This is a genomic window from Streptomyces sp. NPDC048481, from assembly GCF_043200075.1.
Taxonomy (GTDB): Bacteria; Actinomycetota; Actinomycetes; order Streptomycetales; family Streptomycetaceae; genus Streptomyces.
Genome location: NZ_JBICXC010000009.1, coordinates 1 through 57,671 on the forward strand (window position 1 = coordinate 1; position 57,671 = coordinate 57,671).

Genomic DNA, 57,671 nt, shown 5'->3' on the forward strand with positions numbered 1-57,671 from the left:
GACAGCCCGACGCCGTCAGCTCCGCGATCTGCTGCAACGTCGCACCGATGTCCGACGTACGCGTCGTCGTCATCGACTGCACCGACACCGGGGCGTCCCCACCGACCGCCACGGAGCCGACCTGGATCTGCCGGCTCCTGCGGCGCTCGGCGATCTTGGTCGGAACGGACGGCATGCCGAGAGAAATCGCAGTCATCTGCTGTGCAACCCCAAGTCGTGGATCATGGCCCAGGTCCCGTCTTCAGGCGGGTTCCAGGCTTCGAGATTACGGCACCGGCCGGGGCGGGAGCACTTCCGTACCCGGGAACCACCCGGGCGGGGCACCCGCCGGCCGTCAAACCCGCCGGGACGCCGGACGGCCCGGCACGAGGAGCGTGCCGGGCCGTGCGGGACCGCGGGCCGCCGGCAAGGGGGCGGACCAGCGGCTAAGAGATTTTGACCGGGTTGACGACGTCGGCGATCAGGACGAGCACGGTGAAACAGATGAAGACGCCCGCCACCACGTAAGCGACCGGCATCAGCTTCGCCACGTCGAACGGGCCCGGGTCGGGGCGGCGCAGGACCTTGGCCGTGGTGCGGCGCAGCGACTCCCACAGGGCGCCCGCGATGTGCCCGCCGTCCAGGGGCAGCAGCGGGAGCATGTTGAACAGGAACAGGGAGAGGTTGAAGCCCGCCACGAGCATCACAGCCAGGGCGAGCTGCTGCGAGGCCGGGATGTCCAGGGTGAAGATCTCGCCGCCGACGCGGGCCGCGCCGACCACGCCCATGGGGGAGTCGGGCTCGCGGGGTGCGCCGTCGAAGGCCGCGTTCCACAGGGCCGGGATCTTGCCGGGCAGGGCGGCGAGGGAGTCGACGGCCTCGCCCACCCGGTCGGTCATCCAGGAGACGGAGTCGCCGAAGTCCTGCTTGACGACGCCGTTGGCCGCGCTGAAGCCGAGGAAGCCGGCCTTGACGAACTGGCCCTGGACGTAGGCCCCGCTGGAGTCCTTCTTGGCGACCATGTTGGTGGCGATCTTCGCGTGCAGGGTGAGTTCGCTGCCCTTGCGCTCGACGACGATGGCGACGTCCTTGCCGGCGCTGACGCGGATCAGGTCGGAGAGGGTGTCCCAGTCGTCCGTGCGGTGTCCGGCGAAGGAGACGATCCGGTCGCCCGGCTTCATGCCGGCGGCGGCGGCCGGGGAGGCCGGGTCGGAGGGCTTGCAGGCGTCGCGGTTCTGGCTCTGCGCGATGACGCAGGGGGAGACCGAGCTGACGCTGGTGGTCTGCTGGGAGATGCCGAAGCCCATCAGCACGGTGAGGAACAGCACGACCGCGAGGATCAGGTTCATGAACGGTCCGGCGAACATGACGATGACGCGTTTCCACGGCTTGCGTGTGTAGAACATGCGCGTCTCGTCGCCGGGCTGCAGTTCCTCGTAGGCCGCCGAGCGGGCGTCCTCGATCATGCCGCGCCAGGGCGAGGTGGAGCGGGCCGTGATCCGGCCGTCGTCGCCCGGCGGGAACATGCCGATCATGCGGATGTAGCCGCCCAGCGGAATCGCCTTGACGCCGTACTCGGTGTCGCCCTTCTTCCGCGAGAAGACGGTCGGGCCGAAGCCGACCATGTACTGCGGGACCCGGATGCCGAAGAGCTTGGCCGTGGACAGGTGTCCCAGCTCGTGCCAGGCGATCGAGAACAGCAGCCCCGCCGCGAAGACGACTATGCCGAGGATCATCATCAGGGCTGTCATGCACGCGCCTCCGCGGTAGCCGTCAGTTCTTGGGCCCGGGCCCGTGCCCAGGTCTCCGCTTCGAGGACGTCCGACACGGTCAGTGAAGTTCCCGTCACCGGCGTGCCGTGCTCGTGCACGACCCGGGTGACGGTCTCCATGATGCCGTTGAAGGGCAGCGCGCCCCTGCGGAACGCCTCGACGCACTCCTCGTTCGCCGCATTGAACACCGCCGGGGCCGTGCCCGCGAGCTCGCCCACGTGCCGGGCGAGGCCGACCGAGGGGAAGGCCTCGTCGTCGAGCGGGAAGAACTCCCAGGTCGACGCGGTGCTCCAGTCGAAGGCGGGCGCGGCGTCCGGGACCCGCCCGGGCCAGCCCAGGCCGACGGCGATGGGCCCGCGCATGTCGGGGGGCGTCGCCTGCGCCAGTGTCGATCCGTCCGTGAACTCAACCATCGAGTGGACATACGACTGCGGGTGGACGACCACCTCAATGCGCGAGAAGGGAATGTCGTAGAGCAGGTGCGCCTCGATGACCTCCAGGCCCTTGTTGACGAGGGTCGCGGAGTTGATCGTGATGACCGGGCCCATGGACCAGGTGGGGTGGGCGAGGGCGTCCTCGACCGTCACGTTCGCCAGTTCCGCCTTCGTCCGGCCGCGGAAGGGGCCGCCGGAGGCGGTCACGACCAGCTTGCGGACGTCGGCGCGGGTGCCGGCCGCGAGGCACTGGAAGAGGGCCGCGTGCTCGGAGTCCACCGGGATGATCTGGCCGGGCTTCGCGAGCGCCTTGACCAGCGGGCCCCCGACGATGAGCGACTCCTTGTTGGCGAGCGCGAGGGTGCGGCCCGCCTCCAGGGCGGCGAGGGTGGGCGCGAGGCCGATGGAGCCGGTGATGCCGTTCAGCACGGTGTGGCAGTCGGAGGCGGCCACCTCGGCGGCGGCGCCGGGACCGGCGAGGATCTCGGGCAGCGCCTCGGCGGCGCCGTACCGGGCGGCCAGCGCCTCCCGCAGGGCGGGCACGACGTCCTCGCGGGCGACCGCGACGGTCCGCACGCGCAGCCGGTGGGCCTGCTCGGCCAGGAGCGCGACCCGGCCGCCGTTGGCGGACAGGGCGCTCACCCGGAAGCGGTCCGGGTTGCGCAGCACGAGGTCGATGGCCTGGGTTCCGATCGAGCCGGTGGAACCGAGGATCACCACGTCCTTGGGGCCGTCGCCCACGACGGGGTCGTAGACGCGGTGCGGGTCGGCGAGGGGGGCTGGACTGTCGCTCATCCCCCCATTGTTGCCGCAACGGGAAGGCGGCCGGACAGGGCGTCCCGCCGAGGGACGCGCCGCGGCCCGGCCGCCGGGCAACCGTGTTCGACGGATCACCTGATCGGGCGGTGGACGTTCTCCCGTTCGCTGGGGCCGGGGGTCGCGTCGGCGATCCACGGCGCGTCCCCGGACAGGTCGACGACGCCCTGCTCCAGCCACTCGTAGGCGCCCGCCATGACGCCCTTGACGACCTTGCGGTCCAAGTCGTCGGTGTTGTGCCACAGGCGCGCGAAGAGTTCGTCGACGCGGATGCGGGACTGGCGGCAGAACACGTCGGCGAGCTGGTAGGCCTCGCGGCCGTTCTCGCCGCGCGAGCGCAGCAGTTCGGCGCGTACGCAGGCCGCGCTCATCGCGAACAGTTCCGCGCCGATGTCGACGATGCGGCCGAGGAAGCCTTGTTTGGTCTCCATCCGGCCCTGCCAGCGGGACATGGCGTAGAAGGTGGAGCGGGCGAGTTTGCGCGCGTGCCGCTCGACGTGCCGCAGGTGCGGCGACAGGTCGACGCCGGCGTGCTTGAACTCCGCGTACGAGGAGGGCAGTTGTCCCGGCCCGGCGACCAGTTTCGGCAGCCACTTGGCGTAGAAGACGCCGGCGTTGGCACCCGCCCTCGCCTTGTCCTGGAGGGACTTGTCGGGATCGATGAGGTCGCCGGCGACGGTGAGGTGGGCGTCGACGGCCTCGCGGGCGATCAGGAGGTGCATGATCTCCGTCGAGCCCTCGAAGATGCGGTTGATCCGCAGGTCGCGCAGGACCTGTTCGGCGGGGACGGCCTTCTCGCCGCGGGCCGCGAGGGACTCCGCCGTCTCGAAGCCGCGGCCGCCGCGGATCTGGACGAGTTCGTCGGCCATCCGCCAGCCCATCTCGGAGGCGAACAGCTTGGCCAGCGCGCCCTCGATGCGGATGTCGTTGCGGTCCTCGTCGGCCATCTGGGAGGACAGGTCGAGCACCGCCTCCAGGGCGAAGGTGGTCGCCGCGATGAAGGAGATCTTCGCGCCGACGGCCTCGTGGTGGGCGATCGGCTTGCCCCACTGCTCGCGGGCCGCCGACCACTCGCGGGCGATCTTCAGGCACCACTTGCCGGCGGCCACGCAGGACGCCGGCAGGGAGAGGCGGCCGGTGTTGAGGGTGGTCAGGGCGATCTTGAGGCCGGCACCCTCGGGGCCGACACGGTTCGCGGCCGGGACCCGGACCTGGTGGAAGCGGGTGACGCCGTTCTCGATGCCGCGCAGGCCCATGAAGGCGTTGCGGTTCTCCACGGTGATGCCGGGCGAGTCACTCTCCACGACGAAGGCGGTGATGCCGCCCTTGTGTCCCTCGCTCTTCGGGACCCGCGCCATGACCACGAGCAGGTCGGCCACGACGCCGTTGGTGGTCCAGAGTTTCACGCCGTCGAGGATGTAGTCGTCGCCGTCGGGCACCGCGCTCGTCGCCAGGCGGGCGGGGTCGGAGCCGACGTCGGGCTCGGTGAGCAGGAAGGCGCTGATGTCGGTGGTCGCGCAGCGCGGCAGGAACTTCTGCTTCTGCTCGGGGGTGCCGAACATCTTCAGGGGCTGGGGCACGCCGATCGACTGGTGCGCCGACAGCAGGACCCCGATGGCGGGGCTGGCGGAGCCGATCAGGGCCAGCGCCTTGTTGTAGTACACCTGGGTGAGACCGAGGCCGCCGTACCTGGGGTCGATCTTCATGCCGAGGGCGCCGAGCTCCTTGAGTCCGCGCACGACCTCGTCGGGGATGCGGGCCTCGCGTTCGATGCGGGCCGCGTCCACCTGGGTCTCGCAGAAGTCGCGGAGCTTGGCGAGGAACGCCTCGCCCCGCCGGACGGCCTCGTCGGAGGGGACCGGATGCGGGTGGACGAGGTCGAGCCGGAAGCGGCCCATGAATAGTTCCTTGGCGAAGCTGGGCTTGCGCCAGTCCTGTTCCCGGGCGGCCTCGGCGACCTGGCGGGCCTCACGCTCGGTGACGGTGGGTTTCTTGAGGGGTGGTGCGGACATGAGGCTCACCTCGCCGCGAATCGGGATCTCGGGCCACATCGGTTACCGATGGGTGCTACCCGATCGTTGGTACCCGATCCGGGCCGCGGTGGCCACCCCACGCGCGCGCCTTCGGGCGGGCGGGGGCCCGGCTCCGGGGCCGGGAGGGAGCGGCGCCGCGGCCTCCCGCGGGCGTCACCGGGCGTCCGCGCGCGGGCCGGGCGGGGCGCCTCGCGCGGTGGCGCGGCCTGCGCCGAACGGGTGTGGGCGACTCCCACGCCGTGTTCCCGTACTCTTCTCCACCAACTCGCCACAACTCCCCGTCGAAGCGCTTCGACAACCTATGGACACCCACTCGCGCTAGAGCTACTGTCGAACCACCCTCACCCGCCCCTGTTCGCAATGCGCACTGTCGAAGCGCTTCACAAAACTTGGAGAGCTGGATGGTCACCCTCGCCGAGGTCGCCCAGCACGCCGGAGTCTCGGCGAGCACGGTGAGCTATGTCCTCAGTGGCAAGCGGTCCATCTCCACGACCACCCGGCAGCGCGTCGAACAGAGCATCCGGGAGCTGGGCTACCACCCGAACGCGGGCGCGCGCGCCCTGGCGAGCAGCCGGTCGAACATCATCGCGCTGATGATCCCGCTGCGCACCGACATCTACGTGCCGGTGATGATGGAGATCGCCATCGCGGTGGCCACCACGGCCCGCACCCACGGGTACGACGTGCTGCTGCTCACCGGCGAGGAGGGCTCCGACGCGGTCCGCCGTGTCACCGGCAGCGGGCTCGCCGACGCGATGATCCTCATGGACGTCGAACTCGACGACGAGCGGCTGCCGTTGCTGCGCTCCACCGACCAGCCGTCCGTGCTGATCGGCCTGCCGGCCGACACCGCGGGTCTGACCTGCGTCGATCTGGACTTCGGGGCGACCGGCGCGCTGTGCGTGGAGCATCTGGCCACCCTCGGCCACCGCGACATCGCCGTCATCGGGGAGGCCCCGGCGGTCTACGAACGGCACACCGGTTTCGCCGAGCGCACGCTCGACGGGCTGCGCGGCCGGGCGAGGGACCTCGGTCTGCGGCTGCTGCACCGCCCGTGCGAGGGCGGGTACGACGCGATGGCCGTCACCCTTGCCCGGATCCTCGACGAACGTCCGGGCACCACCGGGTTCGTCGTGCAGAACGAGTCGGCGGTGGAGCCGCTGCTCGCGCTGCTGCGCCAGCAGGGCCGGGCCGTGCCGGAGGACGTCTCGGTGGTGGCGATCTGCCCCGACCAGGTCGCGGTCCAGGCATCGGTGCGGCTGACGTCCGTGGCCATCCCCGCGCAGGAGATGGGCCGGCACGCGGTGGAACGCCTGGTCGCCAAGCTGGAGGGGCGCGGCGGCGACGAGGTCGTGCTGATCGCGCCCGAGCTGACCGTCCGGGCGAGCACGGGACCGGCGCCCTCCGGAACCTGACCGCCCCCGCGTACCGCCGTCCGCCCCCGCGCACCTCGACCCGCCGCCCCTCCCCCGTTCATCCCCCCTCGTCACACCTCCCCGCCGCCGCGCCGCCACGTCCTCGTCCCGCGCCCGTCCGGGCGCCTTCGTGCCCGCGTCCTGCCGCCTCACTCCTGTCTGCACTCCTTCAAGGAGCACCCCTCGTGAACCAGCCTGCCGAAAACCAGCCACAGGTCAGCCTCGCGCAGTCGTCGCCCACGGTCGGCACCTTCCGGGAGCGCGACGGCGCGCTGGAGTGGAGCGGCCGTCAGGAGACCCTGCGGGTCGAGCCGTGGGGTCCGGACGCCGTCCGGGTGCGCGCCCGGCTCGGCGGCCCGATCCTCGAGGGGCTGCCCGGCGCCCTGCTCGACGAGCCGCCCGCCGCCGAGAGCAGCGTCAAGACGAGCGAGGCGGAGGGCCTGCTGACGGTCGGCGCGCTCACCGTCGAGGTGAGCGCCGAGGGCCTGGTCCGCTTTCTGCGCACCGACGACCGCACCGAGATCCTGGCCGAGGACCGCGCCCACTTCTGGTGGCCGGGCTCGCGCCTCTACACGGCCGTCGGCAACGGCCACCACCGCCTGGAGCAGCGGTTCGCCGCCTACGACGACGAGCGGCTGTACGGACTCGGGCAGCACCAGCACGGCCGGCTCGACCAGAAGGGCCTGGTCCTGGACCTGGTCCAGCGCAACGCCGAGGTCGGCATCCCGGTGCTCACCTCCAATCGCGGCTACACCCTGCTGTGGAACAACCCGGCGATCGGCCGTGTCGAGCTGGCCGGGAACGGCACCCGCTGGGTCGCGGACTCGGCACGCCAGATCGACTACTGGATCACCGCCGGCGCCCCGGCCGACGGCCAGCGCCGCTACAGCGCGGTCACCGGCCGCACCCCGATGCTGCCGGAGTGGGCGGCGGGCTTCTGGCAGTGCAAGCTGCGCTACCGCACCCAGGACGAACTCCTCGACGTGGCAAGGGAGTACAAGCGCCGGGGGCTGCCGCTCGGCGCCATCGTCTGCGACTTCTTCCACTGGACGCACCTGGGCGACTGGCAGTTCGACCCGGCCGAGTGGCCCGACCCGGCCGCGATGGTCCGCGAGCTGGAGGAGATGGGCGTCAAGCTGGTGGTGAGCGTGTGGCCGTCGGTGTCGCCGCTGAGCGAGAACCACCAGCTGATGGAGCAGCGCGGCTACTTCATCGGCACCCAGTACGGCCCGATGGCGCACGCCGACTGGCCGGACAAGGGGGTCGCCTCGACGGTCCAGGTGGCGTTCTACGACGCGACCAACCCCGAGGCCCGGGACTTTCTGTGGTCGAGGATCCGGGACAACTACCTGACCCCGTACGGCATCACGGCCTTCTGGCTGGACGCCTGCGAGCCGGAGCTGAAGCCCGGCTTCCCCGAGAACCTGCGCTACTGGGCCGGTCCGGGTCTGGAGGTGGGCAACATGTACCCGGCCGAGAACGCGCGCACGTTCCACGAGGGGCTGCGCGCGGCGGGCGAGGAGGAGATCGTCAGCCTCAACCGCTCGGCGTGGGCGGGCAGTCAGCGTTACGGGGCCGCCCTGTGGTCCGGTGACATCGGTACCGACTTCCCGACGCTGCGCCGGCAGATCGCGGCCGGTCTCAACACCGCGCTGTCGGGCATCCCGTGGTGGAACACCGACATCGGCGGCTTCCACGGCGGGGACCCGGACGACCCGGCGTACCGGGAGGTGATGGTGCGCTGGTTCCAGTTCGGCGCGGTGTCGCCGCTGATGCGCCTGCACGGCTTCCGCCACCCGGGCATGCCGCTCGGCCCGGACATGACCGGCGGCCCGAACGAGGTGTGGTCGTACGGCGAGGAGGCGGGCGTGATCCTGGAGGCGTACCTGCGGCTGCGGGAGCGGCTGAAGCCGTACGTCATGGAGGTCATGCGGGAGGCGCACGAGGAGGGCCTGCCGCCCATGCGGCCGCTGTTCCTGGAGTTCCCGGACGACCCGGCGGCCTGGTCGGTGGACGACGCCTACCTCTTCGGCCGGGACCTGCTGGTCGCCCCGGTGCTGACGGCGGGCGCGACGACCCGTACGGTCCACCTCCCGGCGGGCGCGGTGTGGACGGACGCGTGGACGGGCGAGACGTACGAGGGGGGTGCGCGGGCCACGGTGGACGCCCCGCTGGAGCGCCTCCCGCTGTTCCTGCGGGACGGGGCGCGGCTGCCGGTGGCCGAGTAACGCCGGTCCGCCGCGGCCGGGTGAACTCCCTTGTGGAAAAAGGGTGTCGGCGGGGTAGGGAGCCGGCGTCCGGGCGTTCCCCCCTGCCCCGCCCGCCCCCGCCGTTTCCCCGCCGCCCCGCGAAAGGGTGTCCCCCCATGGCGTCGTCCCCGCTCGCCCTCACCGTGGCCGACCAGGTGCTGCGGCCCGGTTTCCGCTCCCGCCGCACGCCCGACCGCGTCTTCGACCGGCTCTCGGCGCGGGCGGGTATGGCGCCCGGGGACGAGGAGTTCACCGAGGAGTTCCGGTTCCTGCTGCGCCACTGGGCCCGGGACGAAAACCTCACGCCGGTCGGCTGGTGGTCGGCGCAGGGCCATGTCCGGCGGCATCTGGCCAACCGCGCCCGGGTCCGGCGGCTGATCGCCGAGCACCCCGGCATCGCGCGGGAGCCGGTCGAGCGGCCGGTGTTCGTGGCGGGGCTGCCGCGCACCGCGACGACCCTCACCCACGGTGTGCTCTCGCTGTCCGAGCAGCACCGATGTCCCCTGCTGTGGGAACTGCTCACCCCGGACCTGGCGGGGACGCCCGAACAGCGCCGCAGGGCTGTCGCCGGGGCCCGTCTCATGGTGGGCGCGATCGATCTGTTCGCGCCGCGCTACCGCGACATCCACACCCTGGTCGCCGAGGGCCCCGAAGAGTGCACCTTCGCGCTCCCGCACACCGTCATGCCGCTGTCCCAGGCGCGCATCCCGGCCTACCGGGCGGCGCTGGAGGAGCGGGACTTCGTCCCCGACTACGCCTACCTCAAGCAGGTCTACCAGGTGCTCCAGCACGGCCGTCCCCGCCGCCGCTGGGTGCTGAAGTCCCCCCTGCACACCGGCCATCTCGACGCGCTGCTCGCCGTCTTCCCGGACGCCACGCTGGTGTGGACGCACCGGGAGCCGGCCGCCGTCGTGGCGTCGTTCTGCAGTCTGATCGAGCACGGCATGGCGATCACCCGGCGCCCGCTGGACCTGCACGAGCTGGGCGCGACCTGGCTGGCCCTGCTGAGCCGTTCCGTGGAGCGCGGGCTCGCGGCCCGGGCCGCCGTCCCGCGCGAGGCGCTGGTGGACGTCCCCTACTCCTGGCTGGGCTCCGACCCGGCCGCCGGGGCCCCGAAGCTCTACGACGCCGTGGGCGCCCGCTGGACCGAGGCCGACGCGGCGCGGCTCCCCCGGATCGCCGCCCGCCCCAAGGGCAGCCGGCCGCACCGCTACGACCTGGCCCGCTACGGCCTGACCCGGGCCGACGTCGACGCCGCGTTCGCCGGGTACGACGCCCTGCGCGCCGAGGTCGACCGGGCCTGACGCCCGGCCCGGCGCGCCGCGGGCGTCCGGTGGACGGTCACCACGTCCCCAGGGTGAGGACGTGCTCCTGTCCGGCGACCAGGTCGACTGTGCGGGGCTCGCCCGAGGGGGTCCGCACGTCGACGCGGTGCGAGCGCCGCGGTGTGAGGACCGCCCGGCCGCCGTCGGGGCCCCAGGTCAGGTCGAGTCGGGCGCCGAACCGGGTGCGCACGCCGCGCAGTTCGCCCGCAGGGAGCGCCGGCGGCACGGCCGGCAGCAGCACCAGCCGGTCAGGGGTGGACTGGACGAGCGCCTCGATCAGCACGGCGGGCAGGGTGTGCGCGGCGTCGGCGTTGTAGACGTCGCGGCGGGGGTAGTGGGCGCTCATCAGGGAGTCGTGGAAGAAGTCGCCGTCGAGGACCGCTCCCAGGGCGTTCGCGACCCGGCGGCCGTCCCGCAGCCGGGCGGCGATCAGCGCGTGGTGCAGGTGGCCGTGCGCGGAGTCGTTCTCCGCGCCGCGCAGTTCCAGGGCGCGGTGGGCGGCCGCGGCCTGCCTCGGGGTGTCGTAGGGGTTGATCTCGTCGAGAGGCCAGACGCCGTAGAGGTGGCTGAGGTGGCGGTGGTCGTAGGAGTCGTCGAGGCCGGGCCAGGCCCACTCGGCGAGGGCTCCGTCGGCGTTGGTGCGGTGGGGCGGGAGGCGGTCTGCGAGGGCCCGCCAGCGGGCCGCCTCCGGCGCGCCGGGGTGGTAGTCGGCCGCGGTGAGCAGGGCGTGCCGGGCGGCGGAGAGGTCCATGGCCGCGTTCAGCGCGCCCCAGCCGCCGTTCGCGGGCCGGTTCTCGGGCGAGTACGAGGGGACGACGACGAGCCGGCCGTCCGCGTCGGTGCGGGTGAGGAAGTCCTCGTAGAAGCGGGCGGTCTCGGCGAGGGCGGCGGCGGTGCGCGGGTCGCGGGCGCCGCGGGTGTCGTCGTGGTCGACGAGGGGCTTGAGCAGCCAGTCGGCGCCGGCGGTCCACAGGTGGAGCGGGTACTCGCGGCTGAAGTGGTAGGACAGCCCGGACTCCCCGTCGGAGTGCGCGGGCGCGACCGCTCCGCGGGCGCCGAACACGGCGCGGGCGTTGGCCCGCCAGTCGCCGAGCTGACGGTGAATCAGCGACGCGAGGGCCTCGGTGACTTCGGGAAGGTCGGCGGCCGCGGCCGAGGCGGTCTGGAGGTTGACGTTGGCGTCGTTGGTGAACGCGCCGGACCAGGCGGTGTCCCAGTCGCCGGTCCACAGGCCCGGCAGGCGGGGCGGGTTCAGGCCGGAGGAGGACAGGAGGTGGTAGCGGCCCGCTGCGAAGAGCCGTTCCAGGAGGGCGGGGCTGCGCGGGCGCGCCAGCAGTTCGGAGCCGGTCAGGGCGCGTTCGGCCGGGTCGGCGCGCAGGTCGAGGGTGACGCGGCGGTAGGCGGTGCGGTGCCGGGCGAGGTGGCGTTCGAGCAGTTCGTCGTAGGAGTGCGGCAGCCGGTCCAGGGCGTGCCGCTCGGCGAGGACGTCGAGTTCGCCGGTGTGCCGGCGCACCCGGGTCAGCAGGAGCACCGACGTGGCGCCGGTGACCCGCACGCCGGGCAGGGTGAGGTCGGCGCGGCCGCCGGTGGCGACGACGAGGGTGACGCCGGTGTAGGAGCGGTCGCTGTCCGGGTAGCGGGCGCGCAGGGTGAGCAGGGCCCCGGACGGCGTGCGGACGGCGCTGTGACCGACGGCGAGGCCGGTGGGGGCGCCGGGGAGCCGGTGGTCGAGCGCGATGTCCACGTCGAGCCCGGTGACCTGGTGGACGATCACGTCGTCGGCACGGGAGACGAACACCCGGCCGGTGGCGTCCGCACGGCTCGCGACGGTCTCGCCGGTGGTGAAGTCGACGGACCGCAGGAGTGCGCCGTCGCGGCGCGACCCGTGCGAGGGCGTGCGGCGCACGCTCGTCCGGAAGGCCGGGTGGAAGGGCTGGACCCACCGCAGCGGGCGGTGGTCGGTGAAGCTCTCGGCGGCCGTCCTGTCCCCGGCGAGCAACGCGTCCTGCAACGCGGGGAGTTCGTCGGCCAGCTCGGGCGGACGGGCGTGTTCGGAGCCGTTGGGGCGGACCAGGGCGTGGTGGGTGACGACGACCCGTTCGTCGTGGGGGTCGCCGAACACGAGGGCGCCGTGCCGGCCGTTGCCGCTGAGGAAGGCGTCCTCCCAGCGGGCGGCGGGCCGGTGTTCCCAGGTTCCGTGCACGGGGCCTTCGGCGCCGCCGAAGCCGGGAGGGGCGGGCTCGGCCGGACGGGAGGGAGGGGTGGGCGGTGTGGTCATGGGCGCAGCACCGCCACGCCGTGGCGGCCCAGTCGGACCTCGTCCGTGACCGTCGTGCCGGTCAGCAGCTCGTGGTGGGTCCCCGCGAGGGGGACGGCCACGGGCTCGCGGCCGTGGTGGAGCAGGAAGAGCAGGTCGCCGCGGCGGACGGCCTCGACGCCGGGCGGGAGGCCTTCGAGGACGGGCCGCACGCCCGCCTCGGCGGCGATCCGGGCGAGGAGGCTGCGGAAGGCGCCCGGTTCGGGGAGGGTGGACAGGTACCAGGCGCGGTCCCGGCGCAGGACGGCCGGCATGCCCTCCAGCTCGCCGCTCCGGTAGACGGCCTCGACGCGGGCGTCGGCGGCCGGCTCCAGTTCCTCGGACCACAGGACGCCGTCGAAGCCGTCGGTCTCCACGCTCTCCCCCGCGTCCAGCGGCCACCACTCGTGCAGGACGCGGATGCCGAACAGCTCGCGCAGCCGGGCGTCCATGCCCCCCTCGCGCACCCGGTCGTCCTCGTCGGCGACGCCGGTGAGGAACCCGCAGACGAGGACGCCGCCGCCGCGGACGTAGCCGAGGAGGTTGTCGATCGCCGCGTCGGTGAGGGCGTACAGCTGCGGGACGAGGACCATGCGGTAGCCGGACAGGTCGTGCCCGGGGTGGGCGAAGTCGGCGGTGAGGTTGTTCTCCCACAGGGCGCGGTGCCAGGCGGTGAGGACGGCCGGCAGGTCGACCTCGGCGGACGGGCGGGCGTCCTGGGCGCCGGCCCACCAGGCGTGCCAGTCGTGGAGCACGGCGACCTCGGCGGTGATGTGCCGGCCGGCCGTGTGCGGGCCGAGTCTCGCGAGGTCGGCGCCGAGCTGCTTGACCTCCTGGAAGGTGCGGCCCTCCTCGCCGGCGTGGCTGACCATCCCGGAGTGGAACTTCTCCGCGCCCTGCCGGGACTGCCGCCACTGGAAGTAGCAGACGGCGTCCGCGCCGCGGGCGACCGCCTGGAGGGACCACAGGCGGTTCATGCCGCGCGGCTTGGGGTGGTTGACGCCGCGCCAGTTGACCGGTCCGGCGGCCTGTTCCATCAGCATCCAGGGTCCGCGCGCCTGGGAGCGGGTCAGGTCCTGGACCATGGCGGCGTGCTGGGCGCCGTAGGGGTCGCGGGGGTCGGGGTAGAGGTCGACGGAGACGACGTCCTCCTCCTCGGCCCAGCGCCAGGCGTCCTGGCCGATCCACAGCGGCATGAAGTTGGTGGTGACCGGCAGGTGCGGGGTGTGCCGGGCGACGATGTCGCGTTCGGCGCGGTAGCACTCCAGGAGCATGTCGGAGGTGAAGCGCCGGAAGTCGAGCACCTGCGTCGGGTTCTTCAGGTAGTGCGGGGTGCGCGGGGGCAGGACGCCGTCCCAGGTGTCGTAGTCCTGGGACCAGAACGCGGTGCCCCAGGCGGTGTTGAGGGCGTCGAGGGTGCGGTACCTCTCGTGCAGCCAGCGGCGGAACGCGGCGGCGGCCTCGTCCCCGTGGTCGAAGGTGCAGTACTCGTTGTTGATGTGCCACATGGTGAGGGCGGGATGGCCGCCGTAGCGGGCGGCCAGATCCTCGGTGATGGCGGCGGCGTACCGGCGGTAGACGGCGCTGGAGTGCGAGAAGTGCTGGCGGCCGCCCCACCACTCGGTGCGGCCGTCCTCGGTGCGGGGCAGGGTCTCGGGGTGCAGCCGGCCCATCCAGGGCGGCGGCGAGGCGGTGGGGGTGGCCAGGACGACGCCGACGCCGTTGTCGTGCAGCAGGTCCATCAGGGTGTCCAGCCAGCCGAACTCCCGTGCTCCGGGCCGGGGTTCGAGCCGGGACCAGGAGAAGACGCCGAGCGTGACGGAGTTGACGCCGGCGTCCCGCATCAGCCGGACGTCCTCGTGCCAGGTCTTCTCGGGCCACTGCTCGGGGTTGTAGTCGCCGCCGAAGAGGATCCGGCCGCGGGTGGCGTCGCCCAGGTTCGGCATCAGACGGGCTCCCCGTACTGAATGCCCCGGCCGTTGGTGGCGATGTAGACGCGGCCGTACAGCCGCGGGTCGGCGGCGATCGTCGCGCCGGTCCAGCCCCACTGGTGCCTGTCGTCGTTGATCCGCGTCCAGGTCTGAGCGCCGTCGTCGGAGCGGTACACGGCGGTGATCGTATCCGTCGAGCCGACCATGTAGATCGCCGGGTACGCGGCGCCGTGGGCCGCCTTGCCGAAGGCGAGGGTGTGGGAGGCCCAGCAGCTGGTCAGCCGGGTGAAGGTCGCCCCGCCGTCGGTGGACCGGTGGAGCCCGTTCCCCTTGGCGCTCAGCCACAGGTCGCCGGACCGGCCCGGGGCGGCGGCGAGCTGGAACTGGCTGTCCCCGGACGGCAGTCCGCCCGCGCGCCCGGTGAACGTGAGGCCGTGGTCGGTGCTGGCGAACAGGGTGCCGGTGTCGGTGTCGTAGGCGTAGAAGCGCGCCGGGTCGGCCGGGTCGGCGAGCGGGGTGGCGCCCTTGGGGAAGGAGGCGACCTCGGACCAGGTCGCGCCGTTGTCGGTGGAGCGCTGGGCGGGGTACTTGGTGCCGTCCCAGTGCACGAAGGACCACAGCAGCACGCTGCCGTCGCTGTTGGCCGCGATCGGGCCGGGGGCGTCCTTGGCGATCGCGGGCTGGGCGGCGAAGGGCGCCCAGGTCTTCCCGCCGTCATGGGAGGAAGCGCCGTTTCCGTGGTCGCCGAAGCCGGTGCGTACGACGTACGACGGTCGGGCGGCGGCCTGGGCGAGGCCGGTCGCCGTTCCGAACACGGGGTTTGCCGCCATGCCGCGCGAGGGTGAGGCGGTGAGCCGCTCGTGATACATGACGCCGACGTCCCCGAGGCCGCTGAGCAGGTGCGCCTCGCCGGTCGGGGGCGAGATCAGCAGGCGCACGGAGGTCTCCTCCAGGCCGCGGATCTGCGGGGCCCAGTGCTTCAGGTCCCGGGTGCCGTAGAGGGTGGCGCCGGTGCCGTACACGACGTGCTTCGAGTCGTGGGGGTCGACGGCGAGGGCCTGGATCCACCAGCCGAACTTGGGCTCGTCGGCGCCGAAGGTGAGGAACGGGGTCTCGGACACGTCGAGGACCGCGGAGTCCTTGAGGGACGTCCAGGTGCGGCCGCCGTCCGTGGTCCGGAACAGGGTGTCGACGGCCGACCAGCGGTTGTTCGTGGAGACGACGACGGTGCCGGGCCGCCGCGCGTCGACGGCCGCCCCGCCGTAGCCGAACGAGTCCCGCCCTCCGTCGCTCGTCGTGCCGCCGGGCGCGGCGGGGGTGACGTCGGTCCATCTGCCGGTGGCCGTGGCCAGCTTGTGGACGCTGCCGTCCGACTGCCCGTTGGGTCCGGGCGCGTCGGCGTACGTCACGTACAGCTCGCGGGTGTGGCGGTCGTAGGCGGCCCGGATCGGCACCTTGGCGTTCGCGCCGGCGGGCTGACCGGGCACGGCCCGCCAGGTGCCGCCGTCGGTGGTGCGGTACAGGTTGGCCGTCGTGCCGTCGGAGTCGCCCCAGCCCGCGTAGAGGACGCGGCCGGCGGCGACGAGGAGCGTGACGCCCTGCCCGGCGGCGGACGGCGTCGCGGGGAATCCGGCCGCGGCCGCCCAGGTCGCGCCCCGGTCGGTCGACCTCAGCAGGCCGTCGTGGCGGGTGCCGAGCCACAGGGTGTCGCTGTCGCGCGGGTCGACCAGCAGCCGCTCGCCCGTGCCCCGGCCGTCCTCGTTGCCGCCGAGCTTCACGGTCAGGTCGGTGCGGGCCCAGGTGGCGCCGCGGTCCTCGGAGCGCAGGACCGCGCCGTTGCCCGCCCAGGACTGGGCGTAGGTGCCGAGGGCGAGGTAGAGGCGGTTCGGATGCGCGGGGTCGACGGCCATCGCCTCCACGCCGAGCAGGTTCCAGTCGTCCCAGCCGAGGTGGTCGGTGAGGGGGGTCCAGCGGGCGGTCCGGTCGTCCCAGCGGTAGGCGCCGCCGATGTCCGTGCGGGCGTAGGCGAGACCGCGCACGGCGGGGTGGAAGAGGACGCCGGTGACGAATCCGGTGCCGCCGATGACGGCGTTGCGCCACCGGTAGGTGGGCGCGGCGGTGCCACCGGCGGTCGCGGTGGCGGCTTCGGCCGCGTCGGCGCGCCCCTGCACCGCCGGGAGCGCGGTGAGCGCGGCGGCGGCAGCGGTGCCGGCGAGGACGCTGCGGCGGCTGAGCGGGGAGACGGACATGGGGTACCTCGCAGGTGGGGTCGCGGGTCGGGGGGCTTCCGGGGTGCTCGGTCCGGGGCTGCCGGGGCTCGGTCCGGGGCTGCCGGGGCTCGGTCCGGGGCTGCCGGGGCTCGGTCCGGGGCTGCCGGGGCTCGGTTCGGGGACTGGACGGGGGTGCCGGCTGGCGGGACGTGCGTCGGCACATCACCGTGGCGCCGCTGTGATGTGCGGCTCCGGGCTCGCGTGTGGGGGGCTGCCGGGAGCGCGTGCCGCGCAGGTGTGCGGCTCCGCACCCACGGGACGCGTGGACCGGCGGTGCGGGAGTGCCCCCCGGGCGGGAACCGCGGCGGTGTGCGGCTCCGCCGTGTGGGCGCCGTCGGCGCCGTGACCGGTGGGGTGCACCGGCTCGCGACGCCCGGCACGCCCTAGCCCTTCACCGCGCCGGTGAGCATGCCCTTCTTGAAGTGCTTCTGGACGAACGGGGAGAGCACGGCCACCGGCAGCAGCGCCATCACCATGACGGCCATCTGCACGGCGAGGCCCGACAGCTGCCCGGTCTTGATGGCCTGGCCCAGGCCGACCGGGGCCTCCTGCTTCTGCACCAGCTGGATCATGACGTTCTGCAACGGCATCATGTCCTGGTCGTTCAGGTACAGCGACGCGTTGAACCAGGCGCTCCAGTAGCCGACGGCGTAGAAGAGCGTGATGACCGCCAGCACCGCCCGCGACAGGGGCATGACGATCTGCCACAGGATGCGGAAGTCCCCGGCCCCGTCGATGCGGGCGCTGTCGATGAGTTCCTGCGAGATGCCCGTGAAGAAGCCGCGCAGGACCAGGATGTTGAACACGCTGATCGCGCTCGGCAGGATCAGCGCGAGGTAGGTGTCCGTCAGGCCGAGGGACTGCACCAGCAGGTAGGTCGGGATCAGGCCGGCGCTGAAGAACATCGTCGCCAGCAGGACCATCAGGATCCAGCGGTGCCCCAGCGAGCCCGAGCGGGACAGCCCGTAGGCGCACAGCACGGAGACGCTCATCGAGAAGAGGGTGCCGACGACGGTGATCAGGACGCTGATCACCGCGGCGCGGGTGACCTGGCCGCCGCTGAGCAGCTCCTGGTAGGCGACGAAGGTGATGCCCTTGGGGATCATCACCAGGCCGCCGGCCTCGTCGATCGTCCTGCGCGAGGAGAGGCTGGTGACGACGACGATCCAGATGGGGAAGACGATGCCGAAGCAGGCGAGCGCGAGGACGAGTCCCTTGCCCGCGAGACCCGCCCTGCCGGGCTCCTCCTCCCAGGCCGGACGGGGCGGGGCCGCCCACCGGCCGGGCCGGTCCGCCGTCGCCCTGCCGAGGACCGCCGCCGTCTTGTCGAGGACCGTGCTCACTTCTTGTACACCCCCTGCTCGCCCATGAGATGGGCCACCTTGTTCGCGGCGAGGACCAGTCCGAGACTGACGACGCCCTTGATCAGACCCGCGGCGGCCGCGTATCCGAAGTCCTGGTTGCGCACGCCGTTCCACCAGACGAAGGTGTCCAGCACCTCCGAGGCTCCTGGTCCGACCGCGTCACGTTGCAGCAGGATCTGTTCGAAGCCGACCGTCAGCGCGTCCCCCACCCTCAGCACCAGGAGCAGCGCGATCACGGGCCTCAGTGCGGGCAGCGTCACGTGCCACATGCGGCGCCAGCGCCCGGCGCCGTCCATCGCGGCGGCCTCGTACAAATCCGTCGGGACGGAGGAGAGCGCGGCGAGGAAGACGATGATCCCCCAGCCCGCGTCCTTCCACACGCTCTCCGCCGTGACGAGGAACTTGAAGGTGTCCGGGTCGGTCATGATGTCGAGGCCGTCGTAGCCGTGCTGGCGCAGGAGCTGCGACAGGATGCCCGCGCCGCCGAACAGCTGCTGGAACACGGCGATGACCAGCACCCAGGAGAAGAAGTGCGGCAGGTAGAGGATCGCCTGCGAGAGCGCCCGCACCCTCGGCCTGACCACGCTGTTGATCACGAGGGCGAGGGCGATGGGGATCGGGAAGTACAGCACGAGTTGGAGGAAGAAGAGGACCAGGGTGTTCTGCACCGCGTTCCAGAACGCCGAGTCCTCGAAGATGCGCTGGAAGTTCTCCAGGCCCACCCAGGGACTGTGCAGCATCGAGACGATGCCGTTGTCGCTGATGTACGGGTCGTAGTCCTGGAAGGCGACGATGTTGCCCAGGATCGGCAGGTAGTTGAAGACCAGGAGCAGCACGAGGGCCGGCAGGGTCATGAGGATGAGGGTCCGGTCCCGCCGCAGCCGCAGCCGCAGACTCAGCTTCTCGGCGGGTCTCTTCTTCTGTCCGCCGGTGTCGCCGCCCGAGGGCGCAGGGATCTTCGCCGGTCCGGCTGTCGTCGTCTTGGCCCCGCTTCGAGGCACCGTGCTGTGGGACACGGCCGTTCTCCTCGCCTCGCTGCCGGTCAGCCCGCCGCCGGACCGTTGTCGTCGAGCAGCTTCTGGTACCAGTCGCGCAGCTTGTCGCCGCCCTTGCTCTTCCAGTCGGAGACGGCCTGCTGCATGTCGCTGATCTTCCTGCGACCGCGGGTGACGTCGTCCTCCAACTGCTCGAAGTCGTTGGAGAGGTTGGTGTAACGGGCCGGCTCGGTGATCTGCATGCCGTAGAAGGCGGACTTCTTGGTGAAGCCGCCCGCCCGCTGCTGCCACTCGACCTGCGCCTTGGCGACCTCGGGGAAGTCGGGGTGCGCGATGGTGGCGGCGGGGCTCGCGACCATGACGTACGCGTTGGACACCTCGTTGTTGCCCTGGTCGGTCTTGACCGGGACGCCGTCCTTGACGGTGTAGTGGGTTCCCTCCACGCCGTAGTTGGTCATCATGTACTCCTTGGTGCCGTACGGCGCGGCGGTGACGTTGGCCACGGCCAGCACGTCACGGACGACCGACTCGGACGCCTTCTTGTTGACGAAGGCGAAGATGCCGGCCGGCTGTTCGGCCCAGAGGTGGGGGTCGCCGCCGTCGTGTGCGAAGACGGGCATCCCCCAGATCTTGAACTGGGGGTTCTGAGTGGCCTGTTCGGCGGTGCGGCCCCACCACTGGCTGATGTTGTTGGCGTAGATAAGGAACTCGCCCGCGGCGAACTTCGGGCCGGGGTCGGGGGCCGTCTTGCCCAGCTCGCCGTCGGGGTGCACCACCTTGGCGGCGAACAGCTTGCGGGTCCACTCCAGTGCCTCGAGGTACTCGTCGGTCTCGATGCGGTTGACGAGCTTGCCGTCGACGAGGTTCCAGCCGAGCGGCTTCTCGCTGCCGGAGAGCACGCCGAACATCTGCCAGGCGGTCCACTTCATGTCCAGGCACGCCCACCGCTTGGCCTTGGCGTTGGTGATCTCCTTGGCCAGGGCCATGAACTCGTCCGCCGAGCGCGGGACGTCGTAGCCCTCCTTGTCGAAGATGTCCTTGCGGTAGAGGGGCACGATGCTCGTGACGTACGGCGCGGGCATCGGCAGGCCGCGCAGCTTGCCGCCGAAGATGGAGCGCTGCCAGGCGTCCGTGGGGATCGCCGCGAGGTTCGGGTACTCCTTGACCTTGTCGCCGGACAGGTAGGGGCCCAGGTCGGCGAACTTGCTGAGGATGGCGCTGGGTATCTTGCCGCCCATGTTCCAGCCGGGGACGACCACCACGTCCGGCACGTCGCTGGAGGCGAGGACCGCGCCGAGCTTCTGGTCGTAGGTGTTGCCGTCCTGGTTCTGCCAGACGACGTCGACGCCGATGAGGTCGTTCATCCCCTTGTAGTAGGCGTTGGTGCCCTTGGGCGGGGAGCCCCAGAACGGCGACATGATCGTGACCTTGCCGCCCTTGCCGAGCTTCTTCGGCACCGATTCCTTCAGCGTCGCCAGGTCCAGCTTGCCGGTGAACCCCATCGCCGAGCCGTTCTTGGCCGGGATGTCCGGCGTCACCACGTTGCTCGCCACGTAGGCGGGCAGGATCTTCTTCGCGTCCTTGCCCGACGTGGTCCCCTCGCGCGACCCGCCGTCCGACCCGCCGCACGCGGCCAGCAGCGGCATCCCGCCGGCGACTGCTGCGGTGGCGACCGCCGTGGAGGCGAGGAAGCTTCTCCGGCTCGGTCCGGAGGAGGCGGAAGCGGCGTTCGGCGTCATTGCGTCAACCCTTCATGGCGCACCAGGACACCCGGCGGTGGCCGTCGGCTGCGGTGTCTCGAGTGGAACTGGCTGAGCCGAAGCGGTTCCTGCGGCCCCGTGTGCTGGGGCTTTCCAGTCGAAGCGCTTCGATGTTGCTGCGAGGTTAAGTGAACACCCCGGGGTGCACAAGGGTCGTTCCCAAGATTCCTCCGCCGTATCGCGGGTGACCTGTTCGTATGCACGCCTTGAAATATGCGTGAGGTCCCTTGACACCCAGCGGTGTGCCGACTGAGCATCGAAGCGCTTCGAAAGAGCCAGCCCGCTCCACCGCAAAGGGAACCCCACGTGACCGCACACCCGCCGCCCGCGCCGCCCTTCCGTGATGCGCGGCTGCCGTTCGCGAAGCGCATCGACGACCTGCTGTCCCGGCTGACCCCGGACGAGAAGGTCTCCTTTCTGCACCAGTTCGCCCCGGCCGTCGAGCGGCTCGGGGTGGCCGCGTTCCGCACCGGCCAGGAGGCGCTGCACGGCGTCGCGTGGATGGGCCCGGCGACGGTGTTCCCGCAGGCCGTGGGGCTGGGCGCGACCTGGGACACCGACCTGGTGCGCCGGGTCGGCGAGGCGGTGTCCAGGGAGGTCCGGGCGATGCGCGCCCTCGACGAGCGCGTCGGTCTGAACGTGTGGGCGCCCACCGTCAACCTGCTGCGCCACCCGCTGTGGGGCCGCAACGAGGAGGGCTACTCGGAGGACCCGAAGCTGACCTCCGCCATCGCCACGGCGTACACCCACGGCCTGCGCGGGGACCACCCGACGTACTGGCGCACGGCCCCCGTCCTCAAGCACTGGCTGGCGCACAACAACGAGACCGACCGGGCCGTCACCTCGTCCTCGGTGCGCCCCCGGGTGCTGCACGAGTACGATCTGCGCGCCTTCCGCGACACCGTCGAGGCGGGCGCGGTGGCGGGTGTGATGCCCGCGTACAACCTGGTCAACGGCCGCCCGAACCATGTCTCGCCGTATCTGCGCGAGCAGCTGCGGGCCTGGACCGACGAGGACCTGCTGGTCTGCTCGGACGCGGGCGCGCCGTCCAACCTGGTCGACAGCGAGCACTACTTCGACACCCACGAGGAGGCGACGGCGGCCTCGCTGCTGGCCGGCGTGGACAGCTTCACCGACCACGGCACCGACGGCTCGACGATCGCCGCCCGGGTCCGGGGCGCGCTGGAGCGGGGGCTGCTGACCGAGGCCGACGTCGACGCGGCGGTCCGCCGCCAGCTCTCGGTCCGCTTCCGGCTCGGCGAGTTCGACCCGCGGGACGACCCGCACGCGGGGACCGGTGCGTTCGACACGCCCGAGCACCGCGCGCTGGCCGGTGAGGCCGCCGGGAAGGCGGTCGTGCTGCTGCGCAACGACGGGGTGCTGCCGCTGGCCGCGGACGCCCGGATCGCGGTGGTCGGACTGCTCGCCGACGAGTGCAAGACCGACTGGTACAGCGGCACGCTGATCCACCGCTCGACCCCCCTGGAGGGGCTGTACGAGCGGTTCGGCGCCGAGCGGGTCGCGTTCGCCGAAGGGGTGGACCGGGTCCTGCTGAAGACCTCGGCGGGGACGTTCCTGACGGTCCCCGCCGCGCCCGAGGCGGCCGGCGGGGCGCGCGGCGCGCAGGGCGCGCTCGACCCGGCGCTGCTGGCCGGCCGCACCGACCTGCCGCCGCTGACCGCCGACGCCGAGGGCACGGAGCTGGCGCTGGTGGACTGGGGCGAGGGCGTGCTGACGCTGCGCGCCCCCGACGGCCGCTACCTCTCGGTCGCCGAGGACGGCCTGCTGCGGGCCTCCGCCGACCAGCCCGGCGGCTGGGTCGTACAGGAGACGTTCCGGCTCGAACCCCACGGGAACGGTCACCTCCTGCTGCACCTGGGCACGGGTCGTCATGTGTGTGTCGCCGCCGACGGCCTGCGGGTTGCCGGGCCGCGGGAGGAGAACGGGGCGGATCCCGAGGTCTTCGAGGTCGTCGTCGTCGAATCCGGCGAGAGCGCGGTGACGCGGGTCGCCGCCGGGGCCGACGTGGTCGTGGTGGTGGCCGGCAACGACCCGCACATCAACGGCCGGGAGACCGAGGACCGCACCACGCTGCGGCTCCCGGCCCACCAGGAGCGGCTGCTGGCGGCGGCCCGGGCGGCGAACGCGCGCACGGTGCTGGTGCTGGTGTCGGCGTACCCGTACGCGTTCGACCCGGGAACGACGGCCGCGGCGCTGTGGACGGCCCATGGCGGGCAGGCCGCGGGCGCCGCCCTGGCGCGCGTCCTGGCGGGCGACGTCTCCCCGGCCGGCCGCCTGCCGCAGACCTGGTACGCCGACGACGCGGACCTGCCCGGCCTGCTGGACTACGACGTGATCGGCACCCGGCAGACCTACCTGTACTTCGAGGGCGTCCCGCTGTTCCCGTTCGGGCACGGCCTGTCCTACGCGACGTTCTCGTACGCCGGTCTCACGGCGCGGGTGGCGGACGGCCGGGCGCACGTGGTCTGCACGGTGACCAACACCGGCGACCGGACGGCCGACGAGGTCGTCCAGCTCTACAGCCGCGCCGTCGACCCGTCGGTCGTCCGCCCGCGCCGTGAGCTGCTGGGCTTCCGCCGGATCACCCTGGCCCCCGGCGCGAGCGCGGACGTCGCCTTCGACGTGCCGCTGTCCGCCTTCGCCTTCTGGGACGTGGCGCGGGGCGCGCTGCGGGTGGAGCCTGGCCCGTACGAGCTGCAGGCCGGCGCGTCCAGCGAGGACGTCCGTCTGCGCACGGCCGTCGTCCTCGACGGCGAGCCGTCGGCGCCGCGCGCGGTGCGCGAGAACGGGCTCTCGGCGGCCGACTTCGACGAGCAGAGCGGGACCGAGATCGTCGACCGCACGAAGGAGTCGGGCGACGCGGTGACCCCGGCCGGCCGCGGGGCGGGCGAACTGCTCTACCGCGCCTGCGACTTCGGCACGGGCGCGGAGGCGGGCACGCCGGGGGTGACGGCCGTGACGGTGACGGCGTCCGGCGAGGGCGCGGTGGAACTCTCCCTCGCCGGCGGCCCGGTGCTCGCCACCGTGGCCCTCGGCACGCCGACGCCGGGCCCGTACTCCTACGTGACCGTGGACGCGCCGTTCGTCGCCGGCGGCGTCCACGACCTGCGCCTCGGACTGCGCGGCCCGCTGCGGCTCGCGCACGTCGGCTTCTCCGGTTGAGGGTCCGGACGAGGCCGACGACAGGAAGGGGCCCGGCGCCGGCAGGCAGCGGCGCCGGGCCCCTTCGGGCGCGCGGAGCGCGCACCGTTCCCGTCAGCCGGTCAGCGGAGCGGGATCCGGCCTCCCGAGGGCGAGCGGCTCAGAGCGCGAGGCCCGTGAGGACCAGCACCCGCTCGTAGGTGTAGTCGTCCATCGCGAACCTGACGCCCTCGCGGCCCACCCCGGACTGCTTGGCGCCGCCGTACGGCATCTGGTCGGCGCGGTAGGAGGGCACGTCGCCGATCACGACGCCGCCCACCTCCAGCGCGCGGTGGGCCCGGAAGGCGGCCTGGAGGTCGTGGGTGAACACGCCCGCCTGAAGGCCGTACTTGGAGGAGTTGACGGCCGCGAAGGCCTCGGCCTCGCCGTCCACCCGCTGCACGGTGAGCACCGGTCCGAAGACCTCCTCGCACGCGATCGTGGTGTCCGCGGGCACGTCGGTGAGGACGGTCGGCGCGTAGGAGGCGCCGTCGCGCTTGCCGCCCGCGAGGAGCTTCGCGCCCGCGGTGACGGCCTCGTCCACCCAGGACTCGACGCGCTGGGCCGCGGCCTCGCTGACCAGCGGGCCGACGTCGGTGGCGTCGTCGGAGGGGTCGCCGGTGACCTGGGCCTCGACGGCGGCGACGATGCGCGGCAGCAGCCGGTCGTACACGGAGGCGTCCGCGATGACCCGCTGCACCGAGATGCAGGACTGGCCGCCCTGGTAGTTGGAGAAGGTCGCGATGCGGGCGGCGGCCCGGTCGAGGTCGGCGTCGGAGGCGTAGTCCGCGAGGACCACCGCCGCTCCGTTGCCGCCCAGCTCCAGGGTGCAGTGCTTGCGCGGCACCGAGTCCATGATCGCGTAGCCGACCTGCTCGGAGCCGGTGAAGGAGATCACCGGCAGGCGCTCGTCCTGGACGAGGGCGGGCATACGGTCGTTGGCCACGGGCAGGATCGACCAGGAACCGGCCGGCAGGTCGGTCTCGGCGAGCAGGTCGCCGAGGATGAGGCCGGACAGCGGGGTCGCCGGGGCGGGCTTGAGGATGATCGGCGTGCCGGCCGCGATCGCCGGGGCGACCTTGTGGGCGCACAGGTTCAGCGGGAAGTTGAACGGCGCGATGCCGAGCACGACGCCCTTCGGGAAGCGCCGGGTGAGGGCGAGCCGCCCCTGGCCGCCGAGGTCGGTGTCCAGGCGCTGGGCCTCGCCGCCGTTGAAGCGCCGGGCCTCCTCTGCGGCGAACCGGAAGACCGACACGGCCCGGCCGACCTCGCCCCGCGCCCACTTGACGGGCTTGCCGTTCTCGGCGGAGATGAGCTGTGCGATCTCCTCGGTGCGCTCGGCGAGCCGCTTGCTGACGTGGTCGAGGGCGGCGGCGCGCACATGGGCGGGGGTGGCGGCGAACTCGTCCCGTACGGCGTACGCGGCGGCCACGGCCTCCTCGACCTGGGCGTCCGTCGGCACGCCGACCCGGGCGACGAGACGGCCGTCCCAGGGGGAGGTCACGTCGAAGCTGTCCTCGCCGGTGACCTGGCGGCCGGCGAGCCAGAAGGCGTGGAGGGAAGTCATATGCGGGTCCCGGCCCTTCCGCTTAGGGGGTGTCAAGAGGTGTGCGTGCTCCACGGTAGGGGCGGAACGCCGGGCGGGCGCTTGTCCGAGTCGTACGGGTGCCCGGCGGTTGTGCGCCGCTTTGGCGCGGTCGCCCTGCTCCCCCCGCTCCCGTGCCCGGCTCCCCCCGCTCCCGAGCCGGCCACCCCCGGTCCGGGTCCCGCTCCCGGTCCCGGTGCGGTTCCGGTTGCCGCTCCTCCACGTCCACGTCCCGCTCCCCGCCCGGCCCCGGCCGCCCCGGTCCACCGTCCCCGTGTCGCTCCCCCGCCCGTTCCTGTCGGTCCTCGCGCCGCCGTTCCCGTCGCAGGAAGAGCCGCAGCGCGCCGAGCAGCACCGCGCCGAGGCACCAGCTCGCCACGACGTCCAGCGGCCAGTGGTAGCCCCGCCGGACCAGCCCGAAGGAGACGGCCAGGACCAGGAGCACTCCCGCGGCGACGGCCGCCCGGCGGGCGCGCGGTGTGCGCAGCCAGGGAAGCAGCACCAGCACGGCCGAGCCGTAGGCGACGGCCGCCGTCGCCGTGTGCCCGGAGGGGTAGTAGCCGGTGGCCGGCGGCACGGCGGGCGTGCCGGGCCGGTCGATCCACTCCTTCAGGGGGACGACGATCAGCGGCACCAGCGCCATCAGACAGAGCGCGGCGGCGGACGGCGCCCACCACCGCGCGCGCCCCGCGTCTCTGCCCCGCCACGCCGTCCAGCCCGCCACCAGCACCAGCACCGGCACCGCGATCTGCACGTTTCCCAGGTCGGCCAGCAGCTCGCCGGTCCGGCCGGGATGGACCAGGGCGCGGCTGAGGCGCTCGTCGCGGGCCATGAGCGGCCCGTCGGCGGCCACCTGCCAGGTGATCAGCGCGAAGAGGACGGCGGGCGGCAGGAGGCCGAGGAGGGCGCGGCTCGGTCGGGACGGCATGGCCCCCAGCTTGTCAGGAGCGCCCGGCCGGCCGCCGCCGAAGGGGACCGCGCGGAAGGGCCGGAGGCCAAGGGAAGCAGGCGAGCGCGCCGGCCGGAGGGGAACGAGAAAGGGCCCCGGAACGTGTCCGGAGCCCTTTTCGTGGTCTCGCCTGCGGTCCGTGTCAGTGGTCCGCGTCGGTTTTCGTGCCGGAGAAGGAGGTCGGCCACCCCGGAACAGGGGGGGGTGGTTCAGGGGTGGCCGTCCGGACCGGGTCGTCGGCCGCCCCGGGGGGTTTGGGGCGGACGACCGTCCGATCGGTGTGGAGATTTCCGAAGCCGGAAGCTCCGGTTGTGTGCGCGAGGGCACGACCGGGTCGAAGCTGGGGAGGCCGCGGCCCGGTGTCCGTCCACAGTCCCCTGTGGGCGGGGTGTATCTCTCATCTGGGGAGAACCTACGGCAGGGACGGGCGCCGCGACAGGCCGAATCCCGTCCCGCCATCCTCCTCGCACACCTTCTTCACACGCTCTGCGGGCGCGGGAGACAGGTGTGCGAGGGGTCCGCTCAGATGCGCGCGAAAGCCTGCTCGATGATGTCCAGGCCCTCGTCGAGCAGGTCGTCGCCGATGACCAGCGGGGGGAGGAAACGCAGCACGTTGCCGTAGGTGCCGCAGGTCAGGACCAGCAGGCCCTCCTGGTGGCAGGCCTTGGCGAGGGCGGCGGTGGCCTCGGGGTGCGGCTCCTTGGTCGCGCGGTCCTTGACCAGCTCGACCGCGATCATCGCGCCGCGCCCGCGGACGTCGCCGATGACGTCGAACTTCTCGGCCATGGCCGCCAGGCGGCCCTTCATGACGCTCTCGATGTGCTTGGCCCGGCCGTTGAGGTCCAGTTCCTTCATCGTCTCGATCGCGCCGAGCGCGCCCGCGCAGGCGACCGGGTTGCCGCCGTAGGTGCCGCCCAGGCCGCCCGCGTGGGCGGCGTCCATGATCTCGGCGCGGCCGGTGACGGCGGCGAGCGGCAGACCGCCCGCGATGCCCTTGGCCGTCGTGATCAGGTCCGGGACGATGCCCTCGTCCTCGCAGGCGAACCACTGGCCGGTGCGGCAGAAGCCGGACTGGATCTCGTCGGCGACGAAGACGATGCCGTTGGCGGAGGCGAACTCGCTGATGGCCGGCAGGAAGCCCTTGGCGGGCTCGATGAAGCCGCCCTCGCCGAGGACCGGCTCGATGATGATCGCGGCCACGTTGTCCGCGCCGACCTGCTTGGTGATCTCGTCGATGGCCTGCGCGGCGGCCTCGGGGCCCGCGTTCTCGGCGCCGGTGGGCCAGCGGTAGCCGTAGGCGACCGGGACGCGGTAGACCTCGGGGGCGAACGGCCCGAAGCCGTGCTTGTACGGCATGTTCTTCGCCGTCAGGGCCATGGTGAGGTTGGTCCGGCCGTGGTAACCGTGGTCGAAGACGACGACGGCCTGGCGCTTGGTGTACGCACGCGCGATCTTGACGGCGTTCTCGACGGCCTCGGCGCCCGAGTTGAACAGCGCGGACTTCTTCGCGTGGTCGCCCGGGGTCAGCTCGGCGAGCGCCTCGGCGACCGCCACGTAGCCCTCGTAGGGGGTGACCATGAAACAGGTGTGGGTGAAGTCGGCGAGCTGGGCGGTGGCCCGGCGCACGACGGCCTCCGCCGAGGCGCCGACGGAGGTCACCGCGATGCCGGAGCCGAAGTCGATCAGACGGTTGCCGTCGACGTCCTCGATGATGCCGCCGCCCGCGCGCGTGGTGAAGACGGGGAGCACCGAGCCCACGCCGGCCGCCACCGCGGCGGTACGGCGGGCCTGCAGCTCCTGCGACTTCGGGCCGGGGATGGCGGTGACGACGCGGCGCTCCTGCGGAAGGGCGGTCATGACGGGCTCCTGTGGTTCTGCGAACGGATCTGTGCGAACGGGTCTCTGCGGACGCTTTCCCTCTTTTCTCGCAGGCTAGGACGGCGGACGGGGGGTGGGCATGCTCCATGTGGGCGGTGTCGGGGAGACGGGTTGTCCGAGATGGACAGTGCCGAAGGGAGCCGACGCGGCCGGGCCGGGCCGCGCAATCGGTGAACTCCCGTTGCGGGGGCGTTAGATTGACTCGCTGATGTCGGATGGAACGGCTGGTCAGGGGGCAAGGGCGATGGACAGCGACGGGACCCAGGACGCGCGGGGCACGCATGCCGATCCTGTGCCGCGCCCGGCGGGGCCCGCGCACCCGCCGGCGCCGCCGCGGCCGGCCCGCGCGCCGGGCGTGCCGCCGGCCGCCGAGCACGCGCCGCGGGCCGCGTCCGCCGTCGCCGCCTGGCTGGACGAGGCGCGCCCGGCCGCCCGGCCGGGGATCTGGCGCTTCGGTCACCGGCCGCCGGCGCCCCCGCGGGCTGCGGAGCGGCTCGCGCCGGTGACCGTCGTCGGCGTGCTGGTCCCGCTGGTGATCGCGCTCGTCCTGTGGTCCCTGTGGCGGCGGGGCGCGCTGCCCTACCAGTTCACCCTGCTGAGGCTGTTCACCCCCGGCGACTGGTGGTGGGGCGGCACGATCGCCTCCCCCAAGACCATGGACGGCGCCGAGGCGCGGGTGGTCTACGACGGCGTCTTCTTCGCCGTCCTGCTGTATGCCATGGGCCGGCTGGGCAGCTGGCCGCACGTCGTGCGGCACTTCGTCGGCCGCCGTCCGCAGCCGTCGCGGGCCCTGATCGCGCTGCTGGGCGCGCTGGCCGCGCTGAGCTTCGTCTTCCCCGGCGCCTTCGGCGTCGGCTGGGACGCGCTGCCGGTCGTCGACCCGCTGTTCTCGCTGATCGTGCTGATCTCCGGCGGCTACGAGCTGTTCGCCTCCCCGCTGTTCACGAACGCCCTGTACGCCGTCGTCACGGCGCTGGTGGTGTGGCCGTTCGCGCGGGTCGGGGGCTGGCTGCCCTACGCGCGGGAGCGGCTCGCCGCCCGGCAGGCGGACCCCGCGCACCCGGTGCCGGCGGCCGAGCGGCCGCGCTCGCAGTGGCCCGAGCTGCGCGACGCCGGTGAGTACGAGGCGGCCGACCTGCTCGCCGGGGAGGTCGCCGCGGGCCGGATGAACGACGTGGACTGCGCGCGGGTGCGCCGGGCGTGGAGCGCGGGGCTCGGGGACTTCCGGGAGACCGTGCTGCGCCAGGGCGGCGCGGCCTGGACGCATCCCTCCGGCGACCGCGACCTGCCCCGTCGCACGGCCCGGCACGACCTGCTCGCCGGGCAGGTCCGCATCGGCCGCTGGGTGGCCGCCGAGCGCACCCCGCCCGCCTATCACGACACGGGCGCCGCGCTCGGCCCGGAGCTGCTGGGCACCTCCCTGCTGGCGGTCGGGCCGTCCGGCTCGGGCAAGACGCGCACGCTGACCGGGCCGCTGACCGAGGCGCTGGCCCTCCAGGCGCTGACCGGGTCGTGCGCCGTCGTCGCGGTGTCCGCGCCCGGCGGCGGCCCGCTCGGCTCCGACTCCGCGTTCGACGTGGTCGTGCGGATCGGCGACCCCTCGTCGGTGCACGACCTCGACCCGTACGCGGGCTGCGACGACGCCGACGAGGCGGCCGCCGTCCTCGCCGAGGCGCTGGTCGGCGACCTGGACTCGGTGAGCGCCCAGGGCGCGGCCACGGCGCTGGCGCAGCTGCTCGGCCCGTACCGCGCCGCGTACGGGCGCTTTCCCGCCCTCGCCGGGCTGCGCGAGCTGCTGGAGGGCGAGCCCGCGGCGCTGGCCGCGCTGGGCGAGGCGGTGGCCGGGGACGAGGTGATGCGGCGCGAACTTCAGGCGCGGGTCCGCCAGACGGGCACGCCGGGCGACCCGGGCCGCGCCCTCGCCGACCGGCTGGCGCTGCTGAGCCGGCCGGTGTTCGCGGGGTTCTTCGGCGCGGACGACGACGCGCACCGCACGTTCTCGCTGCGCGCCGTCGCCCACCACCCGCTCCGGGTGCGGATCGACCTGCCCGAGCGCGGCCACGAGGAGGCCGCCCGGCTGATCACCCGGCTGGTCCTCGCGCAGTTCCTCACCGTCGTGCGGGAGCGGCACGACCACTTCGCCTGTCTGGTCCTGGACGACGCCGCCGGCGCCGTCACCGACGGGTCGGTGCGCCGGCTTCAGCGGCTGCGCTCGCAGAACGCGGGCGTGGTGCTCGCCCTGCGCAGCGTCGGCGACGTCCCCGAGGCCCTGCACGGGCCGCTCTACGGGGCCGTCGGCTGCCGGATGGCGTTCTCCGGGATCACCACCTGGGACGGCGGCCGGTTCGCGCGGACCTGGGGCACGGAGTGGGTGGAGACGACGGAGGTCGCCAAGCACACCGTGTTCGCCGACCAGCCGATGACCCGCGCCATCCACGCGCTGCGCAAGCTGGTCACCGGCAACGCGGTGACCACGGACGCGGTGACCGTGCGCCAGGTCGAGCGGGAGCGGTGGTCGGCGTCGCAGCTGGCGCACGAGGTCCCGCCCGGACACGCGGTGCTGTCCCTGACGAGCGTGGGGGGCGAGCACACCCCGCCGCTGCTGGTGGATCTGCGGGACTGAAGCGCGGCCCGCGAGCCCTTACGGTGAGGCAGAATCGGCAGTGGCCCTTCATACGAAGCGGCCAAAAGATCGCGTCGCCGACGCCCCCGCCGATCGCTCGTCCCCTCGACCTGAAGGCCCCATGCCTCTCACGCTCGCCTCGCTCGCCCACCACTCCGCGCTGAAGCTGACCGTGCGGGCGGGCGGGGACCGCCTGGACGTCCCGGTGCGCTGGGCGCACGCCAGCGAACTCGCGGACCCGGTGCCCTACATGGAGGGCGGGGAGCTGCTGCTGATCACGGCGCTCAAGCTGGACGCCGAGGACCCGGAGGCCATGCGGCGCTACGTGCGGCGGCTGGTCAAGGCCGGGGTGGTCGGGCTGGGCTTCGCCGTGGGCGTCCACTACGAGGAGATCCCCGGGGCGCTGCTGGACGCGGCCGGGGAGGAGGGCCTGCCGCTGCTGGAGGTGCCGCGCCGCACGCCGTTCCTCGCCATCAGCAAGGCGGTGTCGGCGGCGATCGCGGCGGACCAGTACCGGGCGGTGACGGCAGGGTTCGCGGCCCAGCGGGAGCTGACCCGGCAGGCGCTGACCGAGGGCCCCGAAGGGCTGCTGGGCGCGCTCGCCGCGCAGGTGGACGGGTGGGCGGCCCTGTACGACGCCTCGGGCGCCGTGGTCGCGGCCGCGCCCGAGTGGGCGGGCCGGCGGGCGGCGCGGCTGACGGCGGAGGTGGAGCGGCTGCGGGAGCGGCCGGCGCCCGCGTCGGCGGTGGTCGGGAGCGGCACGGCGGACCGTCCCGGGCACGACGGCCGCGACGGCGACCGGATCGAACTGCACTCCCTGGGCACAGGGCGGCGCCCGCGCGCGGCGCTCGCCGTCGGCACCGCGTCGGCCCTGGGCACGGCCGAGCGGTACGCCGTCCACTCGGCGGTCGCGCTGCTGACGCTGACCACCGAGCGCTCGCGCCCGCTGCACGCGGCCCAGCAGCGGATCGGCGCGGCGGTGCTGCGCATGCTGCTGGCGGGCGAGCCCGACCACGCGCGGGCCGTCGCCGGGGACCTGTACGGGCATCTGCTCGACGCCCCCTTCCGGGTGATCGTGGCCGAGGCGCCCGCTGCCTCGCGGGCGCACCCGCAACCGCCGGCGCGCGGATCCGCGGGCCCGGTGGAGGGACCGCCCGCGCGCGGGACGCTCGCGGTCCAGCCGGCCGGCGACCCGTTCGGCGCTCTGGTGGAGGCGATCGAGTCGGCCGCCGCCCGCGCCGGTGAGGCGGTGCTGGCGGTCCCCGAGGGCGACCGGCTGACGGCGCTGGTCAGGGACGGGGGCGCGGCCGCTGCGGCGTGCGCGCGGTACGCGACGGCGCGGGAGGGCGCGGGGGCGGACGACGGCGTCGCGGCCGGGCCGGGCGACGAGCCCGAGCTGGTGGTGGGGCTGTCGGCGCCGGCGGGGCCGATCGCGGCCGCGGCGGCCTACAAGCAGGCGGAACAGGCGCTGTCCGTGGCGCGGCGCCGGGGGCGGTTCTTCGTGGAGCACGAGCAGCTGGCGGCGGGCTCGGTGCTGCCGTTGCTCGCGGACGACGCGGTGAAGGCGTTCGCGGACGGTCTGCTGCGGGCGCTGTACGAACACGACGCGACCGGCCGCGGCGACCTGGTGGCCTCCCTGCGGGCGTGGCTGTCCCGGCACGGCCAGTGGGACGCGGCGGCGGCCGACCTGGGCGTCCACCGCCACACCCTGCGCTACCGGATGCGCCGGGTGGAGGAGATCCTCGGCCGCTCCCTCGACGACCCGGACGTGCGCATGGAACTGTGGCTGGCCCTGAAGACGACGTCACCGGACTGACGCCCGGACCGACGCCTGGACGGACGCCCGGACCGACGCCCGGCAGGTGCAGCGGCCCGGCCCGCGTCCCCCGGGCCCGGCCCCGCGCACCCCGCTCCGCGCACCCCGCTCCGGCGCTCGCGGGTCAGTCCGCTCCTGCGTCCGCCAGGGCCGCCGCCGCCTCGTGCATCGCCAGTTCCAGGAGCGCGGGGTCGGTCAGGGTGCCGGTGCCGTCCGGAGGGACCAGCCAGCGCACGGTGCCGGTCGAGCGGCCCGGGTACGGCACGACGATCCAGGTGCCGGGCCCGGCCGTGCGGATGCCGGTGCCGAGCCAGCGGGCGGCCGTCCCGGGCGCCACGAAGAAGCCCATGCGGTCGTCCCCGAAGTCGACGAGCACCGGGCCCGGCCGGTCGAGGATCCGGGTGAGCACGTCGAGGGTGGGATAGCCGAGCCCGCCCGGCAGGATGAGCACGTCCCAGGCCCGGCCGGCGGGCAGCAGCGCCACCCCCAGAGGGCTGCGCTCCCATTCCCAGCGGCACGCCTCGGGATCCGGTGCGACCGATGCCAGCCATTCGACGGCCGTCTTCGCCCCAGCCATGAGAAGACCTCCCCTTCACTCGTGGACGCGGTCGCGTCACAGGGGAGAGGAGGGTTCCCGCCCGGCATTACGCGGGTTCGGGCGACCCGTCGGAGTGAACCGGGCCGCCCGTCACCGGTCCCGGTCAGCTGTCGAAGCCCAGGCCCAGCCGGTCCATGGTCCTCAGCCACAGGTTGCGCCGGCCGTCGTGGGCGTCGGCCCTGGCCAGCGACCACTTGGTGAGGGCGATGCCCGTCCAGGCGAACGGCTCGGGCGGGAAGGGCAGCGGCTTCCTGCGGACCATCTCCAGCGCCGTCCGCTCGGTGCCCTCCCCCGACAGCAGGTCCAGCATCACCTCGGCCCCGAACCGGGTGGCCCCGACGCCCAGACCGGTGTACCCGGCCGCGTAGGCCACGTTGCCCCGGTGGGCCGTGCCGAAGAACGCCGAGAAGCGCGAGCAGGTGTCGATGGCGCCGCCCCACGCGTGGGAGAAGCGGACGTCCTCCAGCTGGGGGAAGCAGCCGAAGAAGTGCTCGGCGAGCTTGGCGTACGTCTGCGGACGGTCGTCGTACTCGGCGCGGACCCGGCCCCCGTAGGGGTAGACGGCGTCGTAGCCGCCCCACAGGACCCGGTTGTCGGCGGACAGCCGGAAGTAGTGGAACTGGTTGGCCGAATCCCCGAGCCCCTGCCGGTTCTTCCAGCCGATCGAGTCGAGCTGTCCGGGGGTCAGGGGTTCGGTCATCAGGGCGTAGTCGTAGACCGGCACGGTGTACGACCGCACCCGCCGCACCAGGCTCGGGAAGATGTTCGTGCCCAGGGCGACCTGCCGGGCGCGGATGCGCCCGTACGGGGTGCGGACGGCCATCGCCGCGCCGTGCGGCTTCAGGTCGAGCGCGGGCGTGTGCTCGTACACGCGCACCCCGAGCCGCAGACAGGCGGCCTTGAGGCCCCAGGCCAGCTTGGCGGGGTGGAGCATGGCGACGCCCCGGCGGTCGTACAGGCCGGCTTCGAAGGTGGGCGAGGCGACCTGCTCGCGCACCGCGTCGGCGTCGAGGAACTCGATGCCCTCGCCGAGGCCGCGCCGGTCCACCTCCTCGTACCAGTGGCGCAGTTCGCGCGCCTGGTACTCCTCGGTGGCGACGTCGATCTCGCCGGTGCGCTCGAAGTCGCAGTCGATGCCGTAGCGGGCGATCGCCGCCTCGATCTCGTCGAGGTTGCGCATGCCCAGCTCCTGGAGCCGGTGGATCTCGTCCGGCCAGCGGGTGAGCCCGTTGGCCAGCCCGTGGGTGAGGGAGGCCGCGCAGAACCCGCCGTTGCGGCCGGAGGCGGCCCAGCCCGCCTCGCGACCCTCCACCAGCACCACGTCGCGCCGCGGGTCGCGCTCCTTGGCGACGAGCGCGGTCCACAGACCGCTGTAGCCGCCGCCGACGACCAGCAGGTCGCAGGTCTCGGGGCCGGTGAGCGCGGCCTCGGGACGGGGACGGCCCGGGTCTTCCAGCCAGTACGGGACGGGCTGGGCGTCGGACAGAGAAGCGGTCCACCGGTTCATGGCGCTCGGGGCCATGATGTCAACTCCCTACGGAATGCTGCGCAGGCTCACGCCTTCTGCTTGTTGCGGCGGTTGCCGATGACCATCGACGTCAGGACGAGGGCCACCGCGACGAGGAACATGGCCGTGCCGATGACGTTGATCTGGACGGGCGTCCCGCGCTGTGCCGAACCCCAGACGAACATGGGGAAGGTGACGGTGGAGCCCGCGTTGAAGTTGGTGATGATGAAGTCGTCGAAGGAGAGGGCGAAGGCGAGCAGCGCGCCGGCGGCGATGCCGGGAGCCGCGATCGGCAGGGTGACCCGCAGGAACGTCTGCGCGGGACCGGCGTAGAGGTCCTGGGCGGCCTGTTCGAGACGCGGGTCCATCGACATCACGCGTGCCTTCACCGCCGTCACTACGAAGCTCAGGCAGAACATGATGTGGGCGATGAGGATGGTCCAGAAGCCCAGCTGAGCGCCCAGGTTGAGGAACAGGGTGAGCAGCGAGGCCGCCATGACGACCTCGGGCATGGCCATCGGCAGGAAGATCAGCGAGTTGACGGCGCCCCGCGCGCGGAAGCGGTAGCGCACCAGCGCGAAGGCGATCATCGTGCCGAGGAGGGTGGCTCCCAAGGTCGCCCAGACGGCGATCTGGAGGCTGAGCGAGAGCGAGCCGCACATGCCGGCGACTCCGCACGGGTCCTTCCAGGCGTCCGTGGAGAACTGCTGCCACTCGTAGTTGAAGCGGCCCTTCGGCTTGTTGAAGGAGAACACGGTGACGACGACGTTGGGCAGGAGGAGGTACGCGAGCGTGAGCAGTCCCGCGATGACCACGAAATGGCGCTTGAGCCAGTTGACGAAGGGCATTTAGACCAGATCCTCCGTCCCGGACCTGCGGATGTAGAAGGTGACCATCAAGAGGATCGCGGCCATGAGGATGAAGGACAGGGCCGCGGCCGTCGGGTAGTCCAGCACGCGCAGGAACTGCGTCTGGATGACGTTGCCGATCATGCGGGTGTCGGTCGAGCCGAGGAGTTCGGCGTTGACGTAGTCGCCGGACGCGGGGATGAAGGTCAGCAGCGTCCCGGAGACCACGCCCGGCATCGACAGCGGGAAGGTGACCTTGCGGAAGACGGTGGACGGCCGGGCGTAGAGGTCGCCCGCCGCCTCGTGCAGCCGTCCGTCGATGCGCTCCAGCGAGGAGTACAGCGGAAGGATCATGAACGGCAGGAAGTTGTACGTCAGACCGCAGACGACCGCGAGCGGGGTGGCGAGGACGCGGTCCCCGGCCGTCCAGCCGAGCCAGCTGGTGACGTCGAGGACGTGCAGGGTGTTCAGGGCGCCGACGACGGGGCCGCCGTCCGCGAGGATCGTCTTCCAGGCGAGGGTGCGGATCAGGAAGCTGGTGAAGAACGGCGCGATCACCAGGATCATGATCAGGTTGCGCCAGCGCCCGGCGCGGAAGGCGATCAGGTAGGCCAGCGGGTAGCCGAGCACCAGGCACAGGACCGTGGCGGCGCCCGCGTAGAGCACCGACCGCAGGAACTGCGGCCAGTACGCGCTGAGGGCGTCCCAGTAGGTCGCGAGGTGCCAGGTGACCTTGTAGCCCTGCTCCAGGGAACCCGTCTGCACGGACGTGGAGGCCTGGTAGATCATCGGCAGCGCGAAGAACACGACCAGCCAGAGCAGGCCGGGCAGCAGCAGCCAGTACGGCGTCAGACGGCCGCGCTTGCGCGGGGGCTTCTTCGCCGGCGCCGTCGGGGACAGAGGCGGGGGCGCCTCGGTGAGCGTCGCCATCTCAGACCGCCGCCTCTTCCTGGACGCCGGCGTCGATGTCCTGCGCCGCGTCCAGGCCGAAGGTGTGCGCCGGGTTCCAGTGCAGGACCACGTCGGCGCCGGGCACGAGGCGGGCGTCCCGGTCGATGTTCTGCGCGTACACCTCGAACTCGGGGCAGACCGCGCTGTCGATGACGTACTGGGTGGAGACGCCGATGAACGAGGAGTCGGCGATCTTCCCGGTGATGCGGTTGCGGCCCTCGGGGATCTCGCCCGCGTCGTCGGCGTGGCTGAGGGAGATCTTCTCCGGGCGCACGCCGACCAGCACCCTGCCGCCGGTCGTCGTGGGCGCGGAGCAGCGCGCCCGGGGCAGCACCAGTTTGCCGCCGCCCGCCTTCAGGACGATGTCCTCGCCGCTGCGGGAGTCGACCTCGGCCTCGATGAGGTTGGAGGTGCCCAGGAAGTTGGCGACGAACGTGGTGTGCGGGTTCTCGTAGAGGTCGGCCGGGGAGCCCAGCTGTTCCACGCGGCCCGCGTTCATCACCGCGACGGTGTCGGCCATGGTCATGGCCTCCTCCTGGTCGTGGGTGACGTGCACGAAGGTGATGCCGACCTCGGTCTGGATGCGCTTGAGTTCCAGCTGCATCTGGCGGCGCAGCTTGAGGTCGAGGGCGCCGAGGGGCTCGTCGAGCAGGAGCACCTTGGGGTGGTTGATGAGGGCGCGGGCCACGGCGACGCGCTGCTGCTGGCCGCCGGAGAGCTGGTGCGGCTTCTTGCGGGCCTGCTCGCCGAGCTGGACGAGTTCCAGCATGTCCTCGACCTGCTTCTTCACGCTCTTGATGCCGCGCCGGCGCAGACCGAAGGCGACGTTCTCGAAGATGTCGAGGTGCGGGAAGAGGGCGTAGGACTGGAAGACGGTGTTCACCGGGCGCTTGTAGGGCGGCAGGGCCGTCACGTCGAGGTCGCCGAGGTGGACGGTCCCGGAGGACGGTTCCTCCAGGCCGGCGATCATGCGCAGGGTGGTGGTCTTGCCGCAGCCGGACGCGCCGAGCAGGGCGAAGAAGGAGCCCTGCGGGACGGTCAGGTCGAGCGGGTGGACGGCGGTGAAGGAGCCGTAGGTCTTGCTGATGCCGGTCAGCCGGACGTCGCCGCTGCCGCTGTCGTTGGTCTTCATCTCGTCACGCCCCGGTCAGCTTCGCGAACTTCGCTTGGTAGGCGGTCTCTTCCTTCGCACTCAGGGAGCGGAAGGCGTGGGACTTGGCCTGCATGGCCTTGTCGGGGAGGATCAGCGGATTGTCCGCCGCCGACTTGTCGATCTTGGCGAGGTAGGGCTTCACGTCCGCGACCGGACTCACGTAGTTGATGTACGCGGCGAGTTCGGCGGCCGGTTCGGGCTGGTAGTAGAAGTCGATCAGCCGCTCGGCGTTCGTCTTGTGACGCGCCTTGTTGGGGATCAGCATGTTGTCGGTCGAGGTCATGTAGCCGCTGTCCGGGATGACGTAGTCGATGTCGGGGTTGTCGGCCTGGAGCTGCACGATGTCGCCGGCCCAGGCGACGCAGGCGGCCAGGTCGCCCTTGCTCAGGTCGGACGTGTAGTCGTTGCCGGTGAAGCGGCGGATCTGCCCCTTGTCGACGGCCTTCTGGATGCGGGCGAGGACGGCGTCGTAGTCGTCGTCGGTGAACTTCGCCGGGTCCTTGCCCATGTCGAGCATCGTCATGCCGACGGTGTCGCGCATCTCGGTGAGCAGGCCGACCCGGCCCTTGAGCGCCGGGGTGTCCAGCAGGTCGGAGACCGACTTCACCTCGACGCCGTTCAGCGCCTTCTTGTTGTAGGCGATGACCGTCGAGATGCCCTGCCAGGGGTAGGAGTAGGCGCGGCCCGGGTCCCAGTCGGGGCTGCGGAACTGGTCCGACAGGTTGGCGAAGGCGTTGGGCAGGTGGGAGGCGTCCAGCTTCTGCACGTAGCCGAGCCGGATCATGCGGGCGGCCAGCCAGTCGGTGAGGACGATGAGGTCGCGGCCGGTGTCCTGGCCGGCGGCGAGCTGCGGCTGGATCTTGCCGAAGAACTCGTCGTTGTCGTTGATGTCCTCGGTGTAGGTGACCGCGATGCCGGTCCGCTTGCGGAACGTGTCCAGCGTGGGGTGGCGTTTGCCGCTGTCGTCGACGTCGATGTACTCCGGCCAGTTGGAGAACTTGACGACCTTCTCCTTCGCCGAGTGGTCGTCGGCGGAGACGCCGCCCTGGGACTTGCCGGCGGCGGGGATGCCGCAGCCGCTCAGCGCGCCGAGGCCGCCCAGGGTGAGCGCGCCGCCGGCGGAGGCGCGCAGCACGGACCGGCGGGTCATGGCCGCCCTGCCGTTGCGCAGGCTGCGCCGTATGGCGGCCAGGTGGGCCGGGCTGAGGCGGTCTGGCTCGTACTGCTCCATGCGCGTGGTGCCCTTTCGGGAGGTACGGCCGTGGTCGGCGGCCGGTCGTCGTCGCTTTATGAGTCCCCGAAGACAGTGCGGTGCCAGGGCTTGCGGGCAACCGCCGTGTTATCGAACATAACGTGCTTTACCTGGGTGTACTCCTCGAACGAATACGCTGACATGTCCTTGCCGAACCCGGAGGCCTTGTAGCCCCCGTGCGGCATCTCGCTGATGATCGGGATGTGGTCGTTGATCCACACGCATCCGGCCTTGATCTCGCGCGTCGCCCGGTTCGCCCGGAACACGTCCCGGGTCCACGCGGAGGCGGCCAGCCCGTAGGGGGTGTCGTTGGCGAGCGCGATGCCCTCGTCGTCGCCGTCGAAGGGCAGGACCACCAGGACCGGCCCGAAGATCTCGGACTGGACGACCTCGCTGTCCTGGGCCGCGTCCGCAATCAGCGTGGGGAGATAGTAGGCGCCGCTCTTCAGCTCCCCCAGGGGCGCCTCGCCGCCGGTCACCACGCGCGCGTAGCCGCGCGCCCGGTCGACGAAGGCCGCGACCCGGTCGCGCTGCGGGTGCGAGACCAGCGGGCCGAGGTCGGTGCCGGGGGCGAAGGGGTCGCCGACCCGGACCGTCTCCATGAGCGCGGCCGTCCGCTCGACGAACGCCTCGTAGAGCGGCCGCTGCACGTACGCGCGCGTGGCGGCCGTGCAGTCCTGCCCGGTGTTGATGAGCGCGCCCGCGACCGCGCCGTTGGCGGCGGCCTCCAGGTCGGCGTCGTCGAAGACCAGCAGGGGCGCCTTGCCGCCCAGCTCCAGGTGCAGCCGCTTGACGGTCGCGGTGGCGACCTCGGCGACCCGCTTGCCGACGGCGGTGGAGCCGGTGAACGACGTCATCGCCACGTCGGGGTGGCCGACCAGGTGTTCACCCGCCACCCGCCCGGTCCCGGTGACGATGTTGACGACGCCGTCGGGGATGCCGGCCTCGGTGGCCGCCCGGGCGAACAGGAGCGAGGTCAGCGGGGTGAGTTCGGCGGGCTTGAGCACGATGGTGTTGCCCGCGGCGATCGCCGGGAGGATCTTCCAGGCGGCCATCTGGAGGGGGTAGTTCCAGGGGGCGATGGAGCCGACGACGCCGATGGCCTCACGGCGGACGTAGGAGGTGTGGTCGCCGGAGTACTCGCCGGCCGACTGCCCCGCGAGGTGGCGGGCGGCGCCGGCGAAGAAGGAGGTGTTGTCGATCGTCCCGGGGACGTCGAACTCGCGGGTCAGCTTCAGCGGCTTGCCGCACTGGAGGGACTCGGCGCGCGCCAGGTCCTCAGCGTGGCCGGCGAGCACCGAGGCGAACCGGTGCAGCGCGTCGGAACGCTCGCCCGGGGTGGCCGCCGACCAGCCGGGGAAGGCCGCGCGGGCGGCGGCGACGGCGGCGTCGACGTCATCCGCTCCCGCCAGCTCGTAGGTGAGGACCCCCTCGCCGGTGGCGGGGTCGATCACGGTGTGGGTGGCGCCGGACGTGCCCTTCGTCAGGCGGCCGGCGATGTACTGCGCGCCGTCCGAGAAACGTTCCTGTGCGGGAAACCGGTCCTGCATGTCGCTCTCCTCCGCCTTCGCCCCGAAGTGTTTCGCAGCGGGTGGCGTAGCTCCAGCTCGATTTGATTGCCGATCCTGACAGAGCAGGGGCACTCCAACAAGTGATTCCGTTGTTGCCTTTTGGTTACGCGACGGAATCTGTCGGCAGGGGTCGACCAGGTGTCGAGTCGGAGCGTAAAAGGGGGGACGCTCTGTCAGTGGCGCGTGCCATCCTCGGCTGCATGAACAGGATCGAGGACCGGGAGGCGCTGGTCAGCGCCGTCCGGGCGGGGGCCGGGATCAAGTACCTGCACTTCTGGGGCCACCGGCCCCGGCCGGACGGGCGGATCGGCGCGAGCTGCCTCAGCCAGTGGTGGCCGTCACCGTTCGTGGTCGACGGGGTGGGCTACGCGACGGCCGAGCACTGGATGATGGCCGCGAAGGCCCGGCTCTTCGGCGACGCGGAGGCGGAGCGGCGCGCCCTGGCCGCCGCCTCCCCCGCGCAGGCGAAGAAGGAGGGGCGCCTGGTGCGCGGCTTCGACGAGGAGACCTGGCGGCGGGAGCGGTTCGGGATCGTCGTCGAGGGCAGCGTCCACAAGTTCGCCTCGGACGACGGGCTGCGCGCGTTCCTGCTGGGCACCGGCACACGCGTGCTGGTCGAGGCGAGCCCCATGGACCGCGTCTGGGGCATCGGTCTCGCGGCGGACGACGAGGCGGCGATGGATCCGCAGCGGTGGCGGGGGCCGAACCTGCTGGGCTTCGCGCTGATGGAGGCGAGAGAGCGGCTGCGGACCGGCGCCTGAGCGCCCGGAGCGCCGCCCGAGGACTCAGGCTTCATGACTCCGGCCCAGGGCGCCGTGAACGTCAGGGCGCCACGAAGGTCAGGACGCCCAGCGTGACGGCCAGCGCGACTCCCACAGCCCCGCAGATGATGCCCGCGAGCGCCTGCCCGGGGTTGGAGGCCTCGCCCCGGCCGGCCTTCCGCCGCCCGATCGCGCCGAAGACGACACCGAGGACGCCGAGGACGACGGCGAGGGGCCACAGACAGAAGAGGACCGCGCCGAGGATGCCGAGCACGAGCCCGGCGACGCCCATGCCGTTGCTGTCCCCGGTCCCGTTCCATCCGTACAGTCCCGGGCCGCCTCCGTAGGGCGGCGGGTACCCGTAGCCGTAGCCCCCGGGGTAGCCGTAGGGGACCTGTCCCGGGCCGCCGGGGGCGATGGGCGGCGGGGGAACGGCCTGGGCGGGGGGCGCGAAGGGGTTGGGGGGCGGACCGCCGACGACGGTCGCGGGGTCCGGTGGAGGGAAGGACGCGTACGGCTGCCCGGCCTGCGGGGCGCCGAAGGGATGCGCCCAGGGTCCGGCGGCGCCGCCCGCGGCGGGCAGCGAGGTGACCGTCCGCTGGTCGTGCACGGACGGGGGCTCGTGGCCGTGACCCACCGGGGCCTGGCCACCGGGCCGGCCGGGCCCGCCCGGCCCGTCGCCGTCACCGGGAACGGCCCAGGGGCCGGCCCCCGCCACCGCCTCACCCGACGGCACCGCGTCGGAGGGGGGCGCGCCCTCCGGGCCCTTGCCCAACGACACACCGCCGACCGCGTCGCGCGGCCCGTCCGTCTCACCGGCGGCGGGGGCCGGAGCAGGCCACGCGGAGCCGGAGGCATCCGCGACGCCCCCGCCCGCCGCGTCGCGGGGAGCGCCCGCCCCCTCGGTTGCGGGGGCGGGCCGTGGGGAGGTGGGGGCGTCGTCGGTCGGGGTCGGCGCCTCGTCGGACATGCGTGGATCCCCCTGCCGCCCGCTTCCGGGCCTGTGTCCTGCGTTCCGTCATCCGTACGCCGTTCCGCCCCGCGCACGTTCCGTCATGCTACGGCCCGAGGCCGGCGGAGCGCGGCCGGGGCGAGGCCCTCCGCGGCCCCCGGGCCCTTCCGCCTACGATGATCCCGACCCACCGATCAGCCGATCACCCGCGTCCCGTCCGGCCCGCCGGGCCCGGGGCGCCGTCCCGGGGAGGACCCCATGACCGACCGCCTCGACGCATCCTCAGCAGCCGCCGCGTCCGGCTCCCCCGTGTCCGGCGCGCCCGCCGGTCCCACCGCCGGGGCCGCGGCCGGCGGCCGCGACCTGCACGCGTTCATCGCCGGGCTGCCGAAGGCCGAACTGCACGTCCACCACGTGGGCTCCGCCTCCCCCCGCATCGTCTCCGAGCTGGCCGCCCGGCACCCCGACTCCCGGGTGCCCACCGACCCCGAGGCCCTCGCCGACTACTTCACCTTCACGGACTTCGCCCACTTCATCGAGGTGTACCTGTCCGTCGTCGACCTCATCCGCACCCCGGAGGACGTCCGGCTGCTGACCTACGAGGTCGCCCGGGACCTGGCCCGCCAGCAGGTGCGCTACGCCGAGCTGACGATCACCCCGTTCTCCTCGACCCGGCGCGGCATCGACGAACTCGCCTTCATGGACGCCGTCGAGGACGCCCGCAAAGCGGCGGAGGCGGAGTTCGGGACCGTGCTGCGCTGGTGCTTCGACATCCCCGGCGAGGCCGGGCTGGAGGCCGCCGAGGAGACGACCCGGCTCGCCACCGACGACCGGATCCGCCCCGAGGGGCTGGTCTCCTTCGGCCTCGGCGGCCCCGAGATCGGAGTGCCGCGCCCGCAGTTCAAGCCGTACTTCGACCGGGCGATCGCGGCCGGGCTGCGGTCCGTGCCGCACGCCGGCGAGACCACCGGACCCGAGACGGTGTGGGACGCGCTGACGCATCTGCGCGCCGAGCGCATCGGCCACGGCACCAGCTCCGCGCAGGACGCGAAGCTGCTCGCCCACCTCGCCGACGCCCGGATCGCGCTGGAGGTGTGCCCCACGTCGAACATCGCCACGCGCGCGGTCCGCACCCTCGACGAGCACCCCCTCGCGACGTTCGTGGAGGCCGGCGTCCTGGTGACGGTCAACTCCGACGACCCGCCCATGTTCGGCACGGACCTCAACAGCGAGTACGCGGTGGCCGCCCGGCTCCTCGGCCTCGACGAGCGCGGCCTCGCGGGCCTCGCGAAGAACGCGGTCGAGGCCTCCTTCCTGGAGGAGAGCGGCAAGCGGCGCGTCCGGGACGAGATCGACGCCTACACCGCCGGGTGGCTCGCCCCCTGACGGCGTCCCGCCGCGATCCGCCGCCGCCCGCCACAATGGGCGCATGCAGAACGTGACCGCCGTGGCCCATCGCGGCGACCCCTACCGCGTCCGTGAGAACACGATCGACTCGCTGCGGTCCGCGCTCGACCGGGGCGCGGACGCCGTCGAGTGCGACGTGCGGCTCACCGGGGACGGCGTGCCCGTCCTGCTCCACGACGAGACGCTGAAGCGGCTCTGGGGGCTGGACCGGCCGCTGCGATCGCTGTCCGCCGCGGAGGTGCGCGGGCTCACGGCCGGCGGGGTGCCCACCCTGGCGGAGGCGCTCGCGGCGACGGACGGCAGCCGGCTGATGCTCGACCTGCCGGGCACCCGGGACGAGCGCACGGCGCGGCGGATCGTCGACGCCGTGCGCGAGGCCGGCGCCGCCGACCGGGTCCACTACTGCGCCGACGCCGTGGCGATGCTCGCCGTGCGCGCCGCGGACCCGTCCGCCGAGATCGCCCTGACCTGCACGAGCCTGGCGCCCCCGCGGCCCGCCCTGCTCGCGGCGGTGAAGCCGCGCTGGCTCAACTACCGCTTCTCCCTGGTGGACCGCGACCTCGCCGCGCGCGTCCACCACGACGGCTTCCTTCTCTCCGTCTGGACCCCGGACACCCGCCGCGCGCTGCGCCGGCTCATCGACCTGGGCGTCGACTCCATCACCACCAACCGCATCGACGTCCTGACCGCGCTGCGCGAGCGGGGCTGAACCACGCCCTCGACGCGGCCGGACCCCCACCGCGGCCGGACCCCCACCGCGGCGGGGCCTCACCGCAGTGGCTCCTCCGGCGGCACGTCGCGCACGCCGGGAAGGTGGCCGTCCAGCTCGCCCGGCTCGAACCGGCACATGCCCACCGCGTGCCAGAACTCGCCGGTGACGTCCCCCTCGTACTTGTAGCCGCCGGACGGCGCGAGCGCGGCCCAGCCGCCCGGCAGGCCGATCAGAACGGCGCACAGGGCCACCGGCCCGTCGGCGGGGACCTCCCACAACCGGACGGTGCCGTCCTCGCCGCCGCTCGCCAGCAGCGAGCCGTCCGGGCTGAAGGACAGCGTCAGCACCCGGCCGCTGTGTCCGGTCAGGACGGCGGCCTCGCGGCCGGTGCGGGCGTCCCACAGGCGGACCGTGCGGTCGTCGCCGGCGGTCGCCAGCAGGGGGCGGCGCGGGTGGGCGACGGCCGTCCACAGTTTGCCGGCGTGCCCGGTCAGCCGGTGCGCGGCAGCGCCGTCGCGCCAGATCACCGCCAGGCCGTCCCAGGAGGCGCTGGCCAGCCAGGAGCCGTCCGCCGCGAACGTCACCGCGTACACGCGGTCGGCGTGTCCGTCGAGCACGGCGGTGACCCGGCGTTCGGCGACGTCCCAGACGCGGACCTTGCGGTCGTCGCACCCGGTCGCCAGGAACGCGCCGTCGGGCCGGAACCCGATGGAGCGCACGCGTCCGAAGTGCTCGCCGATGGTGACGACGTGCGCGCCGGTCGCCCGGTACCACAGGCGGACCGTGTCGTCGTCGTTGGCGGTGGCGAGCAGTTCGCCGTCCGGACTGAACGCCTCCGCCCAGACGTGGTCCGTCTCCACGTCCATCTCGCGTTGGTATTCGCCCGTCTCCGCGTTCCACAGGTGCAGGTCGCCGTCGCTGCTCGCGGTGGCCAGCAGCGGTCCGCCGGGGCTGAACACCGCCGACACCAGCCGGTCGCTGTGTCCGGCCAGTTCCCGCAGCCGCCGTCCGGTGGAGGTGTGCCACAGCCGGACGACGCCGTCATTGCCGCCGGCCGCCAGCATCGAGCCGTCGGCGCTGAACGACAGGGTGGCGATGCGCCGTCCGTGACCGCGCAGGATCCGCCGCCCCTGGCCGGTGGCCGGGTCCCAGAGCCGGACGACGCCGTCGTTGCCGCCGGTGACCAGCAGCGAGCCCGCGTCCGGGGCGGGGCCGGTCCCGGCGGGGCCCGCACCGCCCTCCGCGGCGGGGCGGAACGTGCACACCCAGACCGAGCCCCGGTGTTCCGGGGGCCGGCGGGTCAGCGGCACGGCGATCGGGTCGCCCAGCAGGTCGACGCGCCACAGCCGCACCCCGCCCTGGCTGTCCCCGGCGGCGAGCAGGGTTCCCTCGGGGTCGAACAGCGCCTGGTAGACGGCCCCGCGGCAGCCGCCGAGCACCCCGGCGCCGGCCCCGGCCGCCAGGTCCCACAGCCGCACCTCGCCCTCGGTGTCCGCGCTGACCAGCAGCCGGCCCCCGGGGTGGAAGTCGAGCGTGTACACGCGGCCCGCGTGCCCCTCGAAGGTGTGCACCACCCGCCGTGCCGCCACGTCCCACACCCGCACGGTCCCGGCCCGCCCGTCGCCCATGTCGCCGGTGGCGAGCAGGGCGCCGTCCGGGCTGAACCGGGCCCGGAAGACCGCGCCCCGGTGCCCGGGCAGCGCACCCAGCAGCCGGCCCGCGGCGAGGTCCCACAACCGGACGGCGGCGGAGGCGTCCCCGGTGACGAGGGTGCGGCCGTCCGCCGCGAAGGCGATCGTGTAGACGGGCGCGGAGTGGCCCGGCAGCCGGTGCAGGGGCCGGCCCGTGGCCGTGTCCCACAGGGTGACCACGCCGTCGGCGTCGCCGGTGGCCAGCAGGGCGCCCCCGGCGTCGAGGACGACCGGCCACACCCCGCCCTCGTGCACGCGCAGGACGTGCCGGCAGGCGCCGGACACCGGGTCCCACAGCCGCACCGTGCCGTCCGCGCCGCCCGTGGCCAGCACCTGCGCGCGGAACTTGACGGCGTAGACGCGGTCGGTGTGGCCCTGAAGCGTGCGCAGCGCGGTGCCGGTGACGGCGTCGCAGACCAGGACCCCGCCGTCCTCGCTGCCGACGGCGAGGAGTTCGCCGTCCGGACTGAACGAGAGGGGTTCGGGCAGCCGGCTGGTGCGCATGTCGAAGCCGTAGGGCACGCCCACCGCGGAGGGCCGGAAACCGGAGTCGACGCTCATGCCGGGGGCGAACGCGGCGGCGGCCAGTTCCGGGGCGTCGGGCAGCCCGTCCCCGGTGGTCGCCGCGATGAGCGCGGCGCGCCGCCAGTCGCCGCCCTCGACGCGGGCGCCGGTGAGGTCGGTGCGGATCAGCCGCGCCCGGCGCAGGTCGGCGCCGCGCAGGTCGGCGCCGCTGAGGTCGGCCCCGTCGAGCCGTGCCCCGGTCAGCCGGGCGTCGCGCAGGATCGCCCCGGAGAGGTTCGCGCCGACCAGCCGGGCGTCGGTGAGGTCGGCGCGGGTGAGGTCGACGCCGGAGAAGTCGCGGTAGGAGAGGTCCTCCCCGCCGAGGGCGGCGCCGCGCAGGTCGGTGTGGGCGGGCACCCGGAGCCGGGAGAGGATCTTCACGGCGTTGGCGCGGGAGACCTCGGCGCCGCCGGGGTCCTCCTCGTTCAGCACCGCTTCCGCCCACTCCTGGCAGGCCCGGTGGTCGGCCAGGTCGCACAGGAACTCCACGGCGAGCCGGCTGAGCGGGCGCAGCCCCAGCAGCGCGCTGTCGCCCGCGGCCAGCCGCAGCGCGCACTCGCGGGCGATGAGCCACTCCACCACCGAGCCGTGGATGAAGCGGAACACGCCGTCCTCGGTGCGCACCAGCAGGCTGCCCGAGCCGACCGCGTGCGCGGCCTGCGGCACGGACAGGCGGCTGTCGGCGAGTCCGGTCAGGGTCTCGGCGACGTCGGTCAGCTCGTCGAGGCGCAGGGAGTCCTGGCCGCTCTGCCACAGCCGCAGGGCGAGTGCGGTGACCGCCCGCCACAGCTGTTCCAGGCTGAGTCCGGGGGTCCTCCCCGCGCCGCCGCCGGCCCGCCGCTGCTCGAAGCGCAGCCAGGCGGTGAGCACCTCCTGGTAGAGGCCGGCGGGGCTGAGGGCGCGGCCGGCGCCGGCGACGGCGCGCAGCTGGTCGTCGTCGAGGTCGGCGACGAAGCCCAGGAGGCGGGGGTTGCGGCACAGGGCGAGCAGGTCGGGGACGGCGTCGAGGAGGTGGACGCGGCGGTCGGCGGCCCGGTCGTCGCCGTCGTAGCGGTTGACCAGGTAGGCGCGGATCTGCTGCGGGGTGAACTCCTGGACGGCCAGCACCCGGCGGTGCGGGAGCAGGCCGACGCGTTCGCCGAGCGCGGTCAGTACCTGTCCCTGGGAGCGGAAGTGCTGGGTGCGGCTGCTGACGACGATCTTGGCGCTGTCGACGGCGGAGTCGAGGAGCACCTGGAGGCGTTCGGCGGCGCGGTCGTAGGTGACGCGGGTGACGAGTTCGTCGAAGCCGTCGAAGAGGAGCACGATCCGGCCCTGCCGGAGCATGTACCGGAAGGCGCGCAGGTCGATGTTGTCGACGCCGTGGGCGGCGAGGTGGGCGGCGACCAGGCCCTCGAAGGAGTAGGCCCGGTCCAGCGCGTTCAGTTCCACCAGCAGCGGTACCAGGTGCGGGAGTTCGGCGGGGATCCGGCGGGCCAGCTCGCGCAGGGCGAACGTCTTGCCGTGGCCGAAGTCGCCCAGCAGGAGCAGGAAGCGGCCCTGGTCGGAGTCGAGCAGGCGGAGCATGTCGTCGACCAGGCCGTCGCGGTCCTCGGCGTCGAGGCGCTCGATCTCGCGGTACCGCTGGGGCAGGTACATGCCCGGCGGGTAGCGGGGGTCGGTGCGCAGCCGCTCGTTCTGGGCGCCGACGTAGGCCCGCAGGTCCAGCAGGCCCTGGAACTCGGTGAAGCTGCGCACCCGGACGCCCCGGCGGCGGGCCTGGTCGCGCAGCTCCCGGGCGGGCGGCGGGCCGTCGTGGACGAGTTCGGCCTCGGTCTCGGAGTCCGCCGCGTGGACGAGGGCGACGACGCGTTCGACGTCCTGGTCGGTGGGCGTGCCGGTGTGCACCGCGACGCGCTGCTGCCGGACGAATCCCGACTGGGTCCAGGTGACGAGGAGTTGGGGCACCGGGCCGGCCACCGGGCGGATCTGCGCGCCCTCGTGGCGGGTGCGGCAGACCTCGGCGACGCGGGCCAGCAGGATGTCGGCCGGGGACTGCACGGCGCGCGGCTCGGGGTCCGCGCCGGCGCCCGTGTCCGGTGCGCCGCCGGGAGGGCCGTCAGGCGGGCCGGCCGCCTCGTCGGGGGCGAAGACGCGGTGAGCGCGTCGCCAGTCGGCCCGCGTGCGCCGCGGCTCGCCGGGGCCGGGCCAGACGGCCAGTCCGTCGCGGCCTATGCGCAGCAGCTGGTGCCGGGCGGGGCCGGCGGCGGCCAGCAGCGGCAGCTCGCCGGCCGCGGTGGGCAAGGCGGTGTGCGCGCCGGGCCCGGTCGGGCCGTGCAGCAGCAGGTGCAGGCGGGGCGCGGTGAGCCGGGCCAGCACGTCGGTGTCGCGCAGCGGGCCCGAGCCGTCCGGGGCGGCGGTACCGCGCAGCACGCCGGCGCGGGCGGTGCCGGGGGCGTGCCTCAGCGCGCCGATCCGCAGCCAGCCCTCCTCCTCGTAGGGCCGCAGCGCCTGCGCGAACCAGGCGGCCTGCTCGGGCCCGACGAAGCCGTACTGGTCGTCGAGGCGGTGGCTGTAGGCCATCGAGGAGTTGAGTCCGGCGACGACGGTGTGCAGTTCGGGCACGGGGAAGAGGGTCCACGGCTGGTCGCTGTCGAAGACGGCGTCGAGCCCCTGGTACAGCTCCTGGAAGAGCCGGGCGTAGTGCCGCCACTTGGGCCAGTACGGCGGCCGGGGCGGCATCTCGTCCGCCTCGCAGGTGCTGAAGTAGGCCCGGCACGCGGCCTGGTTGACGTCGTGGCCGCCGGGGACGAGCGCCACCCGGTGCGGTTCGAGGCCCAGCAGGGCTCGCAGTCCGGTGAGGAAGGAGAGCGCCTGGTCGCATTCGCGGGGGCTGCCGGACGCGGTGAGGTCGCCGGTGACGACCAGCAGATCGGGGCCGGGCGCGCCCGCGTCGGCGAGTTCGACGAGGTCGCCCCAGATCGCCGCCTGGAGTTCGGCCGGGTCCTGGCCGCGTCCGAAGGCGGGCCCGGCCAGGTGCAGCACGGTGACCGCGTCCCGGGCGGCGGGCGCCCCGGTGACGCGCGGGTAGCCGGGGGACGCGGCGGGCCTGCGGCGTCCGGCCCAGCCGGTCCGCCCGAGCGGCCGGCCGGTGCGCGGGGCGGGCGGCGCGGCCGCGGCGGGCGGGCCGGGGTGTCCGTCGCCCGGGTAGCCGGGCCGCAGGCCGGGGCGGGCCCGGCCGTCGAGGGCCTGGCGCACGCGGGTGAGGAGCAGGTCGCGGGCGGCGGCCGGGTCCGTCACCGGCACCAGGTCCACATAGGTGAGGGTGGCGAGGAGGCCCTCCACGGGGATGTCCTCGACGCGGACGGTGATCAGCCGGCGCTCCGGCAGGTCCGGGTCGGCGCGCAGGGCGGCCTGCCACTCCATGCGGCCGTACCGGGAGCGCTCGTAGTTGCGCGAGAGGACGGCGATGACGGCCGCCGACTCGCTCACCCCGCGGTCCATGAAGTCGACGAAGTTGGTCCCCGGCACGAAGTCCCAGGCCTGCAGGACGGTCCGGTATCCGGCCTCCTCCAGCGTCCAGGCGATCCAGGACGCCCAGCGCTCGTCCGCGGGCGAATAGCTGACGAAAAAGTCCAAAGGCCCGGTGTCACCGCTCATCTGACGACCCCCCATGGCTTCATGATGCAGTGAACGAGCATCGGTATGAACCGTTTTCACCGCCCCGGTACCCCCGGGAGGCCCCCGGCGGCGAATCTGTCCCGAAGCAGCCCCTGGTCACAGGGGCGCACGATTGTGCGACCCTTCCCCTCGTGCGTGTCCTACGGCGTCTGCATGTACTGGACCGGGTGGCGGCCGCCCTCCTGGCGGCCGGACTGGCGTGCGTGGCCACGGGGTTGCTGCCCGGCGGCGCCGCGTCCGGCGCGATGAGCCGGATCGCCCCGCTGCTGGCGTTCCTCGGCACGGTGATCGTGCTCGCCGAACTCACCAGCAGGGCCGAGGTGTTCGACGTGGTGGCGGCGCGGATCGCGTGGGCGGGCCGGGGCAGCCGCCCGCTGCTGTTCCTGCTGTGCGTGGCCTTCGCGTCGGTCACGACGATCTCCCTGAACCTGGACACCACGGCGGTGCTCCTGACGCCGGTGATGCTGGCCCTGGCCTCCCGGGTCGGGATCGCGGCGGTCCCGCTGGCGATGACGACGGTCTGGCTCGCCAACACGGCGAGCCTGCTGCTCCCCGTCTCGAATCTGACCAACCTGCTGGCCGCGGACCGGGTGGCGCTGTCCCCCCTGGGGCTGGCGGGCCGGATGTGGGCTCCGCAGCTGGCGGCGGTCGCCGTGACGACGGCCTGTCTGTGGCTGTTCTTCTGGCGCCCCGTCTCCCGCACGGCCGGGGACGGGCGGGACCTGGAGTCGGGCGGACCGGGAGCGGTCCGCGTCGAACCGGCGCAACGGCCGCCGCGCGAGGGGCGGTACGCGCTGCCCGAGGTGCACCGTCCGGCCGACCGGGTGCTGTTCCGGGCCTGCGCTCTGGCCTGCGGCGGCTTTCTGCTGGCCATCCTGGTGGCCGACGTGCCGCTGTGGATCGCGTCCGCGACGGCGGCGGCGGTGGCCGTCACGGCGTTCGCGCTGCGGGAGCGGCGGGCGCTGCGGTGGTCCCTGGTGCCGTGGCGGCTGCTGGTGATGGTGCCGGGGATGTTCCTGGTCGTCGAGACCGTCACCGCGCACGGCCTGCACGACCTGCTGGCCGCGGCGGTCGGCGACGACGGCGGCGTCCTGGGACGGTTCCGCGCGGCGGCGGTCGGCGCGGGCCTGTCGAACGTCCTGAACAACCTGCCCGTCTACCTGGCCGGCGAGGGCGCGGTCCCGGTCGGCAACCACGACCAGCTCCTCGCCCTGCTGATCGGCACCAACGCCGGCCCGGTGATCACCCCGTGGGCCTCCCTGGCGACCCTCCTGTGGTACGAGCGGTGCCTGGCGCACGGCGTGCGCGTACCGCTGGCCCGGCTGATCGGCACGGGCGCGGTACTGGCCCTCACCGCGGTGACGGCGTCGGTGGCGGCCCTCTCCCTCACCGGATGACCCCGCCGTCCCGTGTCCCGGCCGGCGGCGGCGACACCGCCCAGGCGGCCGGGCCGCAGAGGTCCGGTGACAGTGGCCGTTGCGACGACGGCACCCGGCCGGCCCACGACGGCATCATCCCGGGCGGCCGTCGCGGCCGTCTTCGGCGGCGGCGCACGCCGGAGCCGGTGGCGCGGCCCCGGGGGCCCTCGGCGCAGGCGCCTCGGCGGCCGGGGCTCGGCTCGGTCCCGTGAGGGCCGGGGGCCGGTGGGGTCAGCTCGTGGTCCGGGGGGTGGTGCGGCTGTGGGGCGGCCCGGCGGGCCGGGGGGTCGCCGCGGACACCAGGTCCAGCAGGGCGGGCAGGATCTCGGGGCGGCCGGCGACGAAGGAGCGGTCGGTGTCGGGGCCGGTGAAGCCGGCGGTGAACTCGGCGCCGTCCAGCCCGCGCAGCACCACTCCCGCCTCGCGGGCCAGCAGGGCTCCGGCGGGCAGGTCGATGGCCTCGGCGCGGTAGCCGACGAAGCCGTCGATGTCGCCCCGGGCCAGCATGGCCCAGGCCACCAGGGGCGCCCACAGCTGGAGCAGCCGTCGGGAGCGCAGCTCCAGAGCGTGCCGCAGAACACGCACCGCGGGATCGTCGCGCCGGACCGCGTGCCCCTGGGTCCAGGCCAGGAGCGGCCCCGCGGGCGAGGGCGGCCGGGGGGCCGGGGCGAGCGGGCCGGCCGGACCGCGCGCCCCCGCCCCGCGCCGGGCCGACCAGGTCCGCCCCGTGACCGGGTCGTGCACCACCCCCACCACCGGCGCGCCCTCCACGCACAGGGCGATGCCCACGACGTATACGGGCAGCCCGATCACCACGTTGTTGCTGCCGTCGAGCGGGTCCACCAGCCAGGTGCGGCCGCGGCCGGGGCCGCCCTCGCCGCCGGAGTCGCCGGACTCCTCGGCGAGGACGCGGTCGTGCGGGTAGTCGGCGCGGATCCGGTCCACGACCATGGTCTCGGCGAGCAGGTCGAGGTCGGTGACCACGTCGCCCAGGGCGCCCTTGGGGCGGGCCGCGAACCCGTCGGGGAACCGCGCCCGCAGCAGCGCCCCGGCCGCCTCGGCGGCCGCCACCGCCGTCCTGCACTCGGCGGCGAAGTCAGACGGACGGGGGGTGGGCCTCATGGATCCTCCTGAGCGCGGCCTGGGCGATCCGGACGGTCTGGGCGGCGTCGCACATCCTGCGGACCACCCGGTGGCCAGGGGCCCGTAACGGGCCCAGGGAGAGGTCCGCCCGGCCGGGCACGGTCCGCCCCAGCACCAGGGTGGCGGTCGGCCGGCCGTCCGGCACCACCGTGGCGTGGAACTCACCCGCAGGCAGGGCGTACGTCTGGCCCCTGGTGCTCGGCCGGCCGGGGCCCGCGGTGCAGCGCACCAGCCGTCTGGTGGGCCGCAGTTCGTCCACCCCAAAGGGCGCGCTGTGCACCTCGAACACCCGGTGGGTGGGCCGCGCGGCCTCGTCGGTCACGTCGGTCACGTCCATCCGCCGGTTGTCCAGCTCGCCGTACAGCACGGTGCTCGTCAACTCCCAGCTGTGCGCGTGCACCTGACGGTCCGCCAGGACGGGGTCCGAGGGTCCGAAGACGTGCACGCACACCCCGCGCGGCCCGTCGCGCAGGACGGGCAGGCAGACGAACCCCAGCGGATGACGCACCGCGCGCAGCGCCCGGCCGCCGGAGGCGACCGCGTCGAGCTGCGACACGGCGTGCCGCACCAGCTCGGCGGTCGCGCCCCGCAGTGCGGCCCGTTCCAGGGCCGGGTAGTCCATCGCTCCCCCAGGAACCTCTCGTCGGGATCCGGCCGAGGCCGCGCTCACCTGCGGTAGGGGTCCTCCGCGCGCAGCGCCTTGTCGATGACGTCGCCGACGTCGCGGTCGGTGAAACTGGCCGGCAGCGCCAGGCCGAGCCGGTCGAGCAGGCGGCGGACCTCGTCGACGGTGGGCTCGTCGCCCAGCGGGACCGCATCCCGCAGATCGAGCTTGACCGCCTGCTCGCGGCTCTGGTGCAACTCCGTGACGTAGTAGTCGTACAGCGGCCGCCCCCGCTCCACGTACAGGCTGACGCGGCGCGGGTCGTCCTGGGTGATGATCAGGCAGGTGTCGGACAGGTCGAAGCGCAACGCCGGGGCGACGGAGTTGAGATGGACGTCGATCTCCAGGGTGTCCAGCCGCTGCCGGTGCCAGCAGGCGGCCACCACGGTGGCGTAGGACTCCTTGCGGGTGCGTTCCGGCGTCCAGCCGTCGCCGTCGTCGTGCCCGAAGGTGCGCCGGAAGCGGGCGTAGGCCTCGCAGACCTTGTCGTCGGCCGGGTTGACGATGTCGATCTTCATGCTGAGGGAGCGGCGCTGCCGCTGCGCCTCCAGCACGCACTCGGGCAGCGTGACCGCCCGCAGATAGGTGCCGGTGCCGCCCTTGAACACCCAGCGGCTGGTGCTGCGCCGGGCCCGTTCGTGCGCGGGAGCGACCTCCGGGCCGGTCAGCGTGCGGACCATGGCCAGGTCCTCGATCGCCCGGCCGGTCGCGGCGGTGGCCGCCCGGATGTCGGCCATGCGGCGCCGCCGCTCGGTCAGTGACCCGTACACCATCGCGGCCAGCACGAGCAGGATGGAGCCGGTGACGACGTCGTCGTCGAAGCCCTTGTCCGTGATGTCCAGCAGGCCCACGGTCAGGGCCACGGCGATGGCCACGAGGCCGTCCGCGTTGCGGACCGCCCAGCCGATCGAGTCCTCCAGCCTGCGTCCCGACGGCTGCGGTGCACTGCGCGACACGGTCACCCTCCCCCGACGGCGGACTCCATGGTAGGAGCAGTCGGCCCGGACGGCTACGGTGCGTGAATCGGCCTCAGCGGCGCGTCTTCGACGCGGACGGCGCGGTGGACGGCGCACTCGACCGCGTGCTCGGCTGCGCCGCACGCCGGCGTGACGTCGTGTCCTGCGCGACGGGCGTCGGGCTGGAGCGGCCGGTGGGGTCCGCGCCCGGGGCAACGGTGCGACCGGTGTCGGCGGGGGTGTCGGGGGCATGGGGCGCGTCCGCCCCCCTGGTAGGGCGTTCGGCGCTCTGCGGCGGGAGCGAGGGCGCGGGCCGGGGTCCGGTCGACGGACCGCCGGTGACCGGGGGCGGGGCGAGCGGCGTCGTGGGGCGCGCGGGCGCGTCGGAGGACGTCGCACGCAGCGGCAGCAGGACGGCGAGCACGGTGACCGCGCACGCCGCTCCGACCCCCGCGGCGCGCAGTGTCCGGCGGCGGGCGGCGCCGCGGCGGATCTGCTCGTAGCGGCCGGGCGGTGGGCCGAGATGTCCGGCGGGGGGGCGCAGGATGACGGTCAGGGGGTCGTCGGGGTCGAGGTCCGGGCCGTCGTCGAAGTCGTCAGCCGGTGTGATCAAGGCTTCTCCTCAGGTGGACGCGGAGCAGTTCGCGGGCCGCGTGCAGGTCGGCCTTGACGGTTCCTTCCTTGCGTCCGGTCAGCACGGACACCTCCCGGATCGGCATGTCAGCGTAGTAGTGCAGCAGGATCGGCACGCGCAGCCGGTCGGGCAGGGACTGCACGAGCATCCGTACCGACGGGTCGGCCTGTTCGGCCGGCGGGGCCACGGCGACCTCGACGGTGACCCGGCGCACGGCCCGGCGTTCGCGCTCCAGCTTGCGCCAGTGGTCGCGGACCAGGTTGGCGGCGGTGACGAAGAGGAAGCCCTGGGGCTCGGACACGGTCGTCCAGCGCGCCCAGAGCCGGGTGAACGCCTCCGAGGCGATCTCGTGCGCCGTCTCGTCGTCGTCGACGAGGCGGCGGCACCAGCCGGCGAGGCGGGGATAGAGGGCGGCGAACAGTTCGGACGCCGCCCTCTCGCGCGAGCGTGGGCGTTTCAACGTTCTCCCGCGGTGCTCGACGCGTCGCCCGCCGCCCCGGGCCCCGACGATGCTCCGGAGGAAGCCCCGGAGGCGGCCCCCGGGACCAGGGCGGCGAAGACGATCACGTTGTCGCGGTACCCGTCGCCGGTGCGCGGGCCGCCGCACGTGATGAGACGCAGTTCGGGCCGGCCGACGTTCCCGTAGACCTCCGCGGTGGGGAAGCCCGCCTTGTCGACGGTCCGCACGCGGGTCACGGCGAACGCGGCCGTCGTGCCGTTCTCCAGGCGCACCGCGATCCGGTCGCCCCGGTGCAGCCGGTCCAGGCGCCGGAACACCCCGTCGCCGTACCGGCCGACCGTGACATGGCCGAGGATCACCGACGGCCCGGTCCGTCCGGGGGTCGGCGAGTGCTCGTACCAGCCGGCCCGGTCGTGCCGCTCGACCGGAGGCACCTGCACACTGCGGTCGGCGGCCAGTCCCAGCCGCATGACCGGGGTGTCGACCCCGATGGCCGGGATCCGCAGTCCGACCGGCGCCGAGCGCGCGAGGGGCCGCGCGGTCCGGGCGGCCGGAGCCGGGGAGCCGGCCGCGCCCGCGGCGGCGTGCGTGCCGTTCGTGGCGGTGGCGGCGGACGGCGCGGCGGGTCCGTCGCCCTGGGCGGTGCAGCCGCCGAGCAGCAGCACCGCCAGGACCGCGAGCGCCGGGGCGCGCCTGGAGAGCGGGCTCATGCGCCGGTCGCCCTCCGGCGCCGCACGACGTAGAAGACGGAGCCGGCGGCGGCGACCGCCGCGGCCGCGCCGCCGCCGATCAGCGTGCCGTGGCCGTCGGACGACGGCTCGGCGACGCCGGTGTCGGCCGCTCCGCGCGGGACGACGCCGACCTGGGCCGGCGCGGCGGACCGGGCGTCGGACGGCGCGTCGGTCGCCGCGGGCGCCTTGGTGGGCTCGGTCGCCCTGGACGGGCCGGTCTTGGCGCCGCCCGGGACCGGGCTGGCGCTGCCGGTCCCGGGCACGGGGGTCGGGGTGCTCGCGTCGGCGAGTGCGGGGGCCGCGCCGGCCAGCAGGGCCGTGGTCGCAACTGCCAGGGCGGCGAGGCCCGTTCGGGGCGTGAGTCGCATGGGTCGCTCTCTTTCGTCGGTCCGTTGACGGATCGAGCGAAGAGACGAGGCAGCCACGGACCGGGTTGTAAAGAGATGGCAAAGCCGTCGCGGGCTCCGCCGGCGGCCGGTCACCCGTCGCCCCGGACACGCGCGGACGGGCACGGCGCAGGACCGCCGTGCCCGTCCGGGGCGTGCCCCGCGGGGCGTTACGCGTCGAGGGACGTCATGACGTGCTTGATGCGGGTGTAGTCGTCGAAGCCGTAGCCCGAGAGGTCCTTGCCGTAGCCGGACTTCTTGAAGCCGCCGTGCGGCATCTCGGCGACCAGCGGGATGTGGGTGTTGATCCACACGCAGCCGAAGTCGAGCTTCTTGGACATGCGCATCGCGCGGCCGTGGTCCTTGGTCCACACCGAGGAGGCGAGGGCGTAGTCGACGCCGTTGGCCCACTCGACGGCCTGGTCCTCGTCCGTGAAGGACTGGACCGTGATGACCGGCCCGAAGACCTCGTTCTGGATGATCTCGTCGTCCTGCTTCAGCCCGGAGACGACCGTCGCCGCGTAGAAGTAGCCCTTGTCGCCGACGCGTTCGCCGCCCGCCTCGACCTTGGCGTGGGCGGGCAGCCGCTCGATGAAGCCGGCCACCTGCTTGAGCTGGTTCGGGTTGTTCAGCGGCCCGTAGAGCACGTCCTCGTCGTCCGGCTGCCCGGTCTTCGCCTCGGACGCGGCCTTGGCGAGCGCGGCCACGAACTCGTCGTGGATGGACTCCTGGACGAGGACGCGGGTGGCGGCCGTGCAGTCCTGGCCGGCGTTGAAGTAGCCCGCCACCGAGATGTCCTCGACGGCCTTGGCGATGTCGGTGTCCTCGAAGACCACGACCGGCGCCTTGCCGCCCAGCTCCAGGTGGACGCGCTTGAGGTCACGGGAGGCCGACTCGGCGACGGACATGCCGGCGCGCACGGATCCGGTGATGGACGCCATCGCCGGGACCGGGTGCTCGA

38 protein-coding genes and 2 pseudogenes (1 of these 40 running past the window's edge) are annotated in these 57,671 nt (G+C 73.6%); 10 read left to right on the plus strand and 30 right to left on the minus strand.

Annotation, left to right across the window (positions count from 1 at the left end; all coding sequences use genetic code 11):
* The 4 genes from ACGFSH_RS24915 to ACGFSH_RS24930 form a co-directional block, all read right to left on the minus strand.
* On the minus strand, positions 1-196 hold a 196-nt coding region (locus ACGFSH_RS24915), incomplete at its 3' end, for a flavodoxin-dependent (E)-4-hydroxy-3-methylbut-2-enyl-diphosphate synthase (protein WP_393352308.1).
* Between the two features lie 229 nt (positions 197-425).
* The gene (locus ACGFSH_RS24920) at positions 426-1,730 is read right to left on the minus strand and encodes a M50 family metallopeptidase (protein ID WP_393352311.1); all 1,305 of its coding nucleotides are present in this window, start codon (positions 1,728-1,730) and stop codon (positions 426-428) included.
* Complete coding sequence (gene dxr, locus ACGFSH_RS24925) at positions 1,727-2,980, minus strand: 1-deoxy-D-xylulose-5-phosphate reductoisomerase (RefSeq protein ID WP_393352313.1); 1,254 nt, start codon at positions 2,978-2,980, stop codon at positions 1,727-1,729. The genes ACGFSH_RS24920 and dxr overlap by 4 nt, the downstream gene beginning before the upstream one ends.
* Before the next feature lie 95 nt (positions 2,981-3,075).
* Positions 3,076-5,013: an acyl-CoA dehydrogenase family protein gene (locus ACGFSH_RS24930; RefSeq protein ID WP_393352316.1), complete on the minus strand. Its 1,938-nt coding sequence runs from the start codon at positions 5,011-5,013 to the stop codon at positions 3,076-3,078.
* A 422-nt stretch (positions 5,014-5,435) separates the two neighbouring features.
* Between ACGFSH_RS24930 and ACGFSH_RS24935 the strand changes: the two genes are divergently transcribed.
* The 3 genes from ACGFSH_RS24935 (at position 5,436) to ACGFSH_RS24945 (ending at position 10,002) form a co-directional block, all read left to right on the plus strand.
* Positions 5,436-6,449: a LacI family DNA-binding transcriptional regulator gene (locus ACGFSH_RS24935; protein WP_393352319.1), complete on the plus strand. Its 1,014-nt coding sequence runs from the start codon at positions 5,436-5,438 to the stop codon at positions 6,447-6,449.
* Positions 6,450-6,634: 185 nt separating this feature from the next.
* Positions 6,635-8,677 (plus strand): TIM-barrel domain-containing protein, encoded by a 2,043-nt coding sequence (locus tag ACGFSH_RS24940; protein ID WP_393352322.1) that lies wholly within the window; start codon positions 6,635-6,637, stop codon positions 8,675-8,677.
* A 137-nt stretch (positions 8,678-8,814) separates the two neighbouring features.
* Complete coding sequence (locus ACGFSH_RS24945) at positions 8,815-10,002, plus strand: sulfotransferase family protein (RefSeq protein ID WP_393352326.1); 1,188 nt, start codon at positions 8,815-8,817, stop codon at positions 10,000-10,002.
* A gap of 37 nt (positions 10,003-10,039) precedes the next feature.
* On the opposite strand, the gene ACGFSH_RS24950 is transcribed toward ACGFSH_RS24945, so the two are convergent.
* From ACGFSH_RS24950 to ACGFSH_RS24975, 6 genes are all read right to left on the minus strand, one after another.
* The gene (locus ACGFSH_RS24950) at positions 10,040-12,301 is read right to left on the minus strand and encodes a glycoside hydrolase N-terminal domain-containing protein (protein WP_393352328.1); all 2,262 of its coding nucleotides are present in this window, start codon (positions 12,299-12,301) and stop codon (positions 10,040-10,042) included.
* The gene (locus ACGFSH_RS24955) at positions 12,298-14,265 is read right to left on the minus strand and encodes a beta-galactosidase (RefSeq protein WP_393352331.1); all 1,968 of its coding nucleotides are present in this window, start codon (positions 14,263-14,265) and stop codon (positions 12,298-12,300) included. The genes ACGFSH_RS24950 and ACGFSH_RS24955 overlap by 4 nt, the downstream gene beginning before the upstream one ends.
* Positions 14,265-16,499 (minus strand): WD40/YVTN/BNR-like repeat-containing protein, encoded by a 2,235-nt coding sequence (locus tag ACGFSH_RS24960; protein ID WP_393352334.1) that lies wholly within the window; start codon positions 16,497-16,499, stop codon positions 14,265-14,267. The genes ACGFSH_RS24955 and ACGFSH_RS24960 overlap by 1 nt, the downstream gene beginning before the upstream one ends.
* Positions 16,500-16,903: 404 nt before the next feature.
* Positions 16,904-17,863, minus strand: coding sequence for a carbohydrate ABC transporter permease (locus tag ACGFSH_RS24965; RefSeq protein WP_393352338.1), 960 nt, complete (start codon positions 17,861-17,863; stop codon positions 16,904-16,906).
* Entirely contained in the window at positions 17,860-18,900 is a 1,041-nt protein-coding gene (locus ACGFSH_RS24970) for an ABC transporter permease (protein WP_393352341.1), read from the minus strand. The genes ACGFSH_RS24965 and ACGFSH_RS24970 overlap by 4 nt, the downstream gene beginning before the upstream one ends.
* Positions 18,901-18,926: 26 nt before the next feature.
* Positions 18,927-20,618 carry an extracellular solute-binding protein gene (locus tag ACGFSH_RS24975; protein WP_393352344.1) on the minus strand — a complete coding sequence of 564 codons (1,692 nt, stop codon included), beginning with the start codon at positions 20,616-20,618 and terminating at the stop codon, positions 18,927-18,929.
* 327 nt (positions 20,619-20,945) lie between these two features.
* Here ACGFSH_RS24975 and ACGFSH_RS24980 point away from each other — a divergent pair, with 327 nt between their 5' ends.
* The gene (locus ACGFSH_RS24980; protein WP_393352347.1) at positions 20,946-23,822 is read left to right on the plus strand and encodes a glycoside hydrolase family 3 C-terminal domain-containing protein; all 2,877 of its coding nucleotides are present in this window, start codon (positions 20,946-20,948) and stop codon (positions 23,820-23,822) included.
* Positions 23,823-23,961: 139 nt separating this feature from the next.
* On the opposite strand, the gene ACGFSH_RS24985 is transcribed toward ACGFSH_RS24980, so the two are convergent.
* The 3 genes and pseudogenes from ACGFSH_RS24985 to gabT all read right to left on the minus strand — a co-directional run bounded on the left by ACGFSH_RS24985 (position 23,962) and on the right by gabT (position 28,231).
* Complete coding sequence (locus tag ACGFSH_RS24985; protein ID WP_393352350.1) at positions 23,962-25,407, minus strand: aldehyde dehydrogenase family protein; 1,446 nt, start codon at positions 25,405-25,407, stop codon at positions 23,962-23,964.
* Positions 25,408-25,723: 316 nt separating this feature from the next.
* Positions 25,724-26,353: pseudogene (locus ACGFSH_RS24990) on the minus strand (phosphatase PAP2 family protein); the annotation flags it as partial.
* A gap of 543 nt (positions 26,354-26,896) precedes the next feature.
* Positions 26,897-28,231 (minus strand): 4-aminobutyrate--2-oxoglutarate transaminase, encoded by a 1,335-nt coding sequence (gene gabT / locus ACGFSH_RS24995; protein ID WP_393352353.1) that lies wholly within the window; start codon positions 28,229-28,231, stop codon positions 26,897-26,899.
* 265 nt (positions 28,232-28,496) lie between these two features.
* Here gabT and ACGFSH_RS25000 point away from each other — a divergent pair, with 265 nt between their 5' ends.
* On the plus strand, positions 28,497-30,875 hold the full coding sequence (locus ACGFSH_RS25000; RefSeq protein ID WP_393352356.1) for an ATP/GTP-binding protein: 2,379 nt from the start codon (positions 28,497-28,499) through the stop codon (positions 30,873-30,875).
* A 121-nt stretch (positions 30,876-30,996) separates the two neighbouring features.
* On the plus strand, positions 30,997-32,691 hold the full coding sequence (locus ACGFSH_RS25005; protein WP_393352358.1) for a PucR family transcriptional regulator: 1,695 nt from the start codon (positions 30,997-30,999) through the stop codon (positions 32,689-32,691).
* Positions 32,692-32,815: 124 nt separating this feature from the next.
* Here the strand turns inward: ACGFSH_RS25005 and ACGFSH_RS25010 are convergent, their stop codons facing one another.
* From ACGFSH_RS25010 to ACGFSH_RS25040, 7 genes are all read right to left on the minus strand, one after another.
* Positions 32,816-33,268 carry a hypothetical protein gene (locus tag ACGFSH_RS25010; RefSeq protein WP_393352361.1) on the minus strand — a complete coding sequence of 151 codons (453 nt, stop codon included), beginning with the start codon at positions 33,266-33,268 and terminating at the stop codon, positions 32,816-32,818.
* Positions 33,269-33,392: 124 nt separating this feature from the next.
* Positions 33,393-34,811, minus strand: a complete 1,419-nt coding sequence (locus ACGFSH_RS25015) for an NAD(P)/FAD-dependent oxidoreductase (RefSeq protein WP_393352364.1) — start codon at positions 34,809-34,811, stop codon at positions 33,393-33,395.
* A 32-nt stretch (positions 34,812-34,843) separates the two neighbouring features.
* On the minus strand, positions 34,844-35,644 hold the full coding sequence (locus tag ACGFSH_RS25020; RefSeq protein ID WP_393352367.1) for an ABC transporter permease: 801 nt from the start codon (positions 35,642-35,644) through the stop codon (positions 34,844-34,846).
* Complete coding sequence (locus tag ACGFSH_RS25025; protein WP_393352370.1) at positions 35,645-36,574, minus strand: ABC transporter permease; 930 nt, start codon at positions 36,572-36,574, stop codon at positions 35,645-35,647.
* A 1-nt stretch (position 36,575) separates the two neighbouring features.
* Positions 36,576-37,727 carry an ABC transporter ATP-binding protein gene (locus ACGFSH_RS25030; RefSeq protein WP_393352373.1) on the minus strand — a complete coding sequence of 384 codons (1,152 nt, stop codon included), beginning with the start codon at positions 37,725-37,727 and terminating at the stop codon, positions 36,576-36,578.
* A gap of 4 nt (positions 37,728-37,731) precedes the next feature.
* Positions 37,732-38,979, minus strand: a complete 1,248-nt coding sequence (locus ACGFSH_RS25035; protein ID WP_393352375.1) for a PotD/PotF family extracellular solute-binding protein — start codon at positions 38,977-38,979, stop codon at positions 37,732-37,734.
* Between the two features lie 56 nt (positions 38,980-39,035).
* On the minus strand, positions 39,036-40,550 hold the full coding sequence (locus tag ACGFSH_RS25040) for a gamma-aminobutyraldehyde dehydrogenase (protein WP_393352378.1): 1,515 nt from the start codon (positions 40,548-40,550) through the stop codon (positions 39,036-39,038).
* A gap of 221 nt (positions 40,551-40,771) precedes the next feature.
* Between ACGFSH_RS25040 and ACGFSH_RS25045 the strand changes: the two genes are divergently transcribed.
* Complete coding sequence (locus ACGFSH_RS25045) at positions 40,772-41,332, plus strand: NADAR family protein (protein WP_393352380.1); 561 nt, start codon at positions 40,772-40,774, stop codon at positions 41,330-41,332.
* A gap of 61 nt (positions 41,333-41,393) precedes the next feature.
* On the opposite strand, the gene ACGFSH_RS25050 is transcribed toward ACGFSH_RS25045, so the two are convergent.
* On the minus strand, positions 41,394-42,302 hold the full coding sequence (locus ACGFSH_RS25050) for a DUF4190 domain-containing protein (protein WP_393352383.1): 909 nt from the start codon (positions 42,300-42,302) through the stop codon (positions 41,394-41,396).
* A gap of 151 nt (positions 42,303-42,453) precedes the next feature.
* On the opposite strand from ACGFSH_RS25050, the pseudogene ACGFSH_RS25055 reads away from it, so the two are divergent.
* Positions 42,454-43,670: pseudogene (locus tag ACGFSH_RS25055) on the plus strand (adenosine deaminase); the annotation flags it as partial.
* A gap of 43 nt (positions 43,671-43,713) precedes the next feature.
* The gene (locus ACGFSH_RS25060) at positions 43,714-44,400 is read left to right on the plus strand and encodes a glycerophosphodiester phosphodiesterase (RefSeq protein ID WP_393352386.1); all 687 of its coding nucleotides are present in this window, start codon (positions 43,714-43,716) and stop codon (positions 44,398-44,400) included.
* Positions 44,401-44,459: 59 nt separating this feature from the next.
* Here ACGFSH_RS25060 and ACGFSH_RS25065 read toward each other — a convergent pair whose 3' ends face one another.
* Complete coding sequence (locus ACGFSH_RS25065; RefSeq protein ID WP_393352389.1) at positions 44,460-50,312, minus strand: TIR domain-containing protein; 5,853 nt, start codon at positions 50,310-50,312, stop codon at positions 44,460-44,462.
* Positions 50,313-50,449: 137 nt separating this feature from the next.
* Here ACGFSH_RS25065 and ACGFSH_RS25070 point away from each other — a divergent pair, with 137 nt between their 5' ends.
* The gene (locus tag ACGFSH_RS25070; RefSeq protein WP_393352391.1) at positions 50,450-51,715 is read left to right on the plus strand and encodes an SLC13 family permease; all 1,266 of its coding nucleotides are present in this window, start codon (positions 50,450-50,452) and stop codon (positions 51,713-51,715) included.
* Between the two features lie 252 nt (positions 51,716-51,967).
* On the opposite strand, the gene ACGFSH_RS25075 is transcribed toward ACGFSH_RS25070, so the two are convergent.
* From ACGFSH_RS25075 to ACGFSH_RS25110, 8 genes are all read right to left on the minus strand, one after another.
* Complete coding sequence (locus ACGFSH_RS25075; protein WP_393352394.1) at positions 51,968-52,858, minus strand: inositol monophosphatase family protein; 891 nt, start codon at positions 52,856-52,858, stop codon at positions 51,968-51,970.
* On the minus strand, positions 52,833-53,501 hold the full coding sequence (locus tag ACGFSH_RS25080; protein WP_393352396.1) for a hypothetical protein: 669 nt from the start codon (positions 53,499-53,501) through the stop codon (positions 52,833-52,835). Before ACGFSH_RS25080 ends, ACGFSH_RS25075 begins: the two co-directional genes overlap by 26 nt.
* Positions 53,502-53,545: 44 nt before the next feature.
* On the minus strand, positions 53,546-54,499 hold the full coding sequence (locus ACGFSH_RS25085) for a hypothetical protein (protein WP_393352399.1): 954 nt from the start codon (positions 54,497-54,499) through the stop codon (positions 53,546-53,548).
* Between the two features lie 73 nt (positions 54,500-54,572).
* Positions 54,573-55,112, minus strand: a complete 540-nt coding sequence (locus ACGFSH_RS25090) for a hypothetical protein (protein ID WP_393352400.1) — start codon at positions 55,110-55,112, stop codon at positions 54,573-54,575.
* Entirely contained in the window at positions 55,096-55,593 is a 498-nt protein-coding gene (locus ACGFSH_RS25095; protein WP_329414134.1) for an RNA polymerase sigma factor, read from the minus strand. The genes ACGFSH_RS25090 and ACGFSH_RS25095 overlap by 17 nt, the downstream gene beginning before the upstream one ends.
* Positions 55,590-56,303: a class F sortase gene (locus ACGFSH_RS25100; RefSeq protein ID WP_393352403.1), complete on the minus strand. Its 714-nt coding sequence runs from the start codon at positions 56,301-56,303 to the stop codon at positions 55,590-55,592. The genes ACGFSH_RS25095 and ACGFSH_RS25100 overlap by 4 nt, the downstream gene beginning before the upstream one ends.
* Positions 56,300-56,692 carry a sortase-dependent protein gene (locus ACGFSH_RS25105; RefSeq protein WP_393352405.1) on the minus strand — a complete coding sequence of 131 codons (393 nt, stop codon included), beginning with the start codon at positions 56,690-56,692 and terminating at the stop codon, positions 56,300-56,302. Before ACGFSH_RS25105 ends, ACGFSH_RS25100 begins: the two co-directional genes overlap by 4 nt.
* Positions 56,693-56,880: 188 nt before the next feature.
* A protein-coding gene (locus ACGFSH_RS25110; protein ID WP_329414130.1) for a gamma-aminobutyraldehyde dehydrogenase crosses the window boundary here: on the minus strand, positions 56,881-57,671 show its 3' portion. Its footprint extends 649 nt past the window's final position; 791 of the gene's 1,440 nt are visible here — the last part of the coding sequence; its start codon lies off the right edge, out of view — the gene reads right to left on this strand; its stop codon occupies positions 56,881-56,883.

Excerpts from the sequence above, each read along its gene's own strand:
- ACGFSH_RS24920 (WP_393352311.1), bottom strand. The coding sequence starts at position 1,730 with ATGACAGCCCTGATGATGATCCTCGGCATAGTCGTCTTCGCGGCGGGG.
- dxr (WP_393352313.1), bottom strand. The coding sequence starts at position 2,980 with ATGAGCGACAGTCCAGCCCCCCTCGCCGACCCGCACCGCGTCTACGAC.
- ACGFSH_RS24930 (WP_393352316.1), bottom strand. The coding sequence starts at position 5,013 with ATGTCCGCACCACCCCTCAAGAAACCCACCGTCACCGAGCGTGAGGCC.
- ACGFSH_RS24935 (WP_393352319.1), top strand. The coding sequence starts at position 5,436 with ATGGTCACCCTCGCCGAGGTCGCCCAGCACGCCGGAGTCTCGGCGAGC.
- ACGFSH_RS24945 (WP_393352326.1), top strand. The coding sequence starts at position 8,815 with ATGGCGTCGTCCCCGCTCGCCCTCACCGTGGCCGACCAGGTGCTGCGG.
- ACGFSH_RS24950 (WP_393352328.1), bottom strand. The coding sequence starts at position 12,301 with ATGACCACACCGCCCACCCCTCCCTCCCGTCCGGCCGAGCCCGCCCCT.
- ACGFSH_RS24955 (WP_393352331.1), bottom strand. The coding sequence starts at position 14,265 with ATGCCGAACCTGGGCGACGCCACCCGCGGCCGGATCCTCTTCGGCGGC.
- ACGFSH_RS24960 (WP_393352334.1), bottom strand. The coding sequence starts at position 16,499 with ATGTCCGTCTCCCCGCTCAGCCGCCGCAGCGTCCTCGCCGGCACCGCT.
- ACGFSH_RS24975 (WP_393352344.1), bottom strand. The coding sequence starts at position 20,618 with ATGACGCCGAACGCCGCTTCCGCCTCCTCCGGACCGAGCCGGAGAAGC.
- ACGFSH_RS24985 (WP_393352350.1), bottom strand. The coding sequence starts at position 25,407 with ATGACTTCCCTCCACGCCTTCTGGCTCGCCGGCCGCCAGGTCACCGGC.
- gabT (WP_393352353.1), bottom strand. The coding sequence starts at position 28,231 with ATGACCGCCCTTCCGCAGGAGCGCCGCGTCGTCACCGCCATCCCCGGC.
- ACGFSH_RS25000 (WP_393352356.1), top strand. The coding sequence starts at position 28,497 with ATGGACAGCGACGGGACCCAGGACGCGCGGGGCACGCATGCCGATCCT.
- ACGFSH_RS25005 (WP_393352358.1), top strand. The coding sequence starts at position 30,997 with ATGCCTCTCACGCTCGCCTCGCTCGCCCACCACTCCGCGCTGAAGCTG.
- ACGFSH_RS25010 (WP_393352361.1), bottom strand. The coding sequence starts at position 33,268 with ATGGCTGGGGCGAAGACGGCCGTCGAATGGCTGGCATCGGTCGCACCG.
- ACGFSH_RS25015 (WP_393352364.1), bottom strand. The coding sequence starts at position 34,811 with ATGGCCCCGAGCGCCATGAACCGGTGGACCGCTTCTCTGTCCGACGCC.
- ACGFSH_RS25020 (WP_393352367.1), bottom strand. The coding sequence starts at position 35,644 with ATGCCCTTCGTCAACTGGCTCAAGCGCCATTTCGTGGTCATCGCGGGA.
- ACGFSH_RS25025 (WP_393352370.1), bottom strand. The coding sequence starts at position 36,574 with ATGGCGACGCTCACCGAGGCGCCCCCGCCTCTGTCCCCGACGGCGCCG.
- ACGFSH_RS25030 (WP_393352373.1), bottom strand. The coding sequence starts at position 37,727 with ATGAAGACCAACGACAGCGGCAGCGGCGACGTCCGGCTGACCGGCATC.
- ACGFSH_RS25035 (WP_393352375.1), bottom strand. The coding sequence starts at position 38,979 with ATGGAGCAGTACGAGCCAGACCGCCTCAGCCCGGCCCACCTGGCCGCC.
- ACGFSH_RS25040 (WP_393352378.1), bottom strand. The coding sequence starts at position 40,550 with ATGCAGGACCGGTTTCCCGCACAGGAACGTTTCTCGGACGGCGCGCAG.
- ACGFSH_RS25045 (WP_393352380.1), top strand. The coding sequence starts at position 40,772 with ATGAACAGGATCGAGGACCGGGAGGCGCTGGTCAGCGCCGTCCGGGCG.
- ACGFSH_RS25050 (WP_393352383.1), bottom strand. The coding sequence starts at position 42,302 with ATGTCCGACGAGGCGCCGACCCCGACCGACGACGCCCCCACCTCCCCA.
- ACGFSH_RS25060 (WP_393352386.1), top strand. The coding sequence starts at position 43,714 with ATGCAGAACGTGACCGCCGTGGCCCATCGCGGCGACCCCTACCGCGTC.
- ACGFSH_RS25065 (WP_393352389.1), bottom strand. The coding sequence starts at position 50,312 with ATGGGGGGTCGTCAGATGAGCGGTGACACCGGGCCTTTGGACTTTTTC.
- ACGFSH_RS25075 (WP_393352394.1), bottom strand. The coding sequence starts at position 52,858 with ATGAGGCCCACCCCCCGTCCGTCTGACTTCGCCGCCGAGTGCAGGACG.
- ACGFSH_RS25080 (WP_393352396.1), bottom strand. The coding sequence starts at position 53,501 with ATGGACTACCCGGCCCTGGAACGGGCCGCACTGCGGGGCGCGACCGCC.
- ACGFSH_RS25100 (WP_393352403.1), bottom strand. The coding sequence starts at position 56,303 with ATGAGCCCGCTCTCCAGGCGCGCCCCGGCGCTCGCGGTCCTGGCGGTG.
- ACGFSH_RS25105 (WP_393352405.1), bottom strand. The coding sequence starts at position 56,692 with ATGCGACTCACGCCCCGAACGGGCCTCGCCGCCCTGGCAGTTGCGACC.